We start from the raw sequence: 55,262 nt of genomic DNA, 5'->3' as shown, positions 1-55,262 counted from the left end.
CCCCCTGGGCAAAATTGGTAAACCCCCCGCCGGGCCGCTTAATTGCCTACGACCGCCCGCCCCGGCGGCGTGGGGGGAAGGTATGCCCCCCCCAAGGCCGCGCGAACCCGATATCTTCGCCATTTCGACGCCTCGAACGCGCAATTAATGGGGCCTGACCCTAGACCGTCTTGCGGCCAAAGCCGCCGGGGCGCGGCGCAAAGGGTGCCGCCGGTTCGCTGTCGGCGGGGTCGATCGAAACATCGCCCGTCACGCCCGCGTCGCGTTTGCGCATATAGTTGGCGAACGCCGCATCGGCGTCAAACGCCGGCTCGACCGCCACTTCGCCGGGCTTCAGTTTGGCGTCGAAGCTGGCGCCGGGCACGCGGTTCACCCCCGTCGTGGCGCGCAGCAATTTGATGATCAGCGGCAGCGCGGACAACAAACCGACGATCGACAGCCCGATCACCGTCGGACCCAGGCCGATCCCGGCGACCCCTTCGGCGGTGCCGCCACCAACGCCGACGAAATGATACAGCAGCCAGCCGATCCAGACGAGCGGAATGAGCCCGCCGATGACGCCAAGCACTTTGCGAAGGGAAGTATCCATGCCGAAGCTCCCGTAATTCCGGGGTCTTCATAGCAGCGAGAGTTTACGATTCCCTTAGTGCGTCCGGCGCACCGCTGCGCGTGCCCGCCCACCACGCCGCGGCGAGCGCAAAGGCCAGCCCGAGCAATGTCCCGCCGACAATGTCGCTTGCCCAATGCACGCCCAGCATCATGCGCGAGAAGGCATTGAGGATGATCATCGCCGCCGCCAGCGCCCAGGCCGCGCCCCGCCAGCGCGGCGGCGCGAGCCAGGCGAGCAGCAGATAGACCACCGCCGCGCTTGTCGCATGGCCACTGGGGTAGGAGGCGCTGGTGACATGGTCGAGATGCGGCACCAGATCGGGACGCGGCCGACCGAATGCGATTTTGAGCAGCGTCGAGGCCAGGTTCGCCAGCAACGACGCCCCGCCCAGCGCCACCGCACAGCGCGGCCCGCACCAGTGCCAGACCAGCGCACACAGCAGGATGACGATCCCCCAGCGCGGCAAACCGCCGCCGATCCAACTGACGCCCTGCATGAACTGGATCGCCCAGCGCGGCGAGGTGTCGGCGGTCATCGCCAGCGCGGCGCCGATCTGGCGGTCGAGGCCGTCGAACAGGCCAGCGGCGGTCACCGCGCTGACGAGGGCGAACAGCAGCAGCGCCGCGATCAGGGCGCGCTGGAAAAAAGCGATGCGGGGGGGATTGGTTGGCACGCGCCTGCTATGACGAAGGCGCGCGCGGGGCGCAATCGGTTGCGATCAGCGATGGCCCGGCGCGCGCGACCGGCGCCACATCTCGATTTGGGCGGCAAAGCGCCGCAACTGTTCGGCGCCGCCGTCGAAGTCATTGTCGATCAGCCGCACCTCGCCGGTCGAGGCCCCTGATCGATAACGCAGATACAGGCCATGGCGCAGTATAGCGCCCGATCGCGCCGAACGGTTCGCTGACCAGGAGACGGCGCTCGCCGCTGTTTCCCACTCGCCTTCGGGCAGCCGATCGGCGCGATCGAAGATCGCTTCGGTGACGTTCGTGATCGGCACGATCGGAGAAGGCATGTTGTAGCTCGGGTGAAAATGGAGTTGCCCCGCCGCAATCGTCACCGCGACCTGGCGGGTCATCAGCCGCACCCCATGGCGCCAGACATAGAACAGGCTGATCCCGCCCGCGGCGAGCAGCAGCGGTATTTTCACCGGCGCAAACGGATCGGGCCGCGGCGCCGGCATCGGCAGCACCAATCCCCCCGGCAGCGTCTGGGTCAGCGGCGCCACTGCCTGCCGTTCTTCGAGCAGCAGATAGGTGAGGCCAAAGGCGAGGACCGCGAAGCCCAGAAAGAGCAGCATCTTCATCGCGTTGCCGGTGCGCGAAAAATGAAGGATCGAGGGATTCATCGAACGGGGCGGTGAAGCGTCATGGGCATGATTTTGTGAACGCCGCATCGGCCTCACGCAACCACGGCTTGGTACCGGTCCATCAAATGCGACGACCGGTACGCCGCAACCTCGACAAAATACTCTCGTCATTGCGAGGAGCGAAGCGACGCGGCAATCCAGAGTAGGCGTAGACCGCTCTGGATTGCTTCGCTCCCCTCGCAATGACGGGACATGAGTGCGGCGCTTATGAACGCAAGCCGTCAGATATGCAGCGGCCGCCCGAACGCTGCCAGCACGCCTTCGTGCATCGTTTCGCTCAATGTCGGATGCGGGAAGACGGTGCCGATAAAATCATCCTCGACCAGTTCGGCGGTCTTGCCGATCGTATAGCCCTGGATCAATTCGGTGACCTCGGCGCCGATCATGTGCGCGCCCAGCAATTCGCCGGTCTTGGCGTCGAACACGGTCTTGGTGAAGCCCTCGGCCTCGCCCAGCGCAATCGCCTTGCCGTTGCCGATGAAGGGGAAGGTGCCCGCCTTGACCTCATACCCCAGCTCCTTCGCCTTCGCCTCGGTCAGCCCGACGCTGGCAATCTGCGGGCGGCAATAGGTGCAGCCTGGGATGTTGCGCGGGTCCATGGCGTGCGGATGAACGTCTTTGTTACCGTTTTCGGCCGCGATCGCCTCGACCGAAATCACCGATTCGTGCATCGCCTTGTGCGCGAGCCACGGCGGCGCGGTGACGTCGCCGATCGCCCACAGGCCGGGGACGTTGGTGCGGCACATCGCGTCGGTGTCGATATGGCCCTTGGTCGTCTTCACACCGAGCGCTTCGAGCCCGATATTCTCGGTGTTCGGGACGATGCCGATCGCGACGATGGCGTGGCTGAACTCGGCCGATTCGACCTTGCCGTCCTTGCCCTTGATCTTCGCCGAAACGCCGGTCGCGGTCGCCTTCAGCTCCTCGACCCCGGCGCCGGTATAAATCGTCATGCCCTGCTTCTTGAGCTGCTTTTCGAGGAACGCCGACACATCGGCGTCCTCGACGGGGACGAGGCGATCGAGCATCTCAACTACCGTTACCTCGGCACCCATATCCTTGTAGAAACTGGCAAATTCGATCCCAATGGCGCCCGACCCGATGACGAGCAGCTTCTTGGGCATTTCGGGCGGGACGAGCGCGTGGCGATAGGTCCAGATGCGCTTGCCGTCGGCGGGCGCAAACGGCAGGTCGCGGGCGCGCGCACCGGTCGCGACGATGATATTCTTCGCGGTCAGGGTTTCGCTCCCCTTCTCGCCCTTCACTTCCAGCTTGCCCAAACCACCGTTAGGCGCTGCGGTCAGCTTGCCCTCGCCCATATGCACGGTGATCTTGTGCTTTTTCATCAGGAAGGCGACGCCCTGACTGAGCTGTTTCGCAACCCCGCGGCTACGCTTCACCACCGCATCGATGTCGGCGCTGATCTGCTGCGCGATCAGGCCGTAATCGCCCGCATGCTGCATATAATGATAGATCTCGGCCGAACGCAGCAGCGCCTTGGTCGGGATACAACCCCAGTTGAGGCAGATGCCGCCGAGGTTCTCGCGCTCGACGATCGCGGTTTTCAGGCCGAGTTGAGCCGCGCGGATGGCGGCGACATAACCGCCGGGACCGGAGCCGAGGACGATGAGGTCGTAATTGGTGTCAGTCATTTTCAGATCCCGATTTCCCAGATTCTAAGAAAAGTTCAGGTATAATAACCTGATAATCAAAAGTCCGACGTAGAGCATGAAAAGCAACATAAGCATCATCAACCGCTCGTAAGAAATTAGAGCAATGTGCTTCAATGAAAAAACACCAACCGAAATCTTCCTATCGATCGACACCGCGCCGTGAGTTGACCTCAGCTTTGGTATGTCGTCCGCTGCAAGTTTAACCGAAAATTTTATTTCCTCGCTCTTAGGAAGCAAATCTGAAGAAACGAAAATGTTACTTCCAATTTTCTTCACTTCAGCTCCACTAGAATTCTCGTTTAGAAACAAGCGCTGTATTCGATTATTCTCTCTGCCGAGGGAAACTAAGATACGGACGTTGGTGCTAAATTCTTTCTTAGAACGGATTGTTATGACCCAGAGCCGTGCACCAAAGAGGGATTTAAATTCATCGCAGCGGGCTTCACATTTAACCCGAGCCAAGGCTCTTCGAGCGTAAACCCAACCTACCATTGGCGCCACAATGGCGGCTAAAAGCTGAAGAATTCCAATGATCAGTTGAGCGGCAGCGTTTCCTGCCGACTGATCGAATAAATCCACTTCTCTAAGCCACCAGCCCCAGCGGGTTTTCCACTAGGTCCTTGAAGGTCTTCATCAGCAGCGCGCCATCCGCCCCGTCGATCGCGCGGTGGTCGAAGCTGCCGGTCGCGCTCATCACCGTCGCGATGGCGAGCGCGTCATCGACGATATAGGGGCGCTTTTCGCCCGCACCGATCGCCATGATCATCGCCTGCGGCGGGTTGATCACCGCGGTGAATTGCTTGATCCCCATCATGCCCATGTTCGAGATGCTGGCCGTGCCGCCCTGATATTCATTGGGCTGGAGCTTGCCTTCCTTGGCCTTCGCGGCGAGTTCGGCCATTTCGGTCGAGATTTTCGACATCGACTTGCCGCCCGCATCGGTGATGACCGGGGTGATCAGCCCGCCGGGGATGCTGACCGCGACCGAGATGTCGGCGCGGCTGTACTGGCGCATCACATCGCCGCCGAACGACACGTTGCACGCGGGCACGCGTTCGAGCGCGACCGCGAGCGCCTTGATCAGCAGGTCGTTGACGCTGAGCTTGACGCCGCGGCTTTCGAGGCTGGCGTTGAGCTCGCCGCGCAGCTTGAGCAGCGCATCAAGGCGGATGTCGACGGTGAGGTAGATGTGCGGCGCTTCCTGCATCGACTGGGTCAGACGGCGCGCGATCGTTTTGCGCATGCCGCTGAGCTTCGTGTCTTCGTGCGGGATGCCGAAATCGGGGATTGCGCCCGCAGTGGCCGGTGCTGCTGCCGGTGCAGGAGCAGCGGCGGGTGCGGCAGCGCTTTGGGCAATAGCCGGCGTAGCGGCGGCACCGGCCGGCGCACCGTCGAGGTCGTCCTTGACGATGCGGCCGCCGGGGCCGGTGCCGGTGATCGTCGCCAGGTCGATGCCGCGTTCGGCGGCGAGACGCTTGGCGAGGGGGCTGGCTTTGATACGGTCGCCCGAAGCGGCGGGAGCGGGAGCAGCCTTTTCCGTCGCCCCCGCGGAGGCGGGGGCCGTTGTGTTGGGCGCACTACTGCCAGCGGCCCCCGCCTGCGCGGGGGCGACGTCTTTAGTAGGCGTCGGCGCTTCGGCCTTCGCTTCCGGTGCAGGCGCGGTCGGCGCAGCAGCAGGAGCAGCCTTCGCGCTCCCCGCATCCTCACCTTCGCCCGCAATCACCGCGATCACGGTGCCGACCTTCACATTGTCGGTGCCTTCGGCGACCAGAATCTGGCTGACGACGCCCTCGTCGATCGCTTCGAACTCCATCGTCGCCTTGTCGGTCTCGATCTCGGCGAGCAGGTCGCCCGATTTGACCGCGTCCCCTTCCTTGACCAGCCATTTGGCGAGCGTCCCTTCCTCCATTGTCGGCGAAAGGGCGGGCATTTTGAGTTCGATCGGCATCGTCGGTTTCGTCCCTCGTTAGTCTTGCAGGCCGAACCTGCCGCTACGGTTTCTCCCTCGTCATAAGAGCATCGTTCGTCAACGTCCATCGGGGCAAACTTGCCTTTCATACGAATGTGACGCAGTCTCCATGCACAAAAAGCATAGCGAGGGGTCGGGGCGGTGCGGACATATCTGGTGGTGATCGACGACAGTCCCGAGGCGAGTCTGGCGCTGCGCTTTGCCGCACGCCGCGCCGGGCGCACCGGCGGCGGCGTCATTGTGCTGGCGATCATCCCGCCGCAGGACTTCGTCGCATTCGGCGGGGTGCAGGCGACGATCGAGGCCGAAGCGCGCGAACATGCCGAAGAATTGGTCGCCGCCGCCGCCGACGCGGTGGTGCAGGAAGCGGGGGTCACGCCGCAGATCCTGATCAGGTCGGGCAAACCCGCCGAGGTGGTGCGTGAGGTGATCGGCGCCAGCGACGAGATTGCGGCGCTGGTGCTGGCGACCGCGGCATCGGGAGCGCCCGGGCCGCTGGTCGCGCATTTCACCGGACAGGACGCAGGAACGCTGCCCTGCCCGGTGATGCTGGTGCCGGGCGCGATCGACCTCGCCCGGCTCGACGCGCTGAGTTAAATCTGAGCCCAATTTTTCTATTCGTCATTGCGAGCGAAGCGAAGCAATCTCCAGCCATCGTTCAATGGCACCGATAGCTGGAGATTGCCGCGTCGCCTTCGGCTCCTCGCAATGACGGGACTATCTCAGGCGGCCACAGGGCGCGGCAGCGCGGCGGCGCCCTTGGCTTCGTAAATCGCAAAGACCAGCACCCCGATCGCCTGCACGACGACGACCGCGAGGCCGAGCGCGGTCATTTGCGCCGCAAAGACGCCAAGCACCGCAAAGCTGGCGATGACCCAGCCGAGGTTGCCGACCGCGATCAGATTGGCCAACCCCTTGCTCGGCACCTTCTGGTTCGCGACGAACAGCATCAGCAGCGCCGACGGCAGCCCGATCCAGCCCGCGACGGTCACCACTTCGAAGGGGAGGCCGAGCAGCGCGGCGACCGTCGCAGTCGCAAAGACACAAAAGACGAACAATCCGGTGCAGGTGACCGCGTCGATGAGCAGGGTGTTCTTGAGGTTGAAGATCGACATTGGGGTTCTCCTTTTTCGATGACCCGCCCCATCTGCCGCCCAAAATGCCGCCAGTCGATTACGCTCGAGGTAATGGAAAAGCAGAAAGCCAAGGTATAGCTCTCGATGCAAAGGAGATTATCATGCAACCCGCACCGCTGGGCGCCCAATTACGCGAATGGCGCAGCCGCCGCCGGATGAGCCAGATGGACCTGGCGCTCGACACCGACATGTCGACCCGGCATCTGAGCTTTATCGAAACCGGGCGATCGAAACCCAGCGCGCAGATGCTGCAGCGGATCGCTGACCGGCTGGAGGTGCCGCACCGCGCGCGCAACGCGCTGTTGCTCGCCGCCGGCTATGCCCCCGATTATCAGGAACGCCCGCTCGACAGCCCCGAAATGGCCGGGGTCCGCGCGATCGTCGAGCATGTGCTGAAGGGCCATGAACCCTATCCAGCGCTGGCGGTCGACCGGCATTGGAACATGATCGCTGCCAACGACGCGATCGCGATCCTGATCGCGCAGGTCGCCCCTGCCCTGCTCGTGCCGCCGGTCAATGTGCTGCGCATCGCGCTGCACCCCGAGGGGCTGGCGCCGCAGATCGTCAACTATGGCGAATGGCACGCGCATATCCTGGAACGGATGGACGTCCAGATCGCGGCGAGCGCCGATGCGGGGCTGATTGCGCTGCGCGATGAACTCGCGGGCTATAAGGTACGAAGCGACGACCACAGCGCCGCGCAGCGCGACAGCCACGCCAGCAGCATCGCGGTGCCGCTGATCCTGGATACCGATGCCGGGCGGATTTCGTTCGTGTCGACGGTGACGATTTTCGGCACGCCAGTGGACATTACGTTGTCGGAACTGGCGATCGAGGCGTTTTTTCCGGCGGATGCCGAGAGTGCCGCGTTGTTGGCGAAGCTGGCGGGGAGTCAATAAACTGCGTCATTGCGAGCAAAGCGAAGCAATCCCCAGCTATCGGCCTTGCGAAAGATGGATAGCTGGAGATTGCCGCGTCGCCTTCAGCTCCTCGCAATGACGACGAGAGTTTAGCGTCGCTTGCCCTTGTGCTTGATATTCGCGGGTCGGCCACGTTTGCCGACCATATGCTTGCCGGCCCCGTCTTTCCCGGTCCCCTTCCCCTTCACCCCGTCGCGCCGCGGCGGGCGGTTTCGGTATCCGCCCTCGGGCGCATCGGGCAGCTCGAAGCGCAGCGCGCCGCTGATCGGATTGGCATCCATCAAGCGGAGGTCGAGCCGCTGGCCGGTGGTGAAGCTGACCCGGCCATGTTCGCTGTCGAGGCTGCGCGCCGCTTCGTCGTAGAAAAAGCGTTCGCTGCCCAAGGTCGACACCGGCACCAGCCCGTCGCCGCCGAGCCCGTCGACCGTCGCGAAAAAGCCGAACGGCTGGACCCCGGTGATCCGCGCCTGGACGATCTCGCCGGTCTTGTTCGCCAGATAGGCCGCGACATAGCGATCGACCGTCTCGCGCTCCGCCTCCATCGCGCGGCGTTCGAGCGCGCTGATCGCCTCGCCGATGCGCGACAGCCCCTTGGCGTCGGCTTCGCCCAGCCCGGTGCGCTCGGGCAATCCTTTGGGCCTGCCCGGCACCTCGAGCTTATAGGAATCGACGAGCGCGCGGTGGACGATCAGATCGGCGTAGCGACGGATCGGCGAGGTGAAATGCGCATAAGAGCCGAGCGCGAGGCCGAAATGGCCGGCGTTGGCGGGGCCATAATAGGCCTGTGTCTGGCTGCGCAGGATCGCCTGCATGATCTCGGGCAGCCGGTCGTCTTCCGAAAAACCGTCGATCAGGCGGTTGAACACCGCGGGGGTGATCACCTGTCCGAGCGCGAAGCTTTGTTCGAAGGTTTCGAGATAGTCCTTGAGGCTGACCAGTTTCTCGCGGCTCGGCGGTTCGTGGATGCGATACATCACCGGCGATTTCTTCGCCTCGAGCGCCTTTGCGGCCGCAACGTTCGCCGCGATCATATAATCCTCGATCAGCCGCATCGAATCGAGCCGGTCGCGGACTCGGATTTCGGCGATGGCGCCCTGTTCGTCGAGGATCACCTGCCGTTCGGGCAAGTCGAGATCGAGCGGTGCGCGCGCCGCGCGCGCCTTGGCGAGGAGCGCCCAGCAGGCCCATAGATTGCGAAGTCCGGGCAACACCTCGGCATCCCAGTCCTCGCGCGCTTCGTCGGCATCATAAGCCGCCTGGGCGTGTTCATAAGCGATGTTAGCGCGCAACCGCACGTGCGCGCGCGTAAAACGCCATGACGTCACTTTACCCTGTTTGTCGATGACCAGATGGCACGCCATCGCGGCGCGGTCCTGCCCGGCTTTGAGCGAACAGACGCCCGCCGAGAGGGTTTCGGGAAGCATCGGGACAACCTGGTCGGGGAAATAGACGCTGTTGCCGCGCCGCCGCGCCTCGCGGTCGAGCGCGCCGTCGGGGCGGACGTAAAAACTGACGTCGGCGATCGCGACGATCGCGCGGAAACCGCCCTTGTTCGGCCCGTCGGTATCGGGTTCGGCCCACACGGCATCGTCATGGTCGCGCGCGTCGATCGGGTCGATCGCGACGATCGGCAGGTCGCGCAAATCCTCGCGGCCGTCGGCAGTGAGCGGCAGCTTGGCGGCAATCTCGGCCTCGGCGAGGGTTTCCGCGCCGAACACATGCGGGATTTCGTGGCGCGCGATCGCGATCATGCTCAGCGATTTGGGCGCGAAGGGGTCGCCCAGACGCTCTACGACCTTCGCCTTGATCGCCGGACCGCGCCCGGTCAGCTCGGCGCGCACCAGATCGCCGATATTGGCATCGCCCTTGTCGGCCACCGCAAAATCATAACGCGCGCGCTTGTCGGCGGGGCGCAGCCACAGCATCGGCTTGCCCCCCGGCCCCATATCCTCGACCAGCACGCCGATGACTGCTTCGCCGCCCGCCTCCAGCCGCTTCATCGGATGCGCGACATGGCCGCTGCCGCGTTCTTCGGTGCGCGCGAGGATGCGGTCGCCGACGCCGAGCGCGCCTTTCCGTCCCTGCTCCATGACGCGAAGGCGCGGCGCAGGACCGGCGGCCTCCCAGCGTTCGGGGACGGCCCAGACGGTGCTGCCGTCGATCGCCGCCACGCGGAGCACGGTCACGCGCGGCAATCCGCCATGTTTGTGGAACGCCCGGCCCGGCGCCAGATCGACCAGCCCCTCGTCGGTCATATCCTTGAGCAGCGCCTTCAGCGCGATCTTGTCATTGCCATGCAACGCAAAATGCTTCGCGATCTCGCGCTTGCCGACCGCGTCCTTGCTCTCTTCGATAAAGCGGAGGATCTGCTCGCGCGACGGCAATCCAGTATGTTGTTTGCGGGCCATCGTCCGCTGATAGGGGGCAACGGGCGAGCCGTCACCCCCCGTCACTCCCGCGTGCCGATCAATAGGGCGAAATGTCGATCACCTGGCCGTTCGACGAAGCCGTGCAGGTCGAACGATAATGGCCGGTCGCCATCGTGAAGACATAGTTGCCGCCCCCAGCGCTGCGCTGGCTGACCGCGACGCTACTCCCCCACGGTGCGTTCTGATACTGATCGGCGCGGCGTTCGCACGCGGTTCGCGCCGCATCGGGGCCGCCGCGCGCATAGGAGCGGTTGGCCATGCGGCGGTTCGATGCTTCGGTTTCGCCAGCCATGAAACCGTCGTGATAGGCTTCGCTGTCGTGGCGATCATATTGGCCGCCATAGAGGCCGTCATTATAGCCGCGGTTATAGTCGCCATCATGGTTGCTGTCGCCATGATCGCCATGCTTCTTCTTGTGGCTTGCGAGAGCGGCAATCAGGCCGACCGCCGCGATCGCGCCGACCGCCGCCGCAGCATCCCCGCCGCCCCCACCATGGCCGCAGTTGCTCGAATCGGCCTTGTTGACGCTCGCATAGCGCCCGTTGGAGACGGTGACGCTCACACAGGTTTTCGTGCCGCTATTCCACCAATATTGCGCGCCGCCGCTGGTTCTTGTCATCTCGTAGCCGCGCGATTCCATCGCGGTCTCCGCGCCCGCGGCGCGCGCACCGACGAGGTCGGATACGTCCGACGGCGGCTTGGCGGCGGCTGGCGCGCCGCTTCCCAAAAGCATCGCGGCGATGATGGTCGAACCGGCAATCTGTCGCTTCATGGTCTTTCCCCTGTCGAAATGACCGAACAGGCCGCGCACCACAGCGGCGGCGGCCGGGCCCTTCGGCCGAGCCCTGCCACTGCAATCTAACAGATTTATGATCGCCGCCGAACCGGTTCTACGACCGATACGGCGACAAGCACAGCGGTCAGTAAGTCCGCCCAATCAGGACGCGCTCGACCGCTGGCTCGCCCGTGAAGAAGCACGCACCGTCGGCGGGCGCCGCGTCGAGCGGGGTGTTGCGCATCGTCAGCTTGAGCGCCTTGAGCTGCTCGACGATCTTGTCGAGCGCAGTGCCGGTCGGGCGCGCCCATTTCACTTCGGCCCAGCCGACAAATTTGTCGTCGCCCGCAAAATGCGCCTTCAGGTCGGTGACGTCGCGGCGGATGTTGGCGTGCAGGCGCTCGCGGGCCTCGGCGTGCAGGCTCGACTGGATGTCGGTCAGCGTCGCGACCGCCTCGGCAACGAACTCGCCATTGGCGACGAACGCGGTATTGAGCTTGCCGTCGTCCTTGTAGAGCCGGTCGCGGCGTATCACCGCGACATTGCCGCCTGCGACGTCGCGCGGGCCGATTTCGACGATGATAGGCGCGCCCTTCTTGACCCAGCCCCAGCGCTTGGTCTGCGCCTTATTGGCACCGGCGTCGAGGTGGACGCGGAGCGGCTCGCGGAAGGCGTCGAGCGCCTTCAGTTCGGCTTCGAGTTCGCGGCAATAAGCGAGGATCGCGGCATCCTCTTCATTGTCGCGCAGCATCGGCACGATGACGATCTGGTGCGGCGCGATGCGCGGCGGACAGCGCAGACCATCATCGTCGCCGTGGGTCATGATGACGCCGCCGATCATCCGCGTCGACACGCCCCAGCTGGTCGTGTGGCACAGCGAATGGCCGCCGTCCCTGTCCTGATAGCGGATGCCCGCGGCCTCGGCGAAACCGGTGCCGAGATAATGCGAGGTGCCGGCCTGCAGCGCCTTGCCGTCCTGCATCATCGCTTCGATCGAATAGGTGGCGACGGCGCCCGGAAAACGCTCATTCTCCGGCTTTTCGCCCGCGATCACCGGCATCGCCAGCACGTCTTCGGCAAAGGCGCGATACATTTCGAGCGCGCGCAGCGTTTCGGCCATCGCGTCATCCTTGTCGGCGTGGGCCGTATGCCCCTCCTGCCACAGGAACTCGCTGGTGCGCAGGAACATGCGGGTGCGCATTTCCCAGCGGACGACGTTGGCCCATTGGTTGACCTTCAGCGGCAGGTCGCGCCAGCTCTGCACCCAGCGGCTCATCGCCGCGCCGATCACCGTCTCCGACGTCGGGCGGACAATCAGCGGCTCTTCCAGCCTGGCTTCGGGATCGGGAATCAGCTTGCCCTTGCCGTCGCCGATCAGGCGGTGATGGGTGACGACCGCCATTTCCTTTGCAAAACCATCGACATGGTCGGCTTCCTTCTCAAAGAAGCTCAAAGGGATGAACAGCGGGAAATAGCAGTTCTGAACCCCGGCATCCTTGATCGCGGCGTCCATGACGGTCTGGATGCGTTCCCAGATGCCATAGCCCCACGGCTTGATCACCATGCAGCCGCGCACCCCCGATTCCTCGGCAAGGTCGGCTTCGGCAATGACATCCTGATACCAGGCCGCAAAGTCGGCCTGCCGGGTTACGCTGAGCGCATGTTTGACCATGAAGTTTCCGTATTCTGTCGCTGGGAGCGAAGGAGCGCCCCGATCCAATTATTTCTTGGCGAGTTCGGCCTTGAGCGCCGCTACTTCGGCCTTCAGCGCCGCGATTTCGGCGTCCTTGGCCTTGCTGCCGCCGGCGCCCGGGATGAACGCGCCCGCGGCCTGCTGGAACATTTCCATGTTGCGGCGGGTCAGTTCGGCGAGCGGGTTCGACCCGAGCACGCCGTCGAACGCTGCGCGGACGTCCTGCTGGTTCTTGCGGAACGCGGTCATCGACGCTTCCAGATATTGCGGCACCATCGACTGCATCTTGTCGCCATACATGCCGATCAGGTGGCGCAGGAAATTGACCGGCAGCAATGTTTCGCCGCGCGTTTCCTCGTCCATGATGATTTGCGTCAGGACATTATGCGTGATGTCTTCACCGCTCTTGGCATCGACGACGCGGAATTCGCGGCCGTCGCGGACCATAGTCCCCAGATCCTCAAGCGTGATGTAACAGCTGCGCTCGGTGTCATAGAGCCGCCGGTTGGCGTATTTCTTGATCGTGACGACGCCATCGTCCGCCGTCGTCCTGGACTTTGCCATCTTGACCCGCGCTCCCTGTCGTCCGGCGCCATGGCGACCGTGCCGCACCGGATATTCGATTGATCGCCGCAATAGCATCAAATTATGATGCGTCGCAACATAGACGGCGGCGGATCAGGCGATGAACAAAGGCTACGCGCCAATCTGATGTTCGAACACCGCTAGCCCACCCCGCGCGGCGCCGCAGCTAAAGTGTGCTAGTGCGGATTACACCCCCACTTGGGCTTGTGCCATTGCGGCATTTCGTCATTTTATTGCGCGATCTGCTTCAGCGCACGCTGAACAGCAAACCGGGGAAAAATTATGAAAAAATCTAGCCTCCTGATCCGGGGCTCCGCCCTGACCGTCGCACTGTTCAGCGCGATGCCCGCAATGGCGCAAACCGATCCGATCGCCGCGGACGCGGTCGAAGATGCTGACGATTCGGGCACCATTGTCGTGACCGGATCGCGCATTCGCCGCCCGAACCTCGAATCGACGGTGCCGATCACGTCGATCACCGGCGAAAGCTTCTTCCAGCAGTCCGATACCAACATCGGGGATTCGCTCAACGATCTGCCGCAACTGCGCAGCACCTTTGCTCAGCAGAACCCGGGCCTGGGCATCGGCATCGCCGGCCTGAACCTGCTCGACCTGCGCGGGCTTGGAACGTCGCGCACGCTGGTCCTGGTCAACGGCCGCCGTCACGTCCCGGCCGACATCCTCAACAACGCCGTGTCGCCCGACATCAACACCATCCCGAACGACCTGATCGAACGCGTCGACATCGTCACCGGCAGCCAGTCCGCAACCTATGGTTCGGACGCGATCGCGGGCGTGGTGAACTTCGTGCTGCGCCGCAATTATGAAGGCATCCAGCTGCGCGCCCAGGCCGGCGTGTCGGACGGCGGTTATGGCGGCAACCAGTTTGCGTCGGCCATGATCGGCAAGAATTTCGCGGAAGACCGCGGCAACATCACGCTGCATGCGGAATATGCCCGGCAGTCGCGCGTTTTCGCGTCGGACATCCCCTACGGACGCAGACAGGATGGTTTCCTGGTCATCGACGTCGATACTGCGGGCCTGCCCAACGGCAGCGACGGCTTTCCCGATCGCGCCTTTTTCCGCGACATCCGGTCGGCCAGCATTCATCGCAACGGCCTCGTTCCGATCACCCAGTCGGGGAACAACAATCCGCTCTGCGGCATCGGCATCGGATCGACCAACGGCGCGCCGGGACAGGGTTCGGGTGCGACGGTCGGCACGCCGTACAACTGTACCTTCATCTTCTCCGATGCCGGGCGGCTGACCCCGCAGACCGGTACGCGTTTGGGCCAGGGCATTATCGGCGGCATCGTCGGCGGCAATGGCCAGAACGGCCGCGAGGGCAGACTGCTGTCGGTTTTCCCGTTCACCGAGCGCTACAACTTCAACATGCTCGCGCATTTTGAGGTGAGCGAAGGGTTCGAACCGTTCATCGAAGCCAAGTGGAACCGCGTCAATGCGCTCGGCAACAATGCCGGCCCGTCGTTCATTCAGGGCACCTTCGGCCAATATGACCTGCGCGAGCGCACCCGTCTCGACAACCCGTTCCTGACCGCCAGTGACCGCACCACGCTGGCGAACGCCATCATCGCGTCGGGCTGTAACACCAGCTTGACCGCGGCGTGTAATGTGACGGGTGTCGCATCGTCGTTCACGCGCACCGCGCGTACCGACAGCAATGGGTCGCAAGGCATCGCCGGGCCGCTGAACGCGGCCGATATTGCGGCCATCAATGCCGGAACCTATCGCTTCGTCACGGCGCGCAGCTTGCTCGACGTCGGGATCCGCGACGAAAAGTTCCAGCGCGACACCTATCGCATCGTGGTGGGCGCCCGCGGCAGCTTCAACGAAGATTGGAACTATGAAATCGCCGCCAATTACGGCAAGTTCGAACAGGATGTGACGACGTTCGGCTATATCGACCGCCAGAAATTCGTGCTGGCGCTCGATGCCGGTCGCAATCCGGTGACGGGTCAGATCCAGTGCCGTTCGCAGTTCGATCCCGCAGCGCGGGTCGCCTTCGCCGGCGGCGCGGCGCGGCTCGCGAGCGATATTGCTGCGTGCGTACCCTATAATCCGTTCGGCGGCACCGATAACCGCGCGGCGATCAATTATTTCAGCTATAATGCGCGTACCAAGGCGAGCCTGGAACAGATCGACATCTCGGGCTTCGTCAGCGGCGACCTTGGCGGCCTGTTCGAGCTGCCGGGCGGCCCGATCAGCTTTGCGATTGGCGGCGAATATCGCCGTGAGCGCGCCCGTTATCAGGACGACGACTATGTCGAAACCGGCGCCACCAACGCGGTTGTGATCGGCGAATTCGACCCCGCGGCGTTCGAGGTCAAGGAAGCCTTTGCCGAAGTCCGCATCCCGCTGCTCAAGGATATGCCGTTCGCGCACGAACTCAGCGTGTCGGGTGCGGGACGCGTATCGGATTACAAGGGCGCGGCGGGTACCGTGTGGACGTATAACGTCGGTGCCGACTATGCGCCGTTCGAAGACCTGCGCTTCCGCGCCGGCTATGGCAAGGCAGTGCGTTCGCCGAACGTTTCGGAAACCGGCTTCCCGCCGGTCCCGAACTTCGCGCCGGGCTTCCTCGACCCCTGCGCTTCGGCCAATATTGCAAACAACCCCAACCGGCTCGCAAACTGCACCGCCGACCTGGGGCCGCTGCTGTCGTCATTGCCGAACGTGGCCTATTCGCTGCCCATCGTCAGCGGCAGCAACGATCAGCTGGTCCCCGAAGTGTCGAAGTCTCTGACGATCGGCGGCGTGTTCCAGCCGAGCTTCATTCCGGGGTTCTCGCTGAGCGTCGACTATTACGACATCGAAGTGAGCAATGTGATCGTGTCGCTCACCGGGCAGGCGATTGCCAACGGCTGTTACGACCAGGCGTCGCTCGACAACATCCTGTGCCAGGCGTTCACCCGCTGGCGCGGGCCGGGCAACAGCCCGGGCGGCTTCGCTCCCGGCCAGATCCTGGAAAACTCGCTGCTGTCGTCGCCGCTCAACTTCGCGAAGCGCGTTCGCCGCGGCATCGATTTCAACGCGTCGTACAACACGACGCTGGGCAGCGATGTGAAACTCGGGACGAGCTTGATCTACGTCCATGGCCTCCAGTCGAGCAACTTCGAAAACCCGTCGTTGCCGGACTTCGAAAATCGCCTGCTCGGCGAGCTTGGCGATCCGCAGGACGAACTGCGCCTCGATGCCGATCTGTCGTACAAGAACTTCACCTTTGGCTACCGCATGCGCTACATCGGACCGATGGTCGTGAACGCCTATGAAGACTTTTATCAGCTGGACTCGGCCTGCACGGCAGCGGGTTGCCCGCCGGTCAATTCCGACTGGGCCGATGTTCGCAAATTCTCGAGCGTCTTCTACCACGACCTTCGCTTCACGTTCGACATCGATAGCTCGGGAAGCTTCGGCAAGAGCTTTCAATTCTACGCTGGTGTCGACAACGTGCTCGATCGGAAGCCGCCGCTTGGCAGCACCGCGACGGGCCCAGGAAGCGCGATTTACGACATTCGTGGTCGCAGCTTCTACGTCGGCGCGCGCGCCCGCTTCTAAAACGACGCCATGATGCGTGAGGGCGAAAGCCATGCTTTCGCCCTCATCGACCGACTCCCCCTCTCCCGGCATCAACGGCGGACCATCTGCGCATTTGGGTACAAAGGGAAAGCCAGGCGACCGCCCGGCTTTCCTTTTTGGTGTCCGACGCGGCAAGGCGCTCGGTGCTTTGACCGGTATCATATCGCTGTCGCGCGCCGCCGGTGATCCATCACTGCAGCCGTAAACGCGCCCTGCTGACCGAACCCCTTCTGCGCGGCGACGGTGCGGCGCCTTTCCGCCCCGCTGCGCCGAAGCAGTAGCCGTTGATTCGCTGTGAAATAATCATCGCCAATGCCGTTTGCCCGGTCTTGCACCCTCAATGCCGGACATGACGCTGCCGCGCCCGGCAACCTCGTCTGCACAGCGCTTTCGGAGCCAATCGTAATTTGCGGTCTCTTCGCGTTCGCTCGGCGCATTTATCTTCCGCCTCACCCGCCATTGATATCGGGTAATGCCGTCCGCACATAATTTTCGTGCTTTGAGGGAAAGGTGCTGCGCGGGACCGACTGTTGCGGAAATGGCACACTGCCTTCGCATTGAAACATGATTTTACGAAAAATGCCATGCAGGGCTTGTGCTAGCACACCTTTGTCGTCTTTCTTCCCCGCAATCCGTTCACCCCAATCTTTTGAACGGCAACCGGGGATATATATTATGAAGAAGACTAGCCTGCTGGTCCGGGGCTCTGCCCTGACTCTTGCTCTGTTCAGCGCCATGCCGGCGATGGCCCAGGACGAAGCCGCGCCTGCGGACGAGGCGGCAGAAGCCGCCGAAGGCACCATCGTCGTCACCGGGTCGCGCATTCGCCGCCCGAACCTCGAATCGACCGTGCCGATCACCTCGATCACCGGTGAGAGCTTCTTCCAGCAGGGTCAGACCAATATCGGCGACACGCTGAACGATCTGCCGCAGCTGCGCAGCACCTTTGCTCAGCAGAACCCGGGCCTCGGTATCGGCATCGCCGGTCTGAACCTGCTCGATCTTCGCGGTCTCGGCACCCAGCGCACGCTGGTCCTGGTCAACGGCCGCCGTCACGTCCCGGCCGACATCCTGAACAACGCCGTGTCGCCCGACATCAACACCATCCCGAACGACCTGATCGAACGCGTCGACATCGTTACCGGTGGTAATTCGGCGATTTACGGTTCGGACGCCATCGCTGGTGTCGTCAACTTCGTGCTGCGCCGCGACTATGAAGGCATTCAGCTGCGCGCCCAGGCCGGTATGGCCGACTCGGGCTTCGGCGGTAACCAGTATATCTCGGGCATGATCGGCAAGAATTTTGCCGAAGATCGCGGCAACGTCACGCTGCACGCCGAATATGCGCGTAACGACCGCGTTTTCGCGTCGGACGTTCCCGAATTCCGTAGCAACAACGGCTTCGCGGTTATCGACACCGACGGCGGCGCAGGCATCGTCAACGGCGGCGACGGCTTCCCCGATCGCGCCTTCTTCCGCGGCCTGAGCAGCGCCAGCATCCACTTCAATGGCCTGATCCCGGTCAACCAGCAGAACGTTGCCGGCGCGGCTTGCGGTCGCGGCACGGCGGCAACCGCTGGCGGCCCGAACAGCAACGGCACGCCCTATAACTGCACCTATATCTTCACCAACGAAGGTCGCCTGGTGCAGCAGACCGGCTCGCGCTTCGGTTCGGGCATCATCGGCGGTATCGTCGGCGGCAACGGCCAGACCGGCCGCGAAGGCAAGACCCTTTCGGTTCTGCCGTTCACCGAACGCTACAACTTCAACATGCTGTCGCGTTACGAGTTCAGCGAAGCCGCTGAGGTCTTCCTCGAAGCCAAGTGGAACCGCGTGAACGCGCTCGGCAATAACGCCGGTCCGTCGTTCATCCAGGGCACCCAGACCGCGTTCGACTTCCGCGAACGTCCCCGGATCGACAACCCGTTCCTGAACCCCGCCGACCGCACGACGCTCGCCAACGCGATCCTCGCTTCGGGCTGCCGCAGCGACCTTCAGGTCACCTGCCCGGCCGGTGGCAACCTGACCGCCGCCGACATTACGGCGATCAATGCGGGCACGTACCGCTTCGTCGTTGCGCGTAACCTGCTCGACGTCGGCCTGCGCGATGAAGCGTTCCAGCGCGACACGTGGCGCGTGGTTGGCGGCCTTCGCGGCACGTTCAACGAAGACTGGAGCTACGAAGTCTCGGCGAACTACGGCAAGTTCAAGGAAGCCATCACTACCGACGGTTTCCTCGATCGCCAGCGTTTCATGCTGTCGATGGACGCGGGCCGCAACCCGGTGACCGGCCAGATCCAGTGCCGTTCGCAATTCGACCCGACCGCGGCGCTGCCGATCCAGCGCACCGACGCTGTGTCGACCGCGATCGCGGCGCGCAATGCGGCTCGCCTCGCCGCCGACATCGCGGCTTGCGTCCCCTACAACCCGTTCGGTTCGACCGACAACACCGCAGCGGCCAATTACTTCGCCCGCACCTTCACGGCGCGTTCGGGTCTGGATCAGCTGGTTCTGTCGGGCTTCGTCTCGGGTGATACCAGCGGCTTCTTCAACCTGCCGGGCGGCCCCGTCCGCTTCGCTATCGGCGCCGAGTATCGTGAAGAAAACGCTTTCTATCAGCAGGATCCGTTTGTCACCGACGGTTTCACCAACGGCGTTTCGATCCCGAGCTTCGAGCCCAACACCTTCAAGGTGAAGGAACTGTACGGCGAAATCCAGATCCCGCTGCTCAAGGAAGTGCCGTTCGCGCACGAACTGACGGTCAGCGGTGCGGGCCGCGTCGCCAAATATCAGGGCAATGTCGGCACGGTGTATTCGTACAACGCCGGTCTCGACTGGGCGCCGGTTGAAGACATCCGCTTCCGCGGTAACTACAGCCGCGCGGTTCGTGCACCGAACGTGTCGGAAACCGCATTCCCGCTGGTTCCGAACTTCGCCCCGAACTTCGTCGATCCCTGTAACCCCGCGCAGCGCGGTTCGGGCGTTCGCGCCGCCAACTGCGCCGCGGCGCTGGGCGCGTTCCTCGGCAACCTGACCGACGTCACCCAGTCGCTGGGCATCGTCAGCGGTTCGAACCCGAACCTGACCGCGGAAACGTCGGACAGCTACACCTATGGTGTGGTCATCCAGCCGCGCTTCATCCCGGGTCTGAACCTGTCGGTCGACTATTATGATATCAAGGTGAACGGTATCATCGTGGCGCTGACCGCACAGCAGATCGTCAACAGCTGCTATGACTTCGCGACCCTCAACAACCCGTTCTGTGCGCAGTTCTCGCGTAACCTGACGGGTGGTCCGAACGCTGCAGGCGACGCATCGGGCCGCATCGTCACCAACTCGCTGATCGTGGCGCCGGTGAACTTTGCGAAACGTCAGCGCGAAGGCATCGACGTCAACCTGTCGTACCGTACCGACCTGGGTCCGGTGAAGTTCAACACGAACCTCATCTACACCCACAATCTGACGGTCAGCAACTTCCAGGACTCGATCAACCCGAGCTTCGAAAACCGCATCCTCAGCGAGCTGGGCGATCCGAAGGACGAGTTCCGCTGGGACTTCGATTTCGAAACCGGTCCCTTCACGCTGGGTTACCGCCTGCGGTACATCGGCCCGATGCTCGTCTCGCCGACCTATGAAGCGCTCAACTCGCTGAACGGTCTGCCGCCGACGGATATCGATTATGCCGACCGCGAAGAATATCCGGCCGTTTTCTATCACGACCTGCGCTTCGAATGGGACGTGAACAAGGAATCGGGCGGCCCGAACCTGAATTTCTACGCAGGCGTCGACAACGTGCTCGACCGCATGCCGCCGCTGGGAACGACGGCAACGGGTGCGGGTAGCGCGATCTACAGCTTCCGTGGTCGTACCATCTATGCTGGTGCACGCGCCCGCTTCTAATCGCGACGCGATCGGAATAGATTGGGGGTCGGGACATTGTCCCGGCCCCTTTTCTTTGGTCACAAGGATCATCAGTGCAGCTGAGCAATCACGAGGCGGAACGCCTGGCAAAGGAAGGCGTCGATGCGCTGCAGCGCGGCCAGTCGGCCATCGCCCGGGCGCGGTTTGAAACGATCACCCACAGCGGCCGTGCCAACGCCCAGATCTGGCTACTCCTCGCGGTCGCGTGCCGCGCCGACAAGGACGGCGTCGCCGAAGAAGCGGCGCTCGACCAATTGCTCGCCCTCGAACCGCAGGCGGTGCGCGGCCACATCATGAAGGGTGACTGCCGCGCCGCGGCAGGCGATGACAGAAGCGCGCTGCAACGCTATGAAATCGCGCTACTTATCGCATCGAATCAAGAACTTCCCGCCGACCTTAGCGCCGAGTTGCAACGCGCCGAAGCCTGGGTTGCGCAATTCAAGGCGCGCGTCGTCGAACAGCGTGAAGCCAAGCTGATCGCGCGCGGATTGCCGCCCGAAAAGCGCAGCGCCCGGTTCCAGCACTCGCTCGACATCCTTGCCGGGCGGCGGCGGATTTTCGTGCAGGAACCGACCGGCTATTATGTCCCCGAATTGCCGCAGATCCAGTTTTTCGACCCCGGCGATTTCGACTGGGTTCCGACCGTCGAAGCGGCGGCGGGCGCGATCAAGCAGGAGATCACCGACCTGCTCGCGGCGGGGACCGAGGGTTTTCGACCCTATATGCGGGCGCACGCCGACCAGCCGCGCGCCGACGTCAACCATCTGCTCGACAATATCGACTGGAGCGCGCTGTTCTTCTGCGAAAATGGCGCGCTGTCCGACGACATTATCGCGCGCTGTCCGCGGACGTGGGACGCCGTCCAGGCCGCGCCCCTGCCCCGCATCGCCAGCTCGCCGACGGTGATGTTCTCGCTGCTGCGCGCCGGGGCGCGGATCGCGCCGCATACGGGCACGCACAATGCGCGGCTGATCTGCCACCTGCCGCTGATCGTGCCGCCCAATTGCGGCTTTCGCGTCGGCAACGAGGTGCGGCAGTGGGAAGAGGGCAAGCTGCTGATCTTTGACGACACGATCGAGCATGAGGCTTGGAACGACAGCGGCGAGGACCGGGTGGTGCTGATCTTCGACATCTGGCGCCCCGAACTCAGCGCGCGCGAGCGCGAGGAAATCGCTGCCTTCTTCGCCGATCCAGCGTTCAAGTGACGACGATGGCGCCGTCGAACATCGTCGAACGCGCGGGCGCGCTGCTGGGCGCCGGGCGGGCGCAGGCTGCGGTCGATTTGCTGCTCGATGCCGCAAAGCGCGGGCATCGCGACGCGCTGTACGAACTCGCGCTGTGGCACGTCTATGGCAGCCCGGTGCCGCGCAGCTTTGCCGCGGCGCGGGCGCTGTTTGAAAAGGCGGGTGCAGCGGGGCACCGGGGCGGGGCGCTGACCCATGCGGTGTTCGTCGCGATCGGCGCCGGTGGGCCCGCCGATTGGCGCGCGGCCCTCGCGCTGCTCGACAAGGCCGCCGAGCACGATCCCGTCGCCGCCCGCCAGCGCGACCTGATCGCCGCGATGTCGCTGACCCCCGACGGCGACCCGGCTTCGCTATTCGCACTCGAAACGCTATCGAACACGCCAAAGGTCGCGGTCGCCCGCGCGCTGTTCACCCCCGACGAATGCGCGCATGTCGCGGCGCTGTCGGCGCCCAAAATGGTGCCGTCGGTCGTCGTCGATCCTGCAACGCGCCGCGAAATCCCGCACCCCATCCGTACCTCCGAAGGGACGGTCCTTGGCCCGATTCAGCAGGATCTGGTCATCCACGCACTGGACCGGCGGATCGCGATGGTCACAAGCTCGCGCGTCGAACAGGGCGAACCGCTGACCGTGCTGCGTTACGCGCCCGGACAAGAATATCGGCTGCACCACGATTGCCTGCCCGGCGAGGCGAATCAGCGGGTGATGACCGCGATCGTCTATCTGAATGACGCGTACGACGGCGGCGCGACGCAGTTTCCAGCGGTCGGCACCGAATTTCGCGGCGCCGTCGGCGACGCGATCCTGTTCGCCAACACCCTTGCCGATGGCCAGGTCGACGAACGCAGCCGCCATGCGGGCCTGCCGGTGACGCGCGGTGAGAAATGGATCTGCACCCGCTGGATCCGCGCCCGCGATTTCGACCCCTGGGGTATGCGCCCGGCCTGAGCCGGGTCAGCGCCAGATGCGTGCGAACCGGCTGCCCAGCCCGGTGAGCAGTTCATATTGCGACAGCCCGCTCTGCGCCGCCACAGCGGGCAGATCATAGTCAAGGTCGAGCCAGTCACCCTCGCCCACCCCCGCCGCGTCGCTGGCGTCGAACGCGATCAGGTCCATCGAAACGCGCCCGATCAGCGGCAGTGCCTGCCCCTGCCACGTCGCGCCGCCGCTGCCCGCATGGCAACGCAGATAGCCATCGGCATAGCCCATATTGACCACCGCCACGCGGCTGTCGCGCGGCGCGGTCCAGGTTGCGCCATAGCCCACCGTCTCGCCCGCCGGCACCGCTCGCACTTGCAGCACGCGCGCCGCGGGAAAGGCGACCTGCCGGATATGCCCCTGCGCTTCGCGGCGCGGCGTGCCGCCATAGAGCGCGAGCCCGGGCCGGGTCAGGTCGAACCCATAATCGGCGCCCAGGCAGACGCCGGCGCTGTTCGCCAGGCTGTACCGCCGCGCCGGGATTTTTTCGCGTAGCACGCGAAACGCGGCGAGCTGCCGCGCATTCTGGTCGCTGTCCTCATCCGCCGACGCCAAATGGCTGAGCAGCGTTTCGACCTTCAGGCCGTCGAGCGCGCCGCTCAGCGCCTCGTCGATCCGCAAGCCGAGCCGGTTCATCCCCGTATCGACCATCACGTCGCACGGCCGCCCCTCGCCCGCCGCGCGCCAGCGCCGCACCTGCTCGACGCTGTTCAGCACCGGTCGCGCCGGGAGCAGGCGCGCGGCGATCATGTCGCCCGCACCCACGCCGTGCAGGACGGACAAGGACACCCCAGCAGGCAATGGCATCAGCGCCGCGGCCTCGGCCCAGGTGGCGACGAAAAAGTCGCGGCAGCCCGCAGCAGCCAGATGCCGCATCACCGCGCGCGCGCCGAGCCCATAACCGTCGGCCTTGAGCGCGGCGCCGCATGCCGCCGCGCCGCCCTGCGCCGCCAGCCAGCGCCAGTTGGCGACGAGCGCGTCGCGGTCGAGGATGAGGCGGAGCGGTGACGGCACGGCGATCATGGCTGTGCCCCTATACGGGTTCGAGGGCTGCGCCAATGGGCTGGATCAGGCGTCCGGCGCCGCAGACGGCGGCTTGTCCCACTGCCCCTCGACCGGATCCTTCAGCATGAAGGCGGTCACCAGAAACGCGACCAGCACCACGCCCCAGGTGTACCACAGCCCGGCATAGGCATCGCCCGTCTTGGCGATGATGAAGCTCGCGATCAGCGGCAGGAACCCGCCGAAATAGCCGGTGCCGATATGATAGGGGATCGACAGCGACGAATAGCGGACGTGCGGCGGAAACATTTCGGACAGCAGCGCCGCGACCGGGCCATAGGTAAAGCCCGACAGCGCGCTGAGCCCGAGCAGCGCGAGGAAGATGATCGCGATGCTTCCGGCGCCCGGCACCTGCTTGGCGAAATCATAGCCGCTTGCCTCCAGCGCGGGTTGCAGCAACGCCGGGTCTTCGCTCGCCACCTCGCGGTCGCCGATGCGGATTTTGACGCTGTCGAAGCCGCTGTCGGTCTGGACAACGGTGTACGGCACACCCAGCTTGGTGAGCTCGCCCAGCGTCTTGCCGCACGCGGTTTCCTGTTTCTGGGCAAAGGGGTCAAAGCTGCACTGCGATCCGGCAACCGTCACCGGCGCCGCTGCGGCGGCGGTCTGCAGCAACGGGTTGGCGACGCTGCCCATCCACCAGAACAGTGGGAACAGCAGCACCAGCGTCGCGGCATAGCCCCACACGATCGGCTTTTTGCGTCCCATGCGATCGGACAGATGCCCGGCCCAGATGAAAAAGCCCATGCCGACCGCCGCGGCGACCCCGACGATGATTTCGGCGGCGGTATCCTCGACCTTCATCGGACCTTTCAGGAAAGACAGGCCAGAGAACATCGCGGTGTACCAGATAACCGTCAGGCCCGCAGCGATCCCGAACAGCGCGATGAAGATGCGGCGCGGGTTGCCCGGATAGGTGAAGCTTTCCTTCAGCGGGTTTTTCGCCAGTTCGCCCTGCGCCTTCATCGCCTGGAACACGGGGCTTTCGGACAGTTTGAGCCGCATCCACAGCGAAATCGCGAGCAGGATCAGCGACAGCAGGAACGGCACCCGCCACCCCCAGCTTTCCCACACCGCGTCGGGCATCAGCGCCTTGCACCCCAGCACGACGATCAGGCTGAGCACAAAGCCGCCGACGACGCTCGCCTGGATGAAGCTGGTGTAGAAGCCGCGCTTTCCGGGCGGCGAATGTTCGGCGACATAGACCGCCGCGCCGCCATATTCGCCGCCGAGCGCCAGCCCTTGCAGGATACGGAGCAGGATGATGATGATCGGCGCCGCGATGCCGATCGTCGCCGCCGACGGGATCATGCCGACCCCCGCGGTCGCAATCCCCATCAAGGTGACGGTGACGAGGAAGGTATATTTGCGCCCCAGCCGGTCGCCGAGGAAACCGAACAGCACCGCACCCAGCGGACGAAAGCCGAAGCCGACCGCGAATCCCGCCCAGACGAGCAGGGTTTCGAGCGTCGCATTGTCGCTGGGGAAAAAGGCCTTGCCGATGATCGCGGCGAGCGTGCCGTAGATGAAGAAATCATACCATTCGAACACCGTCCCCGCGGACGAGGCGGCGATGACCATGCGGATTTCTTTCTGGGTCGGTTCGTAAACGGCCCCCGCGGCACTGGCTTCGGTCATGTAGTTCTGGCTCCCCCGCCCCGTCGGGCTTCATTCTTTTCCGTCCGCTCGACACGAACGGTTCCGTTACGTCTAGTTGTGTCACGCCGTCGCGCAAGTCTTCTTGGCGCGGCGGCAATCCGGTGGCAGACTGCGCCGATGCAGTTTATCGACCTGTCGATCCCGATCACCAACGATGTCATCTCCGACCCGCCGGTGATGCGTCCCAACATCACCTATATGACCCACGAACATACGTGGGAGCAGATCGCGATGTTTTTCCCCGGCCTGACCAGGGATGATCTGCCCGATGGCGAAGGCTGGGCGGTCGAGATGCTCTCGCTCAGCACCCACAATGGCACCCATATGGACGCGCCTTGGCATTATCATTCGACCACCGACAGCGGCGCGACCCCCGCGCCGTCGATCGACGAAGCGCCGCTCGACCTGTTCTTTCGCCCCGGGGTAAAGCTCGACTTTTCCGACCGCCCGCACGGCCATGTCGTAAGCGGCGCCGAGGTCGCGACCGAACTGGCGCGCATCGGCCACGACCTGCAACCGCTCGACATCGTGCTCGTCCAGTCGGGCGCGGTCTATGGCACCGACAATTTCACCGATCAGGGCTGCGGCATGGGCGCCGAGGCGACGCTGTACCTGACGACACGCGGCGTCCAGGTCGTCGGCACCGACGCATGGAGCTGGGACGCGCCGTTCAGTCATACTGCAAAACGCTGGGCCGAAACGCGCGACCCGTCGATCATCTGGGAAGGCCATAAGGCCGGGCGCATCCGCCCCTATTACCAGATCGAAAAGCTCACCAACCTGGGCGCGATCCCGGCCACCGGTTTCACCTTCAGCTGCTTTCCCGTAAAGATCGAACGCGCGAGCGCCGGGTGGATAAGGGCGGTGGCGTTGGTGAGCGAATAATTACTTCGGTTTTTGTGGGGTCGGAGGGGGCGTAGGACGAGGTGCCGGTGTGGGGGCTGGTGTATTAGGCGACTTGCGCTCATCATTTAACCAGTCTCTCTCGGGTGGCTTTGCCATAACGATCTCCTAGGAGTAGCGAATTGAAGCTCTTTGACGACCTCTTTGAAAATACCGATATCACAGAGCGAACAGACGAGAAACTACTACCTGATCTGTCAGACCTGAAGAAATGCTCACTAGAAATTCTTAAAGTCATTCATGAGCAATGCCGCGCTAGGGTTTCGTCTCAGTTTTCTGGAATGGCGGTCACTGACTCACGCGGCGTAGCATTTATGAGCCTGTTTGTGACCTTGTCGTTAGTGATGATCTCAGGTGTTTACGCCCTAAGAAACGATGCAAGCCAATATGGAAGCGCTTTTACTTTCCTAATCGCTGGGGCTGCGATCAATATCTTGGCAGCCTCCATTTCGGCTTGGAGTATATTTCCTAACCGTATCGACTACCCGGGTGACAAGCCCAGTCAATGGGTTGGAGACTGCGAATACAACGAATTAAAAAATGATAAAGAAGAGAAAACTTATCTAGAGATGATAAGGTTGTGCCAGATACAAATATATAGAAACTCTGAGATATGTAGAGTTAAAGCATATCGACAGAAATTTTCAGTTACTTGTTCCCTTCTTGGTCTCGTCATCTTTTCTACTCTATACGTGATGACACTATAGAAGTTTCACAAATTCACTGTCGCCAAAATCCACAACGTCCACCCGCCGAGCGTCAGCAGCGTGACCCACGTCGCCATCACGCCGATCTGACGCGGCACGGGCGGCTTGCCGGGTTCGATCACGGCGTGCAGCCCGATGATATGCGCGACGCGGCCGATCAGGAACAGCGCCCCGATCACCATCAGCGCCATATGATTGGCACGCGCGGTTTCCAGCAGGCCGAGCAGGATGACGACGATCGGCGCATGTTCGGCCAGGTTGCCGTGACTGCGGCTGGCGGCGATCAGCTTCGCATCGCCATGATCGCCGAACGCGGCTTTGAGCCGCAGGCGCTGGCGCACCGTCAGCATCGCGGTGAACAACAAGAGCAGCGCGCAAACGGCGCCGACAAAGGCGGTTACCGGCAAGGTCATGATGTCTCTCCCATCGTCCTGCCCGCCAGCCTAACCGACCCAGCGCCGCTTGGCACGGCCAATCGCGATCATTCGCGCGGTTTTTTGCCCAGCTGGGAGTCGAGAAATTGCAGGATCCGCTCCGACACCGGGCTGCGGCTGACCTCGTCGCTCAGGCTGACCGATCCCATCGGATAGAAGTGCCCGAACCCCGGCACCCAGGCGATCTCGGCGGCGACGCCCTTGCCCGCCAGCGCGGCAGCAGTATGCCGGGTGCCATTCAGCACCCCGGCAAAGTCATTCTGCCCCAGGATCAGCAGCGCCGGCGCCATGCCACTCTGCGTCGTTTCATACAGATTATAGCCGCTGATCCCACCCGACAGCGACACCACCGCCTTGACCGGAACGCCGAGGCCATAAGCGGTGTTGAGCGCGGTGATCGCCCCCGCCGAAAAGCCGCCGAGCGCCAGTCGCTCGCCATCGACGCCATATTCGGCGGCGCGGGTGCGCACGAAATTCGCCGCCATCGCCATATCGTCGGCGGCGGCAAAGGTGGTGTGCCAATAATGGGTCAGCGTCGTCTCGTCGAATGGCGGCAATGCCATCAGCCGCCGCACCTCCTCAATCCGCTCGATATTCTGCGGCGCGAGGTTCATCGCCCTGGGCACGATGCGTTTGTCGTCGAGCGGACGGACGAGGCCCGGCACTTCGTGGATCAGGCGGTAATCGATCGAAAAACAGGCATAGCCCGCGCGCGCGAAGGTGCGGCAATAATCGGCCATCGAACTGTCCTGCGCGCCCTCCGACGTGAAGACAAAATCGCCCTTGTTGCCGCGGTGAAACGCGCCGCCAAACGCCATGATGATCGCGGGCCGATCGGCCAGCGGCGTTCCGTCCGCAACCGGACGATAGGCGTCGAGCAGCAGATCGCGTGCCTTGACGCCATCGGTCGACACCCCGACCGGCGCGCGGCCGTAAACAATGTCGCGCGTTACGATGACATCATAGTCGCGCTTGGCCACGTCCTGCGCCGCGACGCCCGGCGCCACCAGCGCGCCACCGATCGCCGCCGCGATCATCATTTCCCGAAACGCCATCGGCCCATCTCCCCTGATCGCCCTGTTTACAAACCCGCGCCACCTAACGCCACCCGCGGCGCCGCGCCGCATCGGAAATGACCTAGCCCGCTGCCGGGACGATCAGAACAGCCGCGATCCGTTCGGGACCGGCACGTCGGGCGCAAACAGGATCACCGCGCCGTCCTCGTCAGCAAAGCCGAGCGTCAGCACTTCGGACAGATATTTGCCGATCTGGCGCGGCGGGAAATTGACCACCGCGGCGACCTGCCGCCCCACCAGTTCGTCCAGCGCATAACGATCGACGATCTGCGCGCTGCTTTTCTTGACCCCGATCGCGGGGCCGAAGTCGATCTTCAGCTTGAACGCGGGCTTGCGCGCTTTGGGAAAGGGGTCGGCTTCGACGATGGTGCCGATGCGAATGTCTACGCGGAGGAAGTCGTCGAAGGTGATGGGATCGGCGGCGGGGGCGCCGGTTTCGTGATCCAGGTGCATATCCCCAAACTCCGTTCGCCCTGAGCCTGTCGAAGGGCCGTTCTTCTCTTCCGCGTCGTAGGAGAAAGAACAGTGCTTCGACAAGCTCAGCACGAACGGGGTTGGGAAATCACTCCATCTCCAAAATCACCGCATCGACCGCCAGGCTGTCGCCCTGCACCGCGTTGACGCTTTTCACCGTCCCCGCCTTTTCGGCGCGCAGGATATTCTCCATCTTCATCGCCTCGACCGTCGCCAGCGGCTGGCCCGCCTCGACCTTGTCGCCCGCGCCGACGTGCAGCGCGACGAGCAGGCCGGGCATCGGACAGATCAGGAAGCGCGACAAGTCGGGCGGAATTTTTTCGATCATATGCCGGGTCAGCGGCGCGACGTGCCACGGCAATACCCGCACATCATGGATGCGCCCGCGCGTCGTCATCCGCCAGCCGGTGCGCGTCTTGGCGACCTTGACCGCCAGTTCGCTGTCGTCGATCTCGGCAATCACCAGCCGGTCGCCCGGCGTATATTCCAGCGCGATGTCGAGCTTCTCGCCATCGACCTTGATATGCTTGTGGCCCAGCTTCACCTTATGCGCAGTCCCGCCGACGGTGACCTGCCACTTGGCGGGCGGATCGAGCCGGTCGCCGAGCTGGCCATCGGTGCGCCGCGCGCGGTCGGCCTCGGCACTCGCCATAAAGCCCGCGATCGCCGCGAGCGCGCGCACGATATGATCCTCGGTCGCCGCGCCGTGGAAACCGTCGGGATATTCCTCGGCGATAAAGCCCGTCGTCAGTTCGCCCGAGCGGAAACGCGGGTGCTGCATGATCGCCGACACGAAATCGATATTATGCCCCAGCCCCTCGATCTCGAACCGGTCGAGCGCCGCGATCTGCTTGTCGGCGGCTTCGTCGCGCGTCGCGCCCCACGTGACCAGCTTGGCGATCATCGGGTCGTAGAAGATCGACACCTCGCCGCCCTCCTCGACCCCGGCATCGACGCGCACCCCGTCCTCACCGCGCGCGTTGCCCGCCCACGCCGGAACCGGAGTGCGATACCGCACCAGCCGCCCGGTCGACGGCAGGAAACCGCGATACGGGTCTTCGGCATAGACGCGGTTCTCGATCGCCCAGCCGTCGATCTTGATGTCGTCCTGCGTCATTTCGAGCTTTTCGCCCGCGGCGACGCGGATCATCTGTTCGACCAGGTCGATGCCCGTGATCGCTTCGGTCACCGGATGCTCGACCTGCAGCCGCGTGTTCATTTCGAGGAAGTAGAAGCTCTCGCCCGTCGGATCGGCACCCGACACGATCAGTTCGACCGTCCCCGCGCTATAATAACCCACCGCCTTCGACAGCGCGACGCACTGTTCGCCCATCGCCTTGCGCATCTTTTCGGTCACGAAGGGCGACGGCGCTTCCTCGACCACCTTTTGATGGCGGCGCTGGATCGAACATTCGCGCTCGTTGAGGTAGAGCGTGTTGCCATACTGGTCGCCGAGGATCTGGATCTCGATGTGGCGCGGGTTGAGGATGAATTTCTCGATGAAGACGCGGTCGTCGCCGAAGCTGCTCAGTCCTTCGCGCTTCGTCGCTTCGAAGCCTTCGCGGACGTCCTTTTCGTCATAGGCGAGGCGCATGCCCTTGCCGCCGCCGCCGGCGCTGGCCTTCATCATCACCGGATAGCCGATCTCGTTCGAAATCTCGACCGCATGCTCGGTATCACGGATTTCGCCGACGAAGCCGGGGACGACGTTGACGCCGGCTTCCTTCGCGAGCTTCTTCGACTCGATCTTGTCGCCCATCGCGGCGATCGCGTTCACCGGCGGGCCGATGAAGGCGATATTTTCTTTGGCGAGTGCCTCGGCGAAGCTGGTACGCTCCGACAGGAAACCATAGCCCGGATGGACGGCTTCGGCGCCGGTTTGCTTGCACGCGGCGATGATCTTGTCGGCGATCAGGTAGGACTCGGATGCGGGCGACGCGCCGATATGCACCGCCTCGTCGGCCATCTGCACGAAGGGCGCGCGCGCATCGGCGTCCGAATAGACGGCGACCGTCGCGATACCCATCCGCCGCGCCGTCTTGATGACGCGGCAGGCGATTTCACCGCGGTTGGCGATCAGGATTTTCTTGAACATCAGGGACGGCCTATCTTTTTGAGATTTTCAATTCGTTCGTGCGTAATTCCTGTCCGGCAATCTGAACGGACCTGATCCTCTGCCGAAGTTTCCTCAACGCCGAAGGCGACAACATCGCAATGTGCGTCGCGCCATAGTTTCCACGCGTTCTGCTCGTTCGTAACCAGTTCTGCCTGCCGATCGAGGTTATGACATTTCGTCGAGTTGGGCGGCGCGCAGGCTCGCAGCCGCTCCATCGCAAGAGTCAGTTCGCTCACGAGCCGTTTCTCAGCCTCTGCATAATCGCGCGTCGAGCAGGTAACCGGATCGTTCGCTTCGCAACCTGAGGGCTTCCATGGCTTGGTTTGCGCTTTGGCCGTCGGCGCCTCCGCCTCTCTCTTGGGCGAGCCCTCGCTGCACGCAGCCAAGGACAGAGAAATCGCCAGGCACCAGGACAACCTGCGTCGTGATGAATGCGTCACTCGGCCGCTTCCACCCGCATCGGCTCTTCGCTCTCCATCGGCCGTAGCCCCAGCTTCGCGAACAGCGCGGCGTCGGCGCTGTCGCCGCGGTTGCCGGTGGTGAGCAGCTTGTCGCCGGTGAAGATGCTGTTCGCGCCCGCCATGAAGCAAAGCGCCTGTGTCGCCTCCGACATGCTCTCACGCCCCGCCGACAGCCGCACCATGCTGCGCGGCATGGTGATGCGCGCGACCGCGACGGTGCGCACGAACTCGATGTCGTCGATCTTCGCGAGTGGGGTGTCCGCCAGCATGTCGCCCAGCACGGTGCCCTTCACCGGCACCAGCGCGTTGATCGGCACGCTGCCCGGATGTTCGGGCAAGGTCGCCAGCGCGTGGATGAAGCCGACGCGGTCGGCGCGCGTCTCGCCCATGCCGACGATGCCGCCGCTGCACACGTTGATGCCCGCGCTGCGCACTTCCTCCAGCGTGTCGAGCCGCTCCTGAAAGGTCCGCGTCGTGATGACATTGCCGTAATTTTCCGGCGAGGTGTCGATATTGTGGTTGTAGTAATCGAGCCCCGCAACCGCGAGCGTCTGCGCCTGTTCCTTGCTGAGCATCCCCAGCGTCATGCAGGTTTCCATGCCCATCTGGCGCACGCCCTCGATCATCTCGACGATCGCGGGCATGTCGCGGTCCTTGGGGTTGCGCCAGGCGGCGCCCATGCAGAAACGCTGCGACCCCGAATCCCTCGCCTGCGCCGCGGCTTGCAGCACCGCGCGGACATCCATCAGCTTGGTGGCTTTCAAGCCGCTGTCGGCATGCTTCGACTGCGAGCAATAACCGCAATCCTCGGCGCAGCCGCCGGTCTTGATGCTGAGCAGGGTGCACAGCTGGATCTCGCCGCGCGCATGGTGGCGGCGATGGACGCCCTGCGCCTCCCACATCAGTTCGTCGAACGGCAGGTCGTACAGCCCGGCGATTTCCTCGCGGGTCCAGTTGCGACGAACTTCATCGTCGCACCCCGGCGAAAGCCGGGGCCCAGGGCGGTCCAGAACCGTCGGTGCCATGTCGCTCTGGGCCCCGGCTTTCGCCGGAGAACGGTTAAGATTTGAATTCACGCAGCTTCTCCAATCGGCGGCATATTATGCCCCAGCAAGCGCAGCACATCGGCGGCGCATTCGACGACATTCGACCCCGGCCCATAAATCCCCTGCACCCCGGCATCGCGCAGGAAATCATAGTCCTGCGGCGGGATCACCCCGCCCGCGATCACCTTGATGTCGTTGCGGCCCGCTTCGCGCAGCTTGTGGATAAGTTCGGGGATAAGTGTCTTGTGGCCCGCCGCCAGGCTCGACGCGCCGACGACGTCGACCCCGCTGTCGAGCGCCAGTACCACCGTCTCGTCGGGAGTCTGGAACAGCGGTCCCGACACAATGTCGAACCCCATGTCGCCGAACGCCGACGCAATGACGTTGGCGCCGCGGTCGTGCCCGTCCTGCCCCATCTTGGCGACCAGCAATTTCGGCTTACGCCCCAGCCGCCGGGTGACCGCCTCGACCCCGTCCAGCACCTGCGCCCAGCGTGCGTCGCCCTCATAGGGCGCGGCATAGACGCCTTTCACCGGGGTCGGCTGGGTGCCATAGCGGTCGAAGCTTTCCTCCATCGCCGAGCTGATTTCGCCGAGCGTTGCGCGCGCCCGCGCCGCCTCGACCGCGAGCGCGAGCAGATTATTCTCAAACCCCGTTTGTGCTGAGCCTGTCGAAGCACCGTCCTTTTCTTCGCCGCCGCCCGAAGGCAAGGACGGCCCTTCGACAGGCTCAGGGCGAACGGAGTTGGGAGCCATCGCAAGGCGCGCGCCATCGCGCAGCGCGGACAGCGCCGCCTGGCACGCCGCTTCGTCGCGGCCCGCCTTGGTCTTCCTGATCCGCGCGATCTGGCCATCACGCACCTTGGCGTTGTCGACCTCGAGCGTTTCGAGCAGGTCTTCGTCCTTCAGGCGATATTTGTTCACACCGACGATCACATCGTCGCCGCGATCGACCCGCGCCTGCCGCGCCGCCGCCGCGGTTTCGATCATCGCCTTGGGCCAGCCCGCCGCGACGGCCTTCGCCATCCCGCCTTCGCTCTGCACGCGGTCGATGATCTCCTGCGCCGCGTCGACGAGCTGCTGGGTCAGCGCCTCGACATAGTAGCTGCCGCCCAGCGGGTCGACGACCTTGGTCATCCCGGTCTCTTCCTGGATCACGATCTGGGTGTTGCGCGCGATGCGGGCCGAGAAGTCGGTGGGCAGCGCGATCGCCTCGTCGAGCGCATTGGTGTGCAGCGACTGGGTGCCGCCCAGCATCGCCGCCATCGCCTCGATCGTCGTGCGCATCACATTGTTGTACGGATCCTGCTCGGTCAGCGACACGCCCGACGTCTGGCAATGCGTGCGCAGCATCTTCGACCGCTCGTCCTGCGCGCCCAATGTGGTCATCGCGCGGTGCCACAGCACCCGCGCCGCGCGCAGCTTCGCGATTTCCATGAAGAAATTCATGCCGATCGCGAAAAAGAAGCTCAGCCGCCCGGCGAATTTGTCGATGTCGAGCCCCGACGCGACGCCATATTTCACATATTCCATGCCGTCGGCGATGGTGAAGGCCAGCTCCTGCACCTGCGTCGCGCCGGCTTCTTGCATATGATAGCCGGAGATCGAGATGCTGTTGAACTTCGGCATCTCGCGCGACGTGTACCCAAAGATGTCGCTGATGATCCGCATCGAGGGTTCGGGCGGGTAGATGTACGTGTTGCGGACCATGAACTCTTTCAGGATGTCGTTCTGGATCGTGCCGTCGAGCAATTTGCGATCGACCCCCTGCTCCTCGCCCGCGACGATGAAGAACGCCAGGATCGGGATCACCGCGCCGTTCATCGTCATGCTGACCGACATCTGGTCGAGCGGGATGCCGTCGAACAGGATCTTCATATCCTCGACGCTGTCGATCGCGACCCCCGCCTTGCCGACGTCGCCGGTGACGCGCGGATGGTCGCTGTCGTAACCGCGATGCGTCGCAAGATCGAAGGCGACGCTGAGGCCTTTCTGACCCGCGGCGAGGTTGCGGCGATAAAAGGCGTTCGATTCCTCGGCGGTCGAGAAGCCCGCATATTGCCGGATCGTCCACGGCCGCCCCGCATACATCGACGCGCGCACGCCGCGGGTGAAGGGCGCGAAACCGGGCAGTCCGGGGTCTTCGCGCACATCCTCGGCCGTATAAAGCGGCTTGACGTCGATCCCCTCGGCGGTGTGCCAGGTCAGGTCTTTGCCCTTTACTTCCTTGGCGGCGGCTTCGGCCCATTGGTCGAGGGTGGGTTTGTCGGTCATATGCATTTCTCAACCTCATTCCCCTCTCCCCTTGCGGGAGAGGGTTGCGAAAACTTGGCAGCTTGCTGCCTAGTTGAAGCTGGGTGAGGGGTTGCGGTCCCAAAGGACCGCGCGGCCCGCCGGGCCGCAACCCCTCATCCAACTGCGGCTAGCGAACAAGTTCGCAAGCCTTCGTATCCTTCTCCCGCAAGGGGAGAAGGTATTAGTGTTCGCCCTTCGGCGTCTCCATAATCTCGGTCAGCACCCCGCCCATATCCTTCGGGTGCAGGAAGAAGATCAACGTCCCATGCGCCCCGATCCTTGGGCTCCCCAGCACCCGCTTGCCCAGCGCCTCGAATTCGGCCTTGGCGGCGTGGATGTCGGGCACTTCATAACAAACATGATGCTGCCCCCCCGCCGGGTTCTTCTCCAGAAACCCTGCGATCGAGGTGTTGCCGGGCAGCGGCTCGACCAGCTCGATCTGCGTGCCGTTCAGCGCCCCGTCAGCACCCGGCGTATCGACGAAACACACCTTCACCCCCTGCTCGGGCAGGTCGAACGGCGCGTGAATCTTCGTCGCGCCCATCACGTCGCGGTAAAAGACGATGCTGTCGGCGATGGAGGGCGTCGCAACGCCGATATGGTTCAAACGTCCAAGTTTCATCTCACCAACCTCCGTCATTGCGAGGAGCCGAAGGCGACGCGGCAATCTCCAGCGCGCGGGTCAGCGCAAGGCCGATAGCTGGAGATTGCTTCGCTGCGCTCGCAATGACGATGCTGTCGGCGATCGACGGTGTTGCGACGCCGATGTGGTTGAGGCGGCCTAGTTTCATTGCTCGGCCCTCGACACTGATAACTTAACATCGAAAAGTGGGAGCGCTTCTCCCGCCTCAAATTGATCAGCATTTGGCCACCGATCAGTGGGTTGTCCCTCACGTGCGATTGTTCCCATAGCTTGGAGTGAAAGCCGCCAGCCTTCTTGCATCGAGCGTTGCAACTCCTCCCGCGCATTCGTCCATTCTGAGTCACTCAACCCTAGAAAAAAGCAACACTCCGCACTTTGATCCTCTGGAAGGTAGCTAAACCAGCAGAAGCAGACGCTATCTTCGCCGAGTTCGGCGACTACGCGCCTGCCCCGTTCAAGAAGCATCTCGCTCGTGGCTAAAATCTTGTCGCGCTTGCCGATCATCAAGCTGGCGCCAGCGCTTCTCACTAATGTTGAAAGGGGGCCACCATGTCCCTGTGGCTCATATGCCCATTCAACACCTTGAAGGCCAAAGCACTGCTCATCGCTTGGGAGCAGCACTTGCGATGAAACAATTCCAGATGCGCGCCAAAACATATCATTTCCTCACAACGGAATATTATCGTGCTTCTTCCACGGGTTCTCCAACTGCTTGTTCCGCAGCTTGCGAAGCCCCAGCGCGATCCGCTTGCGCGTATTATGCGGGTGGATAACCTCGTCGATATACCCCCGTGACGCCGCGACGAACGGGTTCGCAAAGCGATCCTCATATTCCTTCGTCCGCTGCGCGATCTTTTCGGGGTCGCCGATGTCGCTGCGGAAGATGATCTCGACCGCGCCTTTCGCGCCCATCACCGCAATCTCGGCGGTCGGCCAAGCGTAGTTCAAATCGCCACGCAGATGCTTTGACGCCATCACGTCATAAGCGCCGCCATAGGCCTTGCGCGTGATCACCGTGATCTTGGGCACCGTCGCCTCGGCATAAGCGAACAGCAGCTTCGCGCCATGCTTGATGATGCCGTTAAATTCCTGCGCGGTGCCGGGCAGGAAGCCGGGGACGTCGACGAAGGTGATGATCGGGATTTCGAACGCGTCGCAGAAGCGCACGAAGCGCGCCGCCTTTTTCGACGAATTGATGTCGAGCACCCCCGCGAGCACCAGCGGCTGGTTCGCGACGATGCCGATCGTCCGCCCCTCGATCCGCCCGAAACCGCAAATGATATTGCCCGCATGCGCCGGCTGCACCTCAAAGAAATCACCCTCGTCGACCGTTTTGCGGATCAGCTCGTGCATGTCATAGGGCTGGTTCGCATTCGGCGGGATCAGCGTGTCGAGGCTCGGCTCGGCGCGGTCGAACGGGTCGCTCGTCGGGCGCACTGGCACCCCGCTGCGGTTGTTTTCGGGCAGATAATCGAAGAAATCGCGCGTCGCGAGCAGCGCCTCGATGTCATTCTCGAACGCCAGATCGGCGACCGAGCTTTTGGTCGTGTGGGTGATCGCGCCGCCGAGTTCTTCCTGCGTCACCACCTCGTTCGTCACCGTCTTGACCACATCGGGGCCGGTCACGAACATATAGCTGCTATCCTTCACCATGAAGATGAAGTCGGTCATCGCCGGGCTGTAAACCGCGCCGCCCGCGCACGGCCCCATGATCAGGCTGATCTGCGGCACGACGCCCGATGCCAGCACGTTGCGCTGGAACACCTCGGCATAGCCGCCGAGCGACGCGACACCCTCCTGGATTCGCGCGCCGCCGCTGTCGTTCAGGCCGATGATCGGGGCGCCGACCTTCATCGCATTGTCCATGACTTTCATCATCTTCTGCGCATGACGCTCAGACAGCGAGCCGCCGAAAACGGTGAAATCCTGGCTGAAAACATAGACGAGTCGGCCGTTGATCGTGCCCGATCCCGTGACGATGCCGTCGCCGGGGACGATCTGGTCCTGCATCCCGAAATCGGTGCAATTATGCTCGACATAGGTGTCGAGCTCTTCGAACGAGCCTTCGTCGAGCAGCACGTCGAGCCGTTCGCGCGCGGTCAGCTTGCCCTTGCTGTGCTGCGCATCGATGCGCTTTTGCCCGCCGCCCAAGGCAGCGGCGGCGCGGCGGCGTTCCATTTCGGCGATATTGGCGGACATTCGGCTCTCCCAACGCACTCAAAGCGTCACTTGCCCGCTTAGAGCCGCGCAGGCAAATGCGAATTTGCAAAGTTGCAAAGTGATAGTTTGCAAACTAGGCTGCCGCCGATGGTGCAAAACCGACTCTACGCTGGGCGGCAACTTCGCCAACTTCGGGAAGCCCGCAGCCTCCGCCAGTCGGATTTCGCGACAAAGCTCGGCATCTCGGCCTCTTACCTCAGCCAGATCGAGCATGACGACCGCCCGCTCACCCCGGCCCTCCTCGACCGGCTGCAACGCCTGTTCCCGCTCGAATGGGAAGAGGTCGCCGCCGACGCCGGCGATCGCCGCGCCGGAGCGCTGCGCGAAGCCGCCGCCGATCCTTTGTTCGCCGCCGCGCCGTTGCCGCCCGAGCAGCTGGAGCGCGCCGCGCTGCAACAGCCGCAGCTCGCGGACCAGTTCGTCGCGCTCCACGCCGCCTATCGCCGGGCGGGACAGCGCCTCCAGATCATCGACGAGGCGCTGACCGGCGGCACCGCCGAGGGCAGCCGCCTGCCGTGGGAGGAAGTGCGCGACTGGTTTCATGCCGCGGGCAATTATGTCGACAGCATCGACCGTGCGGCCGAGGCGCTCGCCGGGCAATTGCGCGGCCAAGCCCCCTCGCCCGCGATCGAGACGATCGAGCGACGGCTGCGCGATGCGCTCGGCATTTCGATCGTCTATCAACAGACGCAGACGCTGCGCGATTTTGACGCGACGATGCGCCATCTGGTGATCGACCCGTCGCAGCCCGCCGAAAGCCGGCGTTTCCAGCTGGCGCACCAGCTCGCCGCGCTGGCGCTGGCGCGCGAGATCGCGGCGGTGGTCGAGGCCAGCCCGCTGCGCACCGCGGCTGCGCGGCAATTGCTCCACGTCGGCCTCGCCAACTATGCCGCGGGCGCGGTGCTGATGCCCTACGCCCCCTTCCGCGCCAGCGCCCGCGCCGTGCGCCACGACATCGATCGGCTGCGGATGGATTATGGGGTCAGCTTTGAACAGGCGTGCCATCGCCTCTCGACCCTCCAGCGCCCCGGCGCGCGCGGCATTCCGATGTTTTTCTGCCGCGTCGACATGGCAGGCAACATCACCAAGCGGCACTCGGCAACGCGGCTGCAATTCGCGCGCTTCGGCGGCGCCTGCCCGCTGTGGATCGTTCACGAAGCGGCGGCGATCCCTGACCGCATCCTGTTCCAGCTCGCCGAGACGCCCGATGGCCTGCGCTATGTGTCGATGGCGAAGGGGCTGGTGAAACCGTCGGGCAGCTATGCGCGCAGCCCGCGCCGCTACGCCGTCGCGCTGGGGTGCGAGGCGCAATATGCGGGCGATTTCGTCTATGCCGACGGGGTCGATGTCACCGCGCCGCAGGCGGCGACGCGCATCGGCCTGTCATGCCGCATCTGCCCGCGCGACGATTGCGACCAGCGCGCCTTTCCGCCCAGCGATCGGCCGATTTTGGTCGATCCGGATCGACGCGATGTGGTGCCGTATCGGATTGGGTAAAAACCCGTCGCCCCCGCGAAGGCGGGGGCCGCTGTCGGATTACGCAGCGGCGAAGGACAATGCCGATAGCGGCCCCCGCCTTCGCGGGGGCGACGGTGATGCTACTTCAACAACACCAACTCTTCTGCCATGCTCGGATGCAGCGCCACCGTTGCGTCGAAATCGGCCTTGGTCAGTCCCGCTTTCACCGCAACCGCCGCCGCCTGCAGAATCTCGGGCGCGTCGGGACCGATCATGTGGAGCCCGACCACCTGGTCGGTCGCCTCATTGACCACCATCTTGTACAGCGCGCGCTCGTTGCGGCCCGCGAGGACGTTTTTCATCGCCCTGAAATCGCTCGTGTACACGCGCACGGTGCCCAGCTTGTTGCGCGCCTCGGCTTCGGTCATCCCGACCGCGCCGATCGGCGGATGGCTGAACACCGCGCTCGGGACATTGGCGTAGTCGACCACCGTCGGCTTGCCGCCGAACACACTGTCGGCAAAGGCCTGTCCCTCGCGGATCGCCACCGGGGTCAGCTGGATGCGGTTGGTGACATCGCCGACAGCATAGATGCTGGGGACCGACGACTGGTTGGTCGCGTCGACCTTGATCGCGCCATGGTCGTCGAGTTCGACCCCGGCCTCCTCTAGCCCCAACCCCTTGGTGTTCGGCACGCGGCCCGCGGCGACCAGCACGATGTCGGCGTCGATCGGGTCGGTATTGCCCAGATGGGCGGTCAGCGAGCCGTCTTCCTTCTTCTCGATCGACTCGAACGGCGCGTTGAAGCGGAATTCGATGCCCTTGGTCATCGAAATTTGCAGCAGCCGGTCGCGGATCTGCTCGTCATAACCGCGCAGGATCGTGTCGCCGCGATTGACGATCGTCACCTTGCTGCCGAATTCGTTGAAGATGCCGGCAAACTCATTGGCGATATAGCCCCCGCCCGCGATCACGACGCGCTTGGGCAGCTTGTCCAGATGAAACACCTCGTTAGAGGTGATCGCATGTTCGCTTCCCGGAAATTCGGGGACGTGCGGCCAGCCGCCGGTCGCAATCAAAATGCGTTCGGCGCTGATTTCTTGGCCATCGGCAAGTCGCACCTTCTGCGGTCCGACGATCGTCGCACGCGTTTTGAACAAAGTCACCTTGTGACTGTCCAGCGTCTGGCCATAAAGGCCTTCGAGCCGCGTCACCTCGGCCAGCACATTGTCGCGGAGGCGATCCCAGTCGAATTTGCAATCGGGGACGTCCCAGCCGAACTGCCGGGCGTCCTTCAGATCCTCGGCAAAGTGTGCGCCATAGACGAGCAGCTTTTTCGGCACGCAGCCGCGGATGACGCAAGTGCCGCCGACGCGATGCTCCTCGGCCACCGCGACGCGCGCGCCGTGCGATGCGGCGACGCGGGAGGCGCGAACCCCGCCCGACCCGGCGCCGATGACAAACAGGTCGAAGTCGAAATTGCTCATGTGGGAGACCCCTGAAACTGGATTGGCTGGCATTCGCAGCCCGCGCCTATGTGGTTACGCAGCGCCGCGATGCCAATCGATTTTTGCCATTACAGACAGTGGCGCGATCTCATTCGCCCAGCGCCGCCGCCATCAGCGCCTGCGTCGCGGGGTCGAATTCGACCGTTCCCTCGGCCAGCCCCTTCGCCATTTCCTTGCCCAGCTCGACCCCGAACTGGTCGAACGGGTTGATCCCGAGCAACACCGCATTGGCGAACACGCGATGCTCGTAAAAGGCGATCAGCGCGCCCAGCGCATGCGGAGTGACCTGATCGAGCAGGATCGTGGTCGACGGGCGATCGCCCGGATAATTGCGCGCACCGTCGGCGCTGGCGCGCCCCGCCATCAGCGCCGCGCCCTGCGCGATGCAATTGGCGACGAGCGTTTCGTGATGCGCTTCATCGAGCAGATGGTCGGGTTCGCGCGCGACGACAAATTCGACCGGGACCAGGTTGGTTCCCTGATGCAGCAGCTGGAACACCGCATGCTGCGCATCGGTGCCGACCCCGCCCCAGGTGATGGGGGCGCTATGCTGCGTCAGCGGCTGGCCATCCAGCGTCACCGACTTGCCGTTCGATTCCATCTCCAGCTGTTGCAGATAGCTTGGCAGGAGCCGTAGCCGTTCGTCATAAGCGAACACCGCGCGCGTCTGGCACCCCAGCCGGTTGGTGTAGAGCTGATCGGCGAAGGCCGCGAGCAGGCCGATATTGTCGGCGCCATCGGCGAGCCGGAAATGCCGGTCCATCTCGGCCGCGCCTTCGAGCAGATCTTCGAAGGCGTCCCAGCCGAGCGCCAGCGCGGCGGGAAAGCCGATCGACGACCATAGTGAATAGCGTCCGCCCACACTCTCGTTGAACGGCAGGATACGCGTCTCGTCGATCCCCCATTCGATCGCGCGTTCGGGCATCGCGGTCAGCGCGATGAAACGGCCGAGCGGGTCGGCAACCCCCGCCTCGTCCAGCCATTGCAGCGCCGAATTGGCGTTGAGCAGGGTTTCGGTCGTCGTGAAGGTCTTGGACGCGACCGCGACCAGCGTATGTTCGGGGCTGAATTTGGCAAAAGCTTCGTCGAGCGCCGCGCCATCGACGTTCGACACCACCGCGACGTCATACCGATCGCTGTGGCGACCCAGCGCATCGACGAGCAGGTCGGGGCCGAGCGCCGACCCGCCGATACCGATGTGGAGCAGGTGGCGGATTTCGCCGAACGCGCCCGCCTCGATCGCGTCGATCATCATCCGCATCCGCTGGTGCAGCGCCTGCGCGCGGTGGACCGATTCGGGAGCGCCGTCACCGCGCTCGGCGCTATGCTCGGCGGCGCGCTGCTCGGTCGGGTTGGCGATACCGCCCGAAAACAGCGTCTTGCGCCGCCCGTCGAAATCCTGTGCGGCGGCAAGCCGGGACAGGATCGCGACCGCGGCATCGTCGAGGTGCGTCTTGGCGAAATCGAAGCGGATGTCGGCCACGCTGCGCACCAGCGCCTGCAACCGCGCGTCGGGATCGGCGGTGACCAGGCCGGTCAGTTTCTGCGGCTGCCAGTCGGCGAGTGCCTGCCAGGCTTGGTCGGCGGTGGTCATCGAAATTCCCCTGATGGCCGTTCGGGTCGAGCGAAGTCGAGACATCAGTAGGGCATGCGCCACCAATGGGTATCTCGACTTCGCTCGAGACGAACGGGGATGAGATGTCGGCCCTTCTCTAAGCATCCCGCCCGCGCGACACCAGCGCCATCCGCCGATATTTGCTTGACGTGGCAACCTATTCATCGCCAATGCCGCGCGATGACCAATGCCAGCTTTACCGCCGATGTGACGCCCCCGACCGAGCCCGCGCCGTCGGCTCCGACCCCCGCGCCGGTATCCGCCAAGGAAGAGGCAGTCGACACCGTGCGCTTTCTTGCGCTGCTCGCGATCGCGGTGCTGATTTTCCGCAGTTTTTTCCTGTCACCGTTCAATATTCCGTCGGAATCGATGCAGCCGCGGCTGCTGATCGGCGACTATCTGCTCGTCAACAAAATGGCCTATGGCTATTCGAAATACAGCCTGCCGTTCAGCGTGCCGCTGATCCCCGGGCGTATTTTTGCGCGCACGCCTGAGCGCGGCGACGTTGTCGTGTTCAAGGCGCCGCCGGTCGCCGACAATGATTATATCAAGCGCGTCATCGGCCTGCCCGGCGACAGTGTACAGGTGAAGGACGGCATCGTCTGGCTGAACGATAAGCCGCTCAAGCGCGAAGCGATTGCCGATTTCGTGATCCCGGTGACCCCGAACATGATCGAAGCCTCGCGCACAACGGGCACCCTGCCCTGCTATTCGATGGAATTCGAAGAGGTCGCTGCCGACGGCCAGCGCCAGTGCCGGTACAAGCAGTTCAAGGAAGTGCTGCCGAGCGGCAAAAGCTATAACATCCTCGACATCACGACGATCCCAGAGGACAACACGCCGCTGACCATCGTCCCCGAAGGCCATTTGTTCCTGATGGGCGACAACCGCGACCGCAGCGCCGACAGCCGTTTCCCGGCGATGGAAAATCAGGGCATCGGCCTGGTCCCCGAGGAAAATCTCGTCGGCCATGCGCTCGTCGGCATGTTCTCGACCGACGGGTCGGCGAGCTGGCTCAATCCGATCAGCTGGTTCACCGCCGCGCGCTGGAGCCGCATCGGGGACGGTTTTTGACCGACAAGTTGGACACCGGGGCGCTCGCCGAGATCATCGGCTGCGCCCCGGGCGACGTGGCGCTCTATGATCTGGCGCTGACCCACGGCAGCACCGGGCGCGCCGATTACCAGCGGCTCGAGTTTCTGGGCGACCGCGTACTCGGGCTGGTGATCGCCTCCGAACTCTACACGCGCTTCCCCGCGGCCAGCGAAGGCGAGATGTCGTCGCGGCTCCACGTCCTCGCGTCGGGCGCGACCTGCGCCGCGATCGCGCAGCGGCTGAACCTCACCGACCTCGTCCGCTTCGGCGCGCAGGCGCGGAGCGACGGCGGCCGCTACAGCGACAATATCGCCGCCGACGCGATCGAGGCGCTGATCGGCGCACTCTATCTCGATCAGGGCGTCGAAGCGGCACGCGCCTTCATCCTGGCGCATTGGGGTGCGATGATCGACGGGCAGGCGGCGGCGCCCAAGCACCCCAAGGCGGCGTTGCAGGAATGGGCGCTGGCGCGCAAACGCCGTCCGCCCGAATATGAAATCGTCGCGCGCGAAGGCCCCGACCACGCGCCGCGCTTCCGCGTCGCGGTGAGCGTCGGCAAGCTCGCGCGCGCCGAGGCCGAAGGCGCCAGCAAACAAGCGGCCGAAAAGGCCGCAGCTGCGGCCTTGCTCGCCGAACTCGAAGGAACACAGGAATGACCCACCGCTGCGGCTTTGTCGCCGTCGTCGGCGCGCCCAACGCGGGCAAATCGACGATCGTCAACGCGCTCGTCGGCCAGAAAGTCGCGATCGTCAGCCCCAAGGCGCAGACCACGCGCACCCGGTTGATGGGTGTCGCGATGGACGGCGAAACCCAGATCGTGCTGATCGACACGCCGGGCATCTTTGCCCCCACCCGCCGCCTCGACCGCGCGATGGTTGCCGCGGCGTGGAACAGCCTCGACCAAGCCGAGGCGATCCTGGTGATGATCGACGCCGCTGCCAAGCTCGGTGAGCGCGCCGAGCGCGTGCTGCAAGGGATCGAGGGGCGGCCGGAGAAGAAATTCCTCGTCCTCAACAAGGTCGACCTGACCCGTAAGGACAAATTGCTGACGACCGCGACGACGCTCAACGAACGGGTCAAGTTCGACGAAACCTTCTTCATCTCGGCGAGTACCGGCGACGGGGTTCCCGAACTGAAAGCGCATCTGGCGAAACTGATGCCCGAAGGACCGTGGCATTTCCCCGAGGACGAGGTCAGCGACGCCCCCGAACGCATGCTCGCCGCCGAAATCACGCGCGAGCAGCTCTACCGCCAGCTCCACGAGGAGCTGCCATACCAATCGACCGTCGAGACCGAGAAATTCACCACCCGTCCCGACGGCAGCGCCGAAATCCACCAGCAGATCCTGGTCGCGCGTGACAACCAGCGCGCGATCATCCTCGGCCACAAAGGCGAGCGGATCAAGGAAATCGGCAGCAAGGCTCGCGCCGAGCTGACCGAGCTGTTGGGGCGCAAGGTCCACCTGTTCCTGCATGTGAAGGTCAAGGCGAACTGGGACGAAGACCGCAGCGTCTATCGCGACATGGGGCTCGACTGGGTCGATTGAGGACATTCATGGCCTTCGACCCTCTCAACACGCCGGCGGACCGTATGCGCGAGTGGAAGGCCTATCTTCTTGGCGGCGCCGTAATTTTGCTGATCCTCCTTGGCGGCAAGTTCGCGACAACTGGCGAAGACCATCTTGTAAACGGCACCGTGGTTCGCATCGAAAAAGTCGGTACAAAGCATTTGGATGTCCGCGCGGTGGTACGCCTCGATAATGGCGGCCAGATCGCTACCTCGCTTCCATCCCTCACCAACTGCCGTACAGGGTCGGAAATCAAACTGATACGGCGCGACAATATCGTTGGTAGAAGCTTCCGTCCCGCCATCGCCGCCTGCGCGGACTAAATCCGCCGGCAATCATTCGGCGGCGGATTGCCGTCGAAACGCGCGGTGATCCAGCCGATCGTTTCCTGGGCACTTTCGCGGGCGCTCGCGCCATGATCGCCGGTCATGTCGATCCAGCGTAGCGGCGTCCCGCGCCGGCAAACCGCCTTGGCAAATTTTCGCGTCACGGCCGGCGCGACGATCGTATCCTTGCTGCTTTGAGCGATCAGCAGCGGCCCCGGCACCCGCGCCGGATCGACGCTGTTCGCGCGCGCGAACGAGCCAAAAGGTTCGATCCTGGCAATGTCCTTGTTCCGCGTCGCGCGGGCGACGGTGAGGATGCCAAGGATCGTCCCGAGCTTCGGCTTCGCGTTCAGGCTGACGCAATTATTCTGTGCCAGCCGGTTGATGATGCCCTGGTTCGCCCGGTTGGCGATACCATCCATCGAAAAGCCATAGAGCGTCGACCAGCTGTGCAGCGCAAAGGACATAAGCAGGGCGCGCGCATTCTTATCGCTGCCCTCGCGCAGATTGGCGGCGAGGTCGGTCGGCGGTGCCGCCGCGGCCGTGGCGACAAGCGTGAGGTCGGGGGCGTAGGATCGCGCCGCCGTCGCCGTCCACAGCGCGGCATGGCCGCCCTGCGATTCGCCCCACACGGCAAAGCTGCTGCCCGCCGCCGCGCCCGGTATCTCGCGCGCGGCGCGCACTGCGTCGAGAACCGCATTGGCGGTATCGGTGCCGACAAGGAACGGGTGCATCGTCGGGCTGCCAAGCCCTATGTAATCGGGCGCAACGACGACATAGCCGCTGCGCACCGCGTCCATTCCGGCGGTATAGTCAAAGAAATTCGGGCTGAGCGAGGGGGCGCATTTTTCTGCGACGCCCCATGCGCCGTGGGTCCAGGCGATTACGCGGCGCGGGCGCAGCGGGATCGCCTCGCGCGGCGCGGCGACGATGCCGGTGACCTGGAACGACTGACCATTTTGGTTGGTCGTCCAATATTGGACGCGCCACGCCTGAACCCCGGCGGGGGTCTCAGCGATGGAGTCGGCCGCGATCAGGCGGCCCGCCTGCTGCGCCGCGGCCGGCAGCGCGAAGACCGACAGGACGATGAGCAGGACGGCAGCGAGCAGGTGGCGCATGAACGGTCTCCCCGGATGCGCCACGCTACCACGTTCAAACCAGTGCGTCATCCCGGCGAAGGCCGGGATCTCACCCTCGCCTTATATCGCAACGGCGAGATCCCGCACTTCGCCGGGATGACGATCGGCTGGGGGTTTGTTCCGACGAAGACTATTCCTTTGCCGCCGCCTTTTTTGCCGGAGCCTTCTTCTTCGCCGCCGGCTTCTTGGCCGCGGCCTTTTTCGGCGCGGCCTTCTTCTTGCCCTTCGCCGGCCCCTTGGCGGCGCGCGCATCGATCAGTGCGATCGCTTCCTCCAGCGTCAGCGTCGCCGGATCGCCGCTCTTGGGCAAGGTCGCGTTGGTCGTGCCGTCGGTGACATAAGGACCAAAACGCCCTTCCATCAGCTTCATCTCGCCGCCGCTGGTCGGGTGCGGGCCGAAGGTGTTGAGCGGTTCGGCCTTGGTGCGCCCGCGCCCGCCACCATTCGCGGCCTCGGCGATGCGGACGACCGCGGCGTTCATGCCGATGTCGAAGATTTCGGCGGTGCCGGTCAGCTTCGCATATTTTCCGTCGTGGAGCAGATAGGGGCCATAGCGTCCCAGCCCCGCCATGATCGGCTTGCCGCTTTCCGGATGCGTCCCGACCTCGCGCGGCAGGCTAAGCAACCGCAGCGCATAGTCCAAATCGAAATCCTCGCCCGGGATGTCCTTGGGGATCGACGAACGCTTCGCCTCCTTGCCCTCGCCGAGCTGGATATAGGGGCCGAAGCGCCCGCTGCGCTTGGTGACCTCCAGCCCGCTGTCGGGATCATTGCCCATCGTCTCGGGCCCGGTGTCGGCCTCGCCATTGCCGCCCGGCTGCGCGAACTTGCGGGTAAATTTGCAGTCAGGATAATTGCTGCACGCGATGAACGGCCCGAACTTGCCGCCACGCAGCGCCAGCTTGCCGGTGCCGCAATTGGGGCAAAGCCGCGGGTCGCTGCCGTCGCCCTTGTCGGGAAAGAGATAGGGGCCGAGGAATTCGTCGAGCGCCGCAGTGATCTCCGACGGCTTCTGTTCCATCACCTCGCCCGTACGCGGCTTGAAATCGCGCCAGAAGCGTTCGAGCACCGCCTGCCACTGCGCGCGGCCGCCCGACACATCGTCGAGTTCCTCCTCCAGCCCGGCGGTGAAGTCATATTGCACATAACGTTCGAAAAAGCGCTCGAGGAAGGCGGTGAGCAGCCGCCCGCTTTCTTCGGGGATGAAACGGTTCTTTTCGACCGTCACATAGGCGCGGTCCTTGAGCACTTGCAGGATCGATGCATAGGTCGACGGGCGCCCGATGCCGAGCTCCTCCATCTTCTTGACCAGGCTCGCTTCCGAATAGCGCGGCGGCGGCTGGGTCTCGTGGCTTTCGGTCTCGACGCCCGTTTTCGCGGGCGCGTCCCCCTTGGCCATTGCGGGCAGCAGGCGCGCGTCGTCGTCGTCCCCGGCGTCGGCATTTTTTCCAGAGCCGTTTACAGCGTCGTCACGGCTCTCATCATAGAGCGCCAGGAAGCCAGGAAATTTGATCACCTGCCCCGTCGCACGCAGCATCGTCTTGCCGGTGCCGTCGGTCAGGTCGATGCTAGTGCGTTCGAGCCGCGCCGATGCCATCTGGCTCGCCATCGCGCGCTTCCAGATCAGGTGGTACAGCCGCGCATGGTCGCCGCCGCCGGCCTTGTCCTTGCTGAAATCGGTCGGACGGATCGCTTCATGCGCTTCCTGCGCATTCTTGGCCTTGGTCTGATATTGCCGCGGCTGGTCCGGGACATAGCCGCCGTCGTAGCGCTTCGCGATCGCCTTGTGCGCCGCGCTGATCGCGCTGCCGTCCATCTGGACGCCGTCGGTTCGCATATAGGTAATCGCGCCGTCCTCATACAGCCCCTGCGCGATCCGCATCGTGTGGCTGGCCGAAAAGCCCAGCTTGCGCGCCGCTTCCTGCTGCAAGGTCGAGGTCGTGAACGGCGGCGGCGGGTTGCGCGTCAGCGGCTTGGTTTCGACCAGATCGACGGTGAAATGCCCTGCCTTCACGTCGGCTTCGGCAGCACGCGCATCGGCCTCGTTGGTGATCGTCAGCCGCTCGATCTTGTCGCCGCGCCACCGCGCGAGCCGCGCCCGAAACGGCGTACCCGCCATTTCGAACAACCCGGTAATCGACCAATATTGCTGCGCAACAAACGCCTCGATCTCGCGCTCGCGTTCGACCACCAGCCGCAGCGCAACCGACTGGACGCGCCCCGCCGATTTGGCTCCGGGCAGCTTGCGCCACAGCACCGGCGACAGCGTGAAGCCGACCAGATAATCGAGCGCGCGGCGGGCGCGATACGCATCGATCAGATCGTCGTCGAGCGCGCGCGGCGCCGCCATCGCGGTCAGCACCGCATCCTTGGTGATGGCGTTGAAGGTAACGCGGTCGACCGCGGCGGGCAGCGCCTTTTTGCTGCGCAGCAATTCCTGCACATGCCAGCTGATGGCCTCACCCTCGCGGTCAGGGTCAGTCGCGAGGATCAGGCGATCGGCGCCCTTGGCCGCGTCCTGGATTTCCTTCATCCGCTTGGCCTTGTCAGGATACAGCAGCCACTGCATCGCAAAGCCATCGTCGGGATCGACCGACCCGTCCTTGGGCGGCAAGTCGCGGACATGGCCATAACTGGCCAGCACCTTGAAATCGCGTCCCAGATATTTCTCGATCGTCTTTGCCTTGGCGGGCGATTCAACAATTACCAACTGCATTAAAAACTATCCCCGTCACCGGCTCTCACATGTACGCGCGAGGGTGGCGGGGATCGCTTGTTTCCGTCAAGCCGGATTTTTCGTCATCCGTCCTGCCATCTGAAATCGGCGGGCAGGATACATTTGCCCGCGTCATATTTGCCGACGCTGCGGATGATTTCCTGATCCTCGGGCTCGATCCGGCGGCCGCTGATCTGACTGTCGACGACGCGGCGGACCAGAGCGTCAAGCTTGGTCACCAGATAACAATCGATCGCCGGCGGCGCGTGCGGGTTGCCGACGCCGCTGTCGTCGGTCAGGAACAGATAGCGCGACTGGGTCGCCGCGGCCATCGCGCGCATCGCATATTCGGCCTTGTCGGCGACCCCCGACGCCGCGACCGGGGTGATGTGGATGCGCCGCGCCCGCGCCGCTTCGGCGGCCTGCCAGGTCCGTCCGAACAGCTGGTCATGCGGCGGCGCGTCGGCGACGAGCAGCAGCGACTTGACCGCGTCGGGGCGCCATTCCTGTGTCACCGCGCGGATCAGCGCCTGGTCCATTGCCTCGGGATAATCGCCGCCGCCGTTCGCGTGCTGCCGCGCCAGCGCACCCTGAACGCGCCCGACGTCGCGATCAAAGGCGACGGTGCGCGTGACATAATCGTCGCCAAGGTCGCGGTAGAAGACAAAGCCGATGCGGATGTCGAGGTTGCGGTGCTTGGCGGTGATCGACGCGATGATCGATCGCAGCTCGGACTGGAGAAAGCTGATCTCGTCGCCCATACTGCCAGTGGTGTCGACCACCAGCATCAGGTCGAGCTTGGTTACCTTCGTTGCCGCCTGGCTGGCGGTCAGCCCGACCAGTTGGCCGCCCGCGGCATTGGCGACCAGTACCGGGCGCGCATCGGCGATGGTGCGCCCCGCCTTGCGCGCGGTCACGGTGATCCGCTCGCTCAGCCGATCAAGGCCCGGAAAGAAGACCGCGCTCCCGTCGGCCTGTGTCGCCATGGTGATGCTGTTGCCGTCGCTGCACGTCACGACGACGTCGGCAAAGGGGATCGGCTGGCCGCTGCGGTCGTTGACCTTGACCGTCACGACCCGCGTCGTGTCGACGCGCGGCAGGCTCTGCACCTCCTGCCCCAGATTGCCGCTGCGGTTGACATAAGCGGCATAGAGTTCGGGATTGAGAAGATCGTCATGCTCGCCCGCGGTCAATATGCCCGATTGCGGCTGCGGCCGCGGATAGGGGCGCGGCGGCATGACGGGCAATACTGCGCGCGAACTCGCCGATGCGGGCTCATCCGCAGTGGCGGTATCGCGTACCTCATCGCTCAGCCCATCGTCCGAAACGATCGTGACCGGCGACGCCGATTCCAGCATCGGCGCCCTGATCCGCGATCCCGTGACGATCACCTCGCCATCCTCATCCCCGGCGTAGCCACCGACCGCTTCGGCCGCCGATGACCCGGTAGCCGCCGAGGCCGGAAGCTCCAGCACAACCGGCGGGGGCGGCGGAGGCGCCGGCGGAGGCGGAGGCGGCGGGCCGCGGCGGGCCAGTGACGCGCCGTCATTCGCCTGCACTCGTGCATCGGTCTCGGCGGCGAGCCGCGGCAGCGGGTCGGCGTTGCGGCAGAACCCCTGCCCGGGAACCGGCCTCGTCTCGGCCATCGCAAAGGGCATCGGCCCGGGTGCCGACGCCAGCACCGCGACCATCGTCACGCTCGTCATCAATCGGCTGCGCATCATCCAACTCCCCGCCATGTGACACAATATCATCAAACTGTCGTTCGGCCGCTGAACCGTGGCTGAACCGCGATGAATGGTTATATTGCGGGCGGTTAGTATGCTGTGCCGGGGGTCACACCAGCGAAATCTTGGCTCCGGCATGGCGTTCGACGCGCCCTGCAAGCTCGAGCTCGAGCAGGACGAGCTGCACCGTCGCCGCCGCTTGCCCCGACTGGCGCACCAGTTCGTCGACCGCAACCGGGGTTGGGCCGAGCAGGCCAACCACCCTCCGCCGTTCGCGGTCGCCCGCTGCCGCTTCGGTCGGCGCTGCGGCATAGCCGCGCGCTGGTTCGCGCACCATGCGCGTGTCGATCGGCCCAACCGCCTCGATCACGTCGTCGACGGTCTGGATCAGCGTCGCCCCCTCGCGGATCAGCAGGTTGCAGCCTTGCGCGCGCGGATCGAGCGGCGAGCCGGGGACCGCCATCACTTCGCGCCCATAGTCGCCGGCGCGCCGCGCCGTGATCAACGACCCCGACCGCGGCGCCGCCTCGATCACCACCGTGCCGTGCGCCAGCCCGGCGATGATCCGATTGCGCGACGGGAAATGGCGCGCCAGCGGTTCGCTGCCCGGCGGCTGTTCGGCGATCAGCAACTGATCGGCCGCGATCTTTTCCTGGAGCGCAGCATTTTCGGGCGGAAAGGCGATGTCGATGCCGCTGGCGATCACTCCGACCGTCGATCCGCCAAGCGCACCGATATGCGCCGCGGTGTCGACCCCGCGCGCCAGCCCGCTGACCACCGTGACGTCGCGCGCCGCCAGGTCGGCGGCGAGCTGACGCGCAAAGCGGCACGCGATGGCAGACGCATTGCGCGCGCCGACGATCGCGACACACGGCCGCCGCAGCATGGCGGTATCGCCGCGCACGACGATTACCGGCGGTGCGCCCTCGACCTCGCGCAGCAGCGGCGAATAATCCGGCTCGTCGCTGAAAATATGTCGCGCGCCTAAGTCGGCGGCGCGCGCAAACTCACGCTCGGCCACATCGACGGAGGCAATCCGCGCCTTGCCCGCCCCGCCGCGCAGTGCCAGGTCGGGCAGCGCGTCGAGCGCCGCCTCGCCCGATCCGAAGCGCAGCATCAACTGGTGCCAGCTGACCGGGCCGACATGCGGGGTGCGGATCAGCCGCAGCCGCGCCAGCCGTTCGGCTGGGGTCATGCCCCGCCAACCTCTTTCGGGCCATCCTTTTTGGCACCGATCCGCGGCTCGGTTCCGGCGCGCAGCCGTGCGATATTTTCGCGGTGCCGCCACAGCACGATGACCGCCAGTCCCGCAAGGCCGATCGCATAGACCGGATAGCCGAACGCGAGCGCGGCGACCGGCGCCGCGACCGCGCCGAGCATCCCGCCCAGCGACGAGATGCGCAACAACAGCACCGCGCCGATCCACACCGCCGCAAAAACCAGCCCGATCGGCCATGCGAGTGCAAGCGCGAGGCCGAGCAATGTCGCGACCCCCTTGCCGCCGCGAAACTTCAGCCACACCGGATAGCAATGGCCGATCATCGCCGCGGCGCCCGCGATCATCGTGCCCTGGTCGCCAAGCTCGGGTACGAACTGCCGCGCCAGCAGCACCGCGACCGCGCCCTTCGCGCCGTCGAGGATCAATGTCGCCGCCGCCAGCCCCTTGCGCCCGGTGCGCAGCACATTGGTCGCGCCGATATTGCCCGACCCGATCTGGCGCAGGTCACCGGCGCCGAACAGGCGGGTCAGAATGACGCCAAAGGGGATCGAGCCGAGCAGATAGCCCATGGCGATCAGCGATAAAGTCGTCATGGCAATCCCTCGTTTCGTTCGCAGCGATAGTGGCGGAGTTGGCGGGCGCAAGCAACGGGTTCGATGCTGTTGATCGCCAGAATGGACACATCATCGTCGCCCCGCGACGGCGGGGGCGACCGTAAGCAATTGAGAGCGATCGCCGCGCCTGCTACTCGCCGCGCATGACCCCCGCCCCCGATGCCCCCATCCTCTTCTTCGATTCCGGCCTCGGCGGCCTCACCGTGCTCGGCCCGACCCGCGCGCTGCTGCCGACCGCGCCGATCGTTTATGCCGCCGACTATGCCGGGCTGCCCTATGGCCAGAAAAGCGAGGCGGAGCTCGCCGCGCGCGTCCCGGCGCTGCTCGGCCGCCTCGTCGAACGCTACCAGCCACGGCTCGCGGTCATCGCGTGCAACACCGCCTCGACGATCGCGCTCGCGCATGTTCGCGCCGCGCTCGACCTGCCGATCGTCGGCACCGTCCCCGCGATCAAGCCCGCGGCCCGGATGACGAAAACCGGCGTCATCGGCGTACTCGGCACCGAGGCGACGGTGCGCCAACCGTATGTCGACGACCTCAGCGCGCGCTTTGCGGGCGACAAGATCGTGCTACGCCACGGCAGCCCCGGCCTGGTGACCGGCGCCGAGGCCAAACTGCGCGGCGAGCCGGTCGATCCCGCCGTCATCGCGCGCGCTATCGCAGGGCTTCGCGATCAACCGGGCGGCGACGCGATCGACGTGATCGTTCTGGCCTGCACCCATTTCCCCTTACTGGCGGACGAATTGCAGGCCGCCGCCGGTCCGGGGGTAACGTTGATCGACGGCGCCGAGGGCATCGCGCGGCGGATCGCCGACCTGACGCAGGGGCAGCCCTGGCCCGCCGCCGTTACCCCCGGCCTCGCGGTGTTCACCCGTAGCGCCGACCGCCCGCCACCGCCGCTGGCGACACTGACGCGCTATGGCATCGACCGGATCGAGACGATCTGACTGATTGTTATTCGCGTCCGGCGGTGCAGGACGCCAGCCAGGCGCGATCCTCCGGCGCCGGCCCCTCCCCGCCCAGGCTGCGAACCCGCGGCATCCCCATGCCGGTCATCACGCCCTTGCAATCGACGGCGGCATCGCCCGACGCACTGAACAGGCGGCCGCGGCACTGGAACAATTTTTCAGTGGACGTGCCCCACCCGATATTCTCGGCATCGCGCGGCGCGCGGCCCGTACAATAGGTGTCGGTCTCCGACCCCGGATCGCCGCAGATTTTCTCGATCTGCGCGACATGGCCCTTCACCGTGCCGACAAAGCGCTGTTCATAATAGGCGCTCGTCGCGAAATAGCGCTGGACTCCGCACACGCGGCTGCCGCGCTGCACGAGCAGCTTGTACGAGCATATCTTAGCCCCGCGATATGTTTCGCAGGCCATCCACGCCCCATCGAGCGGCGCGGGTGCCAGCGCGGGAGCGGGTGACGACACCGATAGCCCAACGGCGATCGACAATATGACAACAATCGGGAGGCGCATGATGACCTTGCTCCTTTTGGCATGCTTTGGTTCGCTGCTTAACCGCTTATGGTCAACGTACCGGTGCAATTGATCACAGTGATCGACGCCATGATTTGCGAATCGTTCGCACTGGATTTTGGCCCAATTCACCGTTATTGGCCCGCCTGTTAATAGCCGCCCGGAAAGAGCGGCGCGGGAACCTGACTGCGGGGCCGGACCTTGAACTATAACGACATCTTCGCTCGCGCGATCGATCGGCTGCACGAAGAAGGGCGCTATCGCGTCTTTATCGACATTTTGCGCAACCGCGGCGCCTTTCCCAATGCGCGCTGCTTTGCCGGGCATAATGGTCCGAAGCCGATCACCGTGTGGTGCTCGAACGACTATCTCGCGATGGGCCAGCACCCCAAGGTCGTCGAAGCGATGGAAGCCGCGCTGCACGACGTCGGCGCCGGTTCGGGCGGCACCCGCAATATCGGCGGCAACACCCATTATCACATCGATCTCGAGCATGAACTCGCCGACCTGCATGGCAAGGACGGCGCGCTGCTGTTCACATCCGGCTATATCTCGAACGAGGCGACGCTTGGCACGCTCGGCAAATTGCTGCCGAACTGCATCATCTATTCGGACGAGCTCAACCACGCGTCGATGATCGCAGGTATCCGCAATTCGGGCTGCGAAAAGCGCGTGTGGCGCCACAACGACCTTGCGCATCTCGAAGAATTGCTCGCTGCCGACGATCCCGACGCGGCGAAGCTGATCGCCTTCGAAAGCGTCTATTCGATGGACGGCGACGTCGCCCCGATCCACGCGATCTGCGA

The 55,262-nt window shown here is 64.3% G+C and carries 47 protein-coding genes (1 of these 47 only partly in view); 15 read left to right on the top strand and 32 right to left on the bottom strand.

The features are described 5' to 3' along the window. Positions 1-160: 160 nt before the first annotated feature. The 6 genes from ACTIFP_RS04835 to ACTIFP_RS04810 all read right to left on the bottom strand — a co-directional run bounded on the left by ACTIFP_RS04835 (position 161) and on the right by ACTIFP_RS04810 (position 5,600). Positions 161-589, bottom strand: coding sequence for a hypothetical protein (locus ACTIFP_RS04835; protein ID WP_439567580.1), 429 nt, complete (start codon positions 587-589; stop codon positions 161-163). 43 nt (positions 590-632) lie between these two features. Beyond that, positions 633-1,283: a phosphatase PAP2 family protein gene (locus ACTIFP_RS04830; protein ID WP_439567579.1), complete on the bottom strand. Its 651-nt coding sequence runs from the start codon at positions 1,281-1,283 to the stop codon at positions 633-635. A 45-nt stretch (positions 1,284-1,328) separates the two neighbouring features. Next, on the bottom strand, positions 1,329-1,958 hold the full coding sequence (locus tag ACTIFP_RS04825) for a hypothetical protein (RefSeq protein WP_439567578.1): 630 nt from the start codon (positions 1,956-1,958) through the stop codon (positions 1,329-1,331). 242 nt (positions 1,959-2,200) lie between these two features. Further along, entirely contained in the window at positions 2,201-3,631 is a 1,431-nt protein-coding gene (lpdA, locus tag ACTIFP_RS04820; protein WP_439567577.1) for a dihydrolipoyl dehydrogenase, read from the bottom strand. 24 nt (positions 3,632-3,655) lie between these two features. Next, on the bottom strand, positions 3,656-4,231 hold the full coding sequence (locus tag ACTIFP_RS04815) for a hypothetical protein (RefSeq protein ID WP_439567576.1): 576 nt from the start codon (positions 4,229-4,231) through the stop codon (positions 3,656-3,658). Positions 4,232-4,235: 4 nt separating this feature from the next. Beyond that, on the bottom strand, positions 4,236-5,600 hold the full coding sequence (locus tag ACTIFP_RS04810; protein ID WP_439567575.1) for a pyruvate dehydrogenase complex dihydrolipoamide acetyltransferase: 1,365 nt from the start codon (positions 5,598-5,600) through the stop codon (positions 4,236-4,238). A 162-nt stretch (positions 5,601-5,762) separates the two neighbouring features. On the opposite strand from ACTIFP_RS04810, the gene ACTIFP_RS04805 reads away from it, so the two are divergent. Next, positions 5,763-6,218 carry a universal stress protein gene (locus tag ACTIFP_RS04805; RefSeq protein WP_439567574.1) on the top strand — a complete coding sequence of 152 codons (456 nt, stop codon included), beginning with the start codon at positions 5,763-5,765 and terminating at the stop codon, positions 6,216-6,218. 125 nt (positions 6,219-6,343) lie between these two features. On the opposite strand, the gene ACTIFP_RS04800 is transcribed toward ACTIFP_RS04805, so the two are convergent. Then, positions 6,344-6,736 (bottom strand): hypothetical protein, encoded by a 393-nt coding sequence (locus tag ACTIFP_RS04800; RefSeq protein WP_439567573.1) that lies wholly within the window; start codon positions 6,734-6,736, stop codon positions 6,344-6,346. Between the two features lie 122 nt (positions 6,737-6,858). Here ACTIFP_RS04800 and ACTIFP_RS04795 point away from each other — a divergent pair, with 122 nt between their 5' ends. Further along, complete coding sequence (locus ACTIFP_RS04795; protein WP_439567572.1) at positions 6,859-7,656, top strand: helix-turn-helix domain-containing protein; 798 nt, start codon at positions 6,859-6,861, stop codon at positions 7,654-7,656. 110 nt (positions 7,657-7,766) lie between these two features. Here the strand turns inward: ACTIFP_RS04795 and ACTIFP_RS04790 are convergent, their stop codons facing one another. The 4 genes from ACTIFP_RS04790 to phaR all read right to left on the bottom strand — a co-directional run bounded on the left by ACTIFP_RS04790 (position 7,767) and on the right by phaR (position 13,138). Then, on the bottom strand, positions 7,767-10,085 hold the full coding sequence (locus tag ACTIFP_RS04790) for a ribonuclease R family protein (RefSeq protein ID WP_439567571.1): 2,319 nt from the start codon (positions 10,083-10,085) through the stop codon (positions 7,767-7,769). A gap of 58 nt (positions 10,086-10,143) precedes the next feature. Next, positions 10,144-10,878: a hypothetical protein gene (locus ACTIFP_RS04785; RefSeq protein WP_439567570.1), complete on the bottom strand. Its 735-nt coding sequence runs from the start codon at positions 10,876-10,878 to the stop codon at positions 10,144-10,146. 148 nt (positions 10,879-11,026) lie between these two features. After that, positions 11,027-12,553 (bottom strand): proline--tRNA ligase, encoded by a 1,527-nt coding sequence (gene proS, locus ACTIFP_RS04780; protein WP_439567569.1) that lies wholly within the window; start codon positions 12,551-12,553, stop codon positions 11,027-11,029. A gap of 48 nt (positions 12,554-12,601) precedes the next feature. Then, a complete protein-coding gene (gene phaR / locus ACTIFP_RS04775; protein ID WP_439567568.1) occupies positions 12,602-13,138 on the bottom strand; it encodes a polyhydroxyalkanoate synthesis repressor PhaR in 537 nt (178 codons plus the stop codon). Positions 13,139-13,441: 303 nt separating this feature from the next. Between phaR and ACTIFP_RS04770 the strand changes: the two genes are divergently transcribed. From ACTIFP_RS04770 to ACTIFP_RS04755, 4 genes are all read left to right on the top strand, one after another. Further along, positions 13,442-16,735 (top strand): TonB-dependent receptor domain-containing protein, encoded by a 3,294-nt coding sequence (locus ACTIFP_RS04770; RefSeq protein WP_439567567.1) that lies wholly within the window; start codon positions 13,442-13,444, stop codon positions 16,733-16,735. Between the two features lie 756 nt (positions 16,736-17,491). Next, entirely contained in the window at positions 17,492-20,656 is a 3,165-nt protein-coding gene (locus ACTIFP_RS04765; protein WP_439567566.1) for a TonB-dependent receptor domain-containing protein, read from the top strand. 74 nt (positions 20,657-20,730) lie between these two features. After that, positions 20,731-21,882, top strand: a complete 1,152-nt coding sequence (locus ACTIFP_RS04760; protein WP_439567565.1) for an aspartyl/asparaginyl beta-hydroxylase domain-containing protein — start codon at positions 20,731-20,733, stop codon at positions 21,880-21,882. Positions 21,883-21,887: 5 nt separating this feature from the next. Next, entirely contained in the window at positions 21,888-22,868 is a 981-nt protein-coding gene (locus ACTIFP_RS04755; RefSeq protein WP_439567807.1) for a 2OG-Fe(II) oxygenase, read from the top strand. 6 nt (positions 22,869-22,874) lie between these two features. Here the strand turns inward: ACTIFP_RS04755 and alr are convergent, their stop codons facing one another. Next, positions 22,875-23,921 carry an alanine racemase gene (alr, locus tag ACTIFP_RS04750; RefSeq protein ID WP_439567564.1) on the bottom strand — a complete coding sequence of 349 codons (1,047 nt, stop codon included), beginning with the start codon at positions 23,919-23,921 and terminating at the stop codon, positions 22,875-22,877. 45 nt (positions 23,922-23,966) lie between these two features. After that, positions 23,967-25,598 carry an MFS transporter gene (locus ACTIFP_RS04745; RefSeq protein ID WP_439567563.1) on the bottom strand — a complete coding sequence of 544 codons (1,632 nt, stop codon included), beginning with the start codon at positions 25,596-25,598 and terminating at the stop codon, positions 23,967-23,969. A 138-nt stretch (positions 25,599-25,736) separates the two neighbouring features. Between ACTIFP_RS04745 and ACTIFP_RS04740 the strand changes: the two genes are divergently transcribed. Continuing rightward, positions 25,737-26,504 (top strand): cyclase family protein, encoded by a 768-nt coding sequence (locus tag ACTIFP_RS04740; RefSeq protein WP_439567562.1) that lies wholly within the window; start codon positions 25,737-25,739, stop codon positions 26,502-26,504. Between the two features lie 140 nt (positions 26,505-26,644). After that, positions 26,645-27,229 (top strand): hypothetical protein, encoded by a 585-nt coding sequence (locus ACTIFP_RS04735; RefSeq protein WP_439567561.1) that lies wholly within the window; start codon positions 26,645-26,647, stop codon positions 27,227-27,229. Positions 27,230-27,234: 5 nt separating this feature from the next. On the opposite strand, the gene ACTIFP_RS04730 is transcribed toward ACTIFP_RS04735, so the two are convergent. The 11 genes from ACTIFP_RS04730 to ACTIFP_RS04680 form a co-directional block, all read right to left on the bottom strand. Then, positions 27,235-27,642: an MAPEG family protein gene (locus tag ACTIFP_RS04730; protein ID WP_439567560.1), complete on the bottom strand. Its 408-nt coding sequence runs from the start codon at positions 27,640-27,642 to the stop codon at positions 27,235-27,237. 68 nt (positions 27,643-27,710) lie between these two features. Continuing rightward, complete coding sequence (locus ACTIFP_RS04725) at positions 27,711-28,718, bottom strand: alpha/beta hydrolase (RefSeq protein WP_439567559.1); 1,008 nt, start codon at positions 28,716-28,718, stop codon at positions 27,711-27,713. 102 nt (positions 28,719-28,820) lie between these two features. Continuing rightward, entirely contained in the window at positions 28,821-29,192 is a 372-nt protein-coding gene (locus ACTIFP_RS04720) for a tRNA-binding protein (protein ID WP_439567558.1), read from the bottom strand. 109 nt (positions 29,193-29,301) lie between these two features. Beyond that, positions 29,302-31,308, bottom strand: coding sequence for a biotin carboxylase N-terminal domain-containing protein (locus tag ACTIFP_RS04715; RefSeq protein WP_439567557.1), 2,007 nt, complete (start codon positions 31,306-31,308; stop codon positions 29,302-29,304). Further along, positions 31,308-31,769 carry a lysozyme inhibitor LprI family protein gene (locus ACTIFP_RS04710; protein ID WP_439567556.1) on the bottom strand — a complete coding sequence of 154 codons (462 nt, stop codon included), beginning with the start codon at positions 31,767-31,769 and terminating at the stop codon, positions 31,308-31,310. Before ACTIFP_RS04710 ends, ACTIFP_RS04715 begins: the two co-directional genes overlap by 1 nt. Continuing rightward, positions 31,766-32,815 carry a biotin synthase BioB gene (gene bioB, locus ACTIFP_RS04705; RefSeq protein WP_439567806.1) on the bottom strand — a complete coding sequence of 350 codons (1,050 nt, stop codon included), beginning with the start codon at positions 32,813-32,815 and terminating at the stop codon, positions 31,766-31,768. The genes ACTIFP_RS04710 and bioB overlap by 4 nt, the downstream gene beginning before the upstream one ends. 47 nt (positions 32,816-32,862) lie before the next feature. After that, entirely contained in the window at positions 32,863-35,109 is a 2,247-nt protein-coding gene (gene scpA, locus ACTIFP_RS04700) for a methylmalonyl-CoA mutase (RefSeq protein ID WP_439567555.1), read from the bottom strand. Between the two features lie 202 nt (positions 35,110-35,311). Then, positions 35,312-35,752, bottom strand: coding sequence for a methylmalonyl-CoA epimerase (mce, locus tag ACTIFP_RS04695; RefSeq protein WP_439567554.1), 441 nt, complete (start codon positions 35,750-35,752; stop codon positions 35,312-35,314). 1 nt (position 35,753) lies between these two features. Beyond that, positions 35,754-35,921 (bottom strand): hypothetical protein, encoded by a 168-nt coding sequence (locus ACTIFP_RS04690; protein WP_439567817.1) that lies wholly within the window; start codon positions 35,919-35,921, stop codon positions 35,754-35,756. Continuing rightward, on the bottom strand, positions 35,918-36,277 hold the full coding sequence (locus ACTIFP_RS04685) for a hypothetical protein (protein ID WP_439567553.1): 360 nt from the start codon (positions 36,275-36,277) through the stop codon (positions 35,918-35,920). Before ACTIFP_RS04685 ends, ACTIFP_RS04690 begins: the two co-directional genes overlap by 4 nt. 162 nt (positions 36,278-36,439) lie before the next feature. Further along, complete coding sequence (locus tag ACTIFP_RS04680; protein ID WP_439567552.1) at positions 36,440-37,972, bottom strand: acyl-CoA carboxylase subunit beta; 1,533 nt, start codon at positions 37,970-37,972, stop codon at positions 36,440-36,442. 108 nt (positions 37,973-38,080) lie between these two features. Between ACTIFP_RS04680 and ACTIFP_RS04675 the strand changes: the two genes are divergently transcribed. Further along, positions 38,081-39,490, top strand: coding sequence for a helix-turn-helix domain-containing protein (locus ACTIFP_RS04675; RefSeq protein WP_439567551.1), 1,410 nt, complete (start codon positions 38,081-38,083; stop codon positions 39,488-39,490). A 101-nt stretch (positions 39,491-39,591) separates the two neighbouring features. On the opposite strand, the gene gor is transcribed toward ACTIFP_RS04675, so the two are convergent. Next, a complete protein-coding gene (gene gor / locus ACTIFP_RS04670) occupies positions 39,592-40,938 on the bottom strand; it encodes a glutathione-disulfide reductase (protein ID WP_439567550.1) in 1,347 nt (448 codons plus the stop codon). 109 nt (positions 40,939-41,047) lie between these two features. Further along, positions 41,048-42,553, bottom strand: coding sequence for a glucose-6-phosphate isomerase (gene pgi / locus ACTIFP_RS04665; protein WP_439567549.1), 1,506 nt, complete (start codon positions 42,551-42,553; stop codon positions 41,048-41,050). 201 nt (positions 42,554-42,754) lie between these two features. Here pgi and lepB point away from each other — a divergent pair, with 201 nt between their 5' ends. From lepB to ACTIFP_RS04645, 4 genes are read left to right on the top strand one after another with little or no spacing between them, the layout of a single operon-like run. Then, positions 42,755-43,648, top strand: coding sequence for a signal peptidase I (gene lepB / locus ACTIFP_RS04660; protein ID WP_439567548.1), 894 nt, complete (start codon positions 42,755-42,757; stop codon positions 43,646-43,648). Further along, positions 43,645-44,325 carry a ribonuclease III gene (gene rnc, locus ACTIFP_RS04655; RefSeq protein WP_439567547.1) on the top strand — a complete coding sequence of 227 codons (681 nt, stop codon included), beginning with the start codon at positions 43,645-43,647 and terminating at the stop codon, positions 44,323-44,325. Before lepB ends, rnc begins: the two co-directional genes overlap by 4 nt. Beyond that, positions 44,322-45,215: a GTPase Era gene (gene era / locus ACTIFP_RS04650; protein ID WP_439567546.1), complete on the top strand. Its 894-nt coding sequence runs from the start codon at positions 44,322-44,324 to the stop codon at positions 45,213-45,215. The genes rnc and era overlap by 4 nt, the downstream gene beginning before the upstream one ends. Before the next feature lie 8 nt (positions 45,216-45,223). Continuing rightward, entirely contained in the window at positions 45,224-45,559 is a 336-nt protein-coding gene (locus ACTIFP_RS04645) for a hypothetical protein (protein ID WP_439567545.1), read from the top strand. Here the strand turns inward: ACTIFP_RS04645 and ACTIFP_RS04640 are convergent. From ACTIFP_RS04640 to plsY, 5 genes are all read right to left on the bottom strand, one after another. Continuing rightward, the gene (locus ACTIFP_RS04640) at positions 45,556-46,680 is read right to left on the bottom strand and encodes a lipase family protein (protein WP_439567544.1); all 1,125 of its coding nucleotides are present in this window, start codon (positions 46,678-46,680) and stop codon (positions 45,556-45,558) included. The genes ACTIFP_RS04645 and ACTIFP_RS04640 overlap by 4 nt on opposite strands. A 151-nt stretch (positions 46,681-46,831) precedes the next feature. Continuing rightward, positions 46,832-49,417 carry a type I DNA topoisomerase gene (gene topA, locus ACTIFP_RS04635; protein ID WP_439567543.1) on the bottom strand — a complete coding sequence of 862 codons (2,586 nt, stop codon included), beginning with the start codon at positions 49,415-49,417 and terminating at the stop codon, positions 46,832-46,834. Positions 49,418-49,500: 83 nt separating this feature from the next. Then, the gene (locus ACTIFP_RS04630) at positions 49,501-51,138 is read right to left on the bottom strand and encodes a VWA domain-containing protein (RefSeq protein WP_439567542.1); all 1,638 of its coding nucleotides are present in this window, start codon (positions 51,136-51,138) and stop codon (positions 49,501-49,503) included. Positions 51,139-51,253: 115 nt separating this feature from the next. Continuing rightward, a complete protein-coding gene (gene dprA / locus ACTIFP_RS04625) occupies positions 51,254-52,339 on the bottom strand; it encodes a DNA-processing protein DprA (RefSeq protein WP_439567541.1) in 1,086 nt (361 codons plus the stop codon). Continuing rightward, positions 52,336-52,956: a glycerol-3-phosphate 1-O-acyltransferase PlsY gene (gene plsY, locus ACTIFP_RS04620; RefSeq protein WP_439567540.1), complete on the bottom strand. Its 621-nt coding sequence runs from the start codon at positions 52,954-52,956 to the stop codon at positions 52,336-52,338. The genes dprA and plsY overlap by 4 nt, the downstream gene beginning before the upstream one ends. A gap of 164 nt (positions 52,957-53,120) precedes the next feature. Between plsY and murI the strand changes: the two genes are divergently transcribed. After that, positions 53,121-53,924 (top strand): glutamate racemase, encoded by an 804-nt coding sequence (murI, locus tag ACTIFP_RS04615; RefSeq protein WP_439567539.1) that lies wholly within the window; start codon positions 53,121-53,123, stop codon positions 53,922-53,924. A gap of 7 nt (positions 53,925-53,931) precedes the next feature. Here the strand turns inward: murI and ACTIFP_RS04610 are convergent, their stop codons facing one another. Further along, positions 53,932-54,456 (bottom strand): hypothetical protein, encoded by a 525-nt coding sequence (locus ACTIFP_RS04610; protein ID WP_439567538.1) that lies wholly within the window; start codon positions 54,454-54,456, stop codon positions 53,932-53,934. 201 nt (positions 54,457-54,657) lie between these two features. On the opposite strand from ACTIFP_RS04610, the gene hemA reads away from it, so the two are divergent. Further along, on the top strand, positions 54,658-55,262 hold the 5' portion of the coding sequence (hemA, locus tag ACTIFP_RS04605) for a 5-aminolevulinate synthase (RefSeq protein WP_439567537.1). 616 nt of this gene lie beyond the right edge of the window; only the first 605 of its 1,221 coding nucleotides appear in the window; its start codon is at positions 54,658-54,660; its stop codon lies off the right edge, out of view.

Source organism: Sphingopyxis sp. (assembly GCF_051861155.1).
GTDB lineage: Bacteria > Pseudomonadota > Alphaproteobacteria > Sphingomonadales > Sphingomonadaceae > Sphingopyxis.
The sequence above is the reverse complement of the archived record's forward strand: the minus strand, read 5'-3'. Positions and strand labels throughout refer to the sequence as shown.

Excerpts from the sequence above, each read along its gene's own strand:
- ACTIFP_RS04835 (WP_439567580.1), bottom strand. The coding sequence starts at position 589 with ATGGATACTTCCCTTCGCAAAGTGCTTGGCGTCATCGGCGGGCTCATT.
- ACTIFP_RS04825 (WP_439567578.1), bottom strand. The coding sequence starts at position 1,958 with ATGAATCCCTCGATCCTTCATTTTTCGCGCACCGGCAACGCGATGAAG.
- lpdA (WP_439567577.1), bottom strand. The coding sequence starts at position 3,631 with ATGACTGACACCAATTACGACCTCATCGTCCTCGGCTCCGGTCCCGGC.
- ACTIFP_RS04810 (WP_439567575.1), bottom strand. The coding sequence starts at position 5,600 with ATGCCGATCGAACTCAAAATGCCCGCCCTTTCGCCGACAATGGAGGAA.
- ACTIFP_RS04800 (WP_439567573.1), bottom strand. The coding sequence starts at position 6,736 with ATGTCGATCTTCAACCTCAAGAACACCCTGCTCATCGACGCGGTCACC.
- ACTIFP_RS04795 (WP_439567572.1), top strand. The coding sequence starts at position 6,859 with ATGCAACCCGCACCGCTGGGCGCCCAATTACGCGAATGGCGCAGCCGC.
- ACTIFP_RS04790 (WP_439567571.1), bottom strand. The coding sequence starts at position 10,085 with ATGGCCCGCAAACAACATACTGGATTGCCGTCGCGCGAGCAGATCCTC.
- ACTIFP_RS04785 (WP_439567570.1), bottom strand. The coding sequence starts at position 10,878 with ATGAAGCGACAGATTGCCGGTTCGACCATCATCGCCGCGATGCTTTTG.
- proS (WP_439567569.1), bottom strand. The coding sequence starts at position 12,553 with ATGGTCAAACATGCGCTCAGCGTAACCCGGCAGGCCGACTTTGCGGCC.
- phaR (WP_439567568.1), bottom strand. The coding sequence starts at position 13,138 with ATGGCAAAGTCCAGGACGACGGCGGACGATGGCGTCGTCACGATCAAG.
- ACTIFP_RS04770 (WP_439567567.1), top strand. The coding sequence starts at position 13,442 with ATGAAAAAATCTAGCCTCCTGATCCGGGGCTCCGCCCTGACCGTCGCA.
- ACTIFP_RS04765 (WP_439567566.1), top strand. The coding sequence starts at position 17,492 with ATGCCGGCGATGGCCCAGGACGAAGCCGCGCCTGCGGACGAGGCGGCA.
- ACTIFP_RS04755 (WP_439567807.1), top strand. The coding sequence starts at position 21,888 with ATGGCGCCGTCGAACATCGTCGAACGCGCGGGCGCGCTGCTGGGCGCC.
- alr (WP_439567564.1), bottom strand. The coding sequence starts at position 23,921 with ATGATCGCCGTGCCGTCACCGCTCCGCCTCATCCTCGACCGCGACGCG.
- ACTIFP_RS04745 (WP_439567563.1), bottom strand. The coding sequence starts at position 25,598 with ATGACCGAAGCCAGTGCCGCGGGGGCCGTTTACGAACCGACCCAGAAA.
- ACTIFP_RS04740 (WP_439567562.1), top strand. The coding sequence starts at position 25,737 with ATGCAGTTTATCGACCTGTCGATCCCGATCACCAACGATGTCATCTCC.
- ACTIFP_RS04730 (WP_439567560.1), bottom strand. The coding sequence starts at position 27,642 with ATGACCTTGCCGGTAACCGCCTTTGTCGGCGCCGTTTGCGCGCTGCTC.
- ACTIFP_RS04725 (WP_439567559.1), bottom strand. The coding sequence starts at position 28,718 with ATGGCGTTTCGGGAAATGATGATCGCGGCGGCGATCGGTGGCGCGCTG.
- ACTIFP_RS04720 (WP_439567558.1), bottom strand. The coding sequence starts at position 29,192 with ATGCACCTGGATCACGAAACCGGCGCCCCCGCCGCCGATCCCATCACC.
- ACTIFP_RS04715 (WP_439567557.1), bottom strand. The coding sequence starts at position 31,308 with ATGTTCAAGAAAATCCTGATCGCCAACCGCGGTGAAATCGCCTGCCGC.
- bioB (WP_439567806.1), bottom strand. The coding sequence starts at position 32,815 with ATGGCACCGACGGTTCTGGACCGCCCTGGGCCCCGGCTTTCGCCGGGG.
- scpA (WP_439567555.1), bottom strand. The coding sequence starts at position 35,109 with ATGACCGACAAACCCACCCTCGACCAATGGGCCGAAGCCGCCGCCAAG.
- mce (WP_439567554.1), bottom strand. The coding sequence starts at position 35,752 with ATGAAACTTGGACGTTTGAACCATATCGGCGTTGCGACGCCCTCCATC.
- ACTIFP_RS04690 (WP_439567817.1), bottom strand. The coding sequence starts at position 35,921 with ATGAAACTAGGCCGCCTCAACCACATCGGCGTCGCAACACCGTCGATC.
- ACTIFP_RS04685 (WP_439567553.1), bottom strand. The coding sequence starts at position 36,277 with ATGATCGGCAAGCGCGACAAGATTTTAGCCACGAGCGAGATGCTTCTT.
- ACTIFP_RS04680 (WP_439567552.1), bottom strand. The coding sequence starts at position 37,972 with ATGTCCGCCAATATCGCCGAAATGGAACGCCGCCGCGCCGCCGCTGCC.
- ACTIFP_RS04675 (WP_439567551.1), top strand. The coding sequence starts at position 38,081 with ATGGTGCAAAACCGACTCTACGCTGGGCGGCAACTTCGCCAACTTCGG.
- gor (WP_439567550.1), bottom strand. The coding sequence starts at position 40,938 with ATGAGCAATTTCGACTTCGACCTGTTTGTCATCGGCGCCGGGTCGGGC.
- pgi (WP_439567549.1), bottom strand. The coding sequence starts at position 42,553 with ATGACCACCGCCGACCAAGCCTGGCAGGCACTCGCCGACTGGCAGCCG.
- lepB (WP_439567548.1), top strand. The coding sequence starts at position 42,755 with ATGACCAATGCCAGCTTTACCGCCGATGTGACGCCCCCGACCGAGCCC.
- era (WP_439567546.1), top strand. The coding sequence starts at position 44,322 with ATGACCCACCGCTGCGGCTTTGTCGCCGTCGTCGGCGCGCCCAACGCG.
- ACTIFP_RS04645 (WP_439567545.1), top strand. The coding sequence starts at position 45,224 with ATGGCCTTCGACCCTCTCAACACGCCGGCGGACCGTATGCGCGAGTGG.
- ACTIFP_RS04640 (WP_439567544.1), bottom strand. The coding sequence starts at position 46,680 with ATGCGCCACCTGCTCGCTGCCGTCCTGCTCATCGTCCTGTCGGTCTTC.
- topA (WP_439567543.1), bottom strand. The coding sequence starts at position 49,417 with ATGCAGTTGGTAATTGTTGAATCGCCCGCCAAGGCAAAGACGATCGAG.
- ACTIFP_RS04630 (WP_439567542.1), bottom strand. The coding sequence starts at position 51,138 with ATGCGCAGCCGATTGATGACGAGCGTGACGATGGTCGCGGTGCTGGCG.
- dprA (WP_439567541.1), bottom strand. The coding sequence starts at position 52,339 with ATGACCCCAGCCGAACGGCTGGCGCGGCTGCGGCTGATCCGCACCCCG.
- plsY (WP_439567540.1), bottom strand. The coding sequence starts at position 52,956 with ATGACGACTTTATCGCTGATCGCCATGGGCTATCTGCTCGGCTCGATC.
- murI (WP_439567539.1), top strand. The coding sequence starts at position 53,121 with ATGACCCCCGCCCCCGATGCCCCCATCCTCTTCTTCGATTCCGGCCTC.
- ACTIFP_RS04610 (WP_439567538.1), bottom strand. The coding sequence starts at position 54,456 with ATGCGCCTCCCGATTGTTGTCATATTGTCGATCGCCGTTGGGCTATCG.